54 protein-coding genes and 3 pseudogenes (2 of these 57 cut by a window edge) are annotated in these 57671 nt (G+C 47.8%); 44 read left to right on the forward strand and 13 right to left on the reverse strand.

The features are described 5' to 3' along the window. The 3 genes from I2G42_RS03460 to I2G42_RS03470 form a co-directional block, all read left to right on the forward strand. Positions 1–189, forward strand: the 3' end of a protein-coding gene (locus tag I2G42_RS03460; protein WP_195530747.1) for an ABC transporter substrate-binding protein. The gene continues 1662 nt to the left of window position 1, outside the view; the window shows 189 of its 1851 coding nt (coding positions 1663–1851); its start codon lies off the left edge, out of view; it ends in the stop codon at positions 187–189. 5 nt (positions 190–194) lie between these two features. Beyond that, positions 195–3143: a hybrid sensor histidine kinase/response regulator gene (locus I2G42_RS03465; RefSeq protein ID WP_118600577.1), complete on the forward strand. Its 2949-nt coding sequence runs from the start codon at positions 195–197 to the stop codon at positions 3141–3143. Between the two features lie 217 nt (positions 3144–3360). Next, entirely contained in the window at positions 3361–3621 is a 261-nt protein-coding gene (locus I2G42_RS03470) for a sensor histidine kinase (RefSeq protein WP_173829168.1), read from the forward strand. On the opposite strand, the gene I2G42_RS03475 is transcribed toward I2G42_RS03470, so the two are convergent. Further along, on the reverse strand, positions 3610–4131 hold the full coding sequence (locus I2G42_RS03475) for a hypothetical protein (protein ID WP_227093618.1): 522 nt from the start codon (positions 4129–4131) through the stop codon (positions 3610–3612). The two genes, I2G42_RS03470 and I2G42_RS03475, sit on opposite strands and share 12 nt — an antisense overlap. A 267-nt stretch (positions 4132–4398) precedes the next feature. Here I2G42_RS03475 and I2G42_RS03480 point away from each other — a divergent pair, with 267 nt between their 5' ends. From I2G42_RS03480 to I2G42_RS03510, 7 genes and pseudogenes are all read left to right on the forward strand, one after another. Continuing rightward, the gene (locus I2G42_RS03480) at positions 4399–4998 is read left to right on the forward strand and encodes a YczE/YyaS/YitT family protein (RefSeq protein WP_055219524.1); all 600 of its coding nucleotides are present in this window, start codon (positions 4399–4401) and stop codon (positions 4996–4998) included. A gap of 33 nt (positions 4999–5031) precedes the next feature. Next, positions 5032–5148 (forward strand): annotated as a pseudogene (locus tag I2G42_RS03485) (transposase); the annotation flags it as partial. Positions 5149–5451: 303 nt separating this feature from the next. Next, positions 5452–6179 (forward strand): annotated as a pseudogene (gene rhuM, locus I2G42_RS03490) (RhuM family protein); the annotation flags it as partial. A 26-nt stretch (positions 6180–6205) separates the two neighbouring features. Beyond that, complete coding sequence (locus I2G42_RS03495) at positions 6206–6490, forward strand: hypothetical protein (protein WP_055219522.1); 285 nt, start codon at positions 6206–6208, stop codon at positions 6488–6490. Next, the gene (locus I2G42_RS03500) at positions 6472–6828 is read left to right on the forward strand and encodes a response regulator (protein WP_173830327.1); all 357 of its coding nucleotides are present in this window, start codon (positions 6472–6474) and stop codon (positions 6826–6828) included. Before I2G42_RS03495 ends, I2G42_RS03500 begins: the two co-directional genes overlap by 19 nt. A gap of 27 nt (positions 6829–6855) precedes the next feature. Beyond that, entirely contained in the window at positions 6856–7701 is an 846-nt protein-coding gene (locus I2G42_RS03505; protein WP_022461471.1) for a LicD family protein, read from the forward strand. Between the two features lie 31 nt (positions 7702–7732). Beyond that, positions 7733–8908, forward strand: coding sequence for a glycosyltransferase (locus I2G42_RS03510; protein ID WP_117814473.1), 1176 nt, complete (start codon positions 7733–7735; stop codon positions 8906–8908). 63 nt (positions 8909–8971) lie between these two features. Here the strand turns inward: I2G42_RS03510 and I2G42_RS03515 are convergent, their stop codons facing one another. Together I2G42_RS03515 and I2G42_RS16325 are read right to left on the reverse strand one after the other, a co-directional pair. Then, entirely contained in the window at positions 8972–9649 is a 678-nt protein-coding gene (locus tag I2G42_RS03515; RefSeq protein WP_022461469.1) for a GGDEF domain-containing protein, read from the reverse strand. Between the two features lie 35 nt (positions 9650–9684). Then, a complete protein-coding gene (locus I2G42_RS16325) occupies positions 9685–10422 on the reverse strand; it encodes a transposase (RefSeq protein ID WP_243277131.1) in 738 nt (245 codons plus the stop codon). 197 nt (positions 10423–10619) lie between these two features. Here I2G42_RS16325 and I2G42_RS16640 point away from each other — a divergent pair, with 197 nt between their 5' ends. The 6 genes from I2G42_RS16640 (at position 10620) to I2G42_RS03545 (ending at position 13810) form a co-directional block, all read left to right on the forward strand. Continuing rightward, a complete protein-coding gene (locus I2G42_RS16640; RefSeq protein WP_330611272.1) occupies positions 10620–11516 on the forward strand; it encodes a DUF4118 domain-containing protein in 897 nt (298 codons plus the stop codon). Beyond that, positions 11464–11697: a sensor histidine kinase gene (locus I2G42_RS03525; RefSeq protein ID WP_238033353.1), complete on the forward strand. Its 234-nt coding sequence runs from the start codon at positions 11464–11466 to the stop codon at positions 11695–11697. Before I2G42_RS16640 ends, I2G42_RS03525 begins: the two co-directional genes overlap by 53 nt. After that, on the forward strand, positions 11690–12391 hold the full coding sequence (locus I2G42_RS03530; protein WP_022461465.1) for a response regulator: 702 nt from the start codon (positions 11690–11692) through the stop codon (positions 12389–12391). Before I2G42_RS03525 ends, I2G42_RS03530 begins: the two co-directional genes overlap by 8 nt. A gap of 82 nt (positions 12392–12473) precedes the next feature. Continuing rightward, positions 12474–13250, forward strand: coding sequence for a GTP pyrophosphokinase (locus I2G42_RS03535; protein WP_022461464.1), 777 nt, complete (start codon positions 12474–12476; stop codon positions 13248–13250). 86 nt (positions 13251–13336) lie between these two features. After that, positions 13337–13552, forward strand: a complete 216-nt coding sequence (locus I2G42_RS03540) for a metal-sensing transcriptional repressor (RefSeq protein ID WP_242998571.1) — start codon at positions 13337–13339, stop codon at positions 13550–13552. 15 nt (positions 13553–13567) lie between these two features. Beyond that, positions 13568–13810 (forward strand): hypothetical protein, encoded by a 243-nt coding sequence (locus tag I2G42_RS03545; RefSeq protein WP_117814475.1) that lies wholly within the window; start codon positions 13568–13570, stop codon positions 13808–13810. 128 nt (positions 13811–13938) lie between these two features. Here the strand turns inward: I2G42_RS03545 and I2G42_RS03550 are convergent, their stop codons facing one another. Then, entirely contained in the window at positions 13939–14889 is a 951-nt protein-coding gene (locus I2G42_RS03550; RefSeq protein ID WP_117814476.1) for a tRNA dihydrouridine synthase, read from the reverse strand. 397 nt (positions 14890–15286) lie between these two features. Between I2G42_RS03550 and I2G42_RS03555 the strand changes: the two genes are divergently transcribed. After that, positions 15287–15466, forward strand: coding sequence for a hypothetical protein (locus I2G42_RS03555; protein WP_055219510.1), 180 nt, complete (start codon positions 15287–15289; stop codon positions 15464–15466). Between the two features lie 60 nt (positions 15467–15526). Here I2G42_RS03555 and bsh read toward each other — a convergent pair whose 3' ends face one another. The 4 genes from bsh to I2G42_RS03570 all read right to left on the reverse strand — a co-directional run bounded on the left by bsh (position 15527) and on the right by I2G42_RS03570 (position 20769). Continuing rightward, positions 15527–16501, reverse strand: coding sequence for a choloylglycine hydrolase (gene bsh, locus I2G42_RS03560; RefSeq protein ID WP_055219508.1), 975 nt, complete (start codon positions 16499–16501; stop codon positions 15527–15529). A gap of 295 nt (positions 16502–16796) precedes the next feature. Beyond that, positions 16797–18185 (reverse strand): bifunctional diguanylate cyclase/phosphodiesterase, encoded by a 1389-nt coding sequence (locus I2G42_RS03565; RefSeq protein WP_330415319.1) that lies wholly within the window; start codon positions 18183–18185, stop codon positions 16797–16799. Next, positions 18077–18868 (reverse strand): type 2 periplasmic-binding domain-containing protein, encoded by a 792-nt coding sequence (locus I2G42_RS16335; protein WP_242856420.1) that lies wholly within the window; start codon positions 18866–18868, stop codon positions 18077–18079. The genes I2G42_RS03565 and I2G42_RS16335 overlap by 109 nt, the downstream gene beginning before the upstream one ends. Positions 18869–19233: 365 nt before the next feature. After that, positions 19234–20769, reverse strand: a complete 1536-nt coding sequence (locus tag I2G42_RS03570) for an aminotransferase class I/II-fold pyridoxal phosphate-dependent enzyme (RefSeq protein ID WP_117814477.1) — start codon at positions 20767–20769, stop codon at positions 19234–19236. Positions 20770–21080: 311 nt separating this feature from the next. Between I2G42_RS03570 and I2G42_RS03575 the strand changes: the two genes are divergently transcribed. Further along, positions 21081–22403 (forward strand): APC family permease, encoded by a 1323-nt coding sequence (locus I2G42_RS03575; RefSeq protein ID WP_195530749.1) that lies wholly within the window; start codon positions 21081–21083, stop codon positions 22401–22403. 22 nt (positions 22404–22425) lie between these two features. Continuing rightward, positions 22426–23805 carry an MATE family efflux transporter gene (locus I2G42_RS03580; RefSeq protein ID WP_118741673.1) on the forward strand — a complete coding sequence of 460 codons (1380 nt, stop codon included), beginning with the start codon at positions 22426–22428 and terminating at the stop codon, positions 23803–23805. A 77-nt stretch (positions 23806–23882) separates the two neighbouring features. Here I2G42_RS03580 and I2G42_RS03585 read toward each other — a convergent pair whose 3' ends face one another. After that, positions 23883–24287, reverse strand: coding sequence for an ACT domain-containing protein (locus tag I2G42_RS03585; protein ID WP_022461391.1), 405 nt, complete (start codon positions 24285–24287; stop codon positions 23883–23885). 322 nt (positions 24288–24609) lie between these two features. Here I2G42_RS03585 and I2G42_RS03590 point away from each other — a divergent pair, with 322 nt between their 5' ends. The 3 genes from I2G42_RS03590 (at position 24610) to glgD (ending at position 29870) form a co-directional block, all read left to right on the forward strand. Beyond that, positions 24610–27225, forward strand: a complete 2616-nt coding sequence (locus tag I2G42_RS03590; protein ID WP_195530750.1) for a glycoside hydrolase family 3 protein — start codon at positions 24610–24612, stop codon at positions 27223–27225. 300 nt (positions 27226–27525) lie between these two features. Further along, entirely contained in the window at positions 27526–28734 is a 1209-nt protein-coding gene (locus tag I2G42_RS03595) for a glucose-1-phosphate adenylyltransferase (protein WP_195530751.1), read from the forward strand. After that, positions 28728–29870 carry a glucose-1-phosphate adenylyltransferase subunit GlgD gene (gene glgD, locus I2G42_RS03600; RefSeq protein WP_055219498.1) on the forward strand — a complete coding sequence of 381 codons (1143 nt, stop codon included), beginning with the start codon at positions 28728–28730 and terminating at the stop codon, positions 29868–29870. Before I2G42_RS03595 ends, glgD begins: the two co-directional genes overlap by 7 nt. A gap of 221 nt (positions 29871–30091) precedes the next feature. Here glgD and I2G42_RS03605 read toward each other — a convergent pair whose 3' ends face one another. Together I2G42_RS03605 and I2G42_RS03610 are read right to left on the reverse strand one after the other, a co-directional pair. Further along, the gene (locus tag I2G42_RS03605) at positions 30092–31855 is read right to left on the reverse strand and encodes a Na/Pi cotransporter family protein (RefSeq protein ID WP_195530752.1); all 1764 of its coding nucleotides are present in this window, start codon (positions 31853–31855) and stop codon (positions 30092–30094) included. A 283-nt stretch (positions 31856–32138) separates the two neighbouring features. After that, a complete protein-coding gene (locus I2G42_RS03610) occupies positions 32139–32567 on the reverse strand; it encodes a hypothetical protein (RefSeq protein ID WP_055265297.1) in 429 nt (142 codons plus the stop codon). 180 nt (positions 32568–32747) lie between these two features. Between I2G42_RS03610 and I2G42_RS03615 the strand changes: the two genes are divergently transcribed. From I2G42_RS03615 to I2G42_RS03665, 11 genes and pseudogenes are all read left to right on the forward strand, one after another. Beyond that, the gene (locus tag I2G42_RS03615; RefSeq protein WP_173829802.1) at positions 32748–34181 is read left to right on the forward strand and encodes a glycoside hydrolase family 32 protein; all 1434 of its coding nucleotides are present in this window, start codon (positions 32748–32750) and stop codon (positions 34179–34181) included. A gap of 4 nt (positions 34182–34185) precedes the next feature. Further along, positions 34186–35604: a GH32 C-terminal domain-containing protein gene (locus I2G42_RS03620; protein WP_173829803.1), complete on the forward strand. Its 1419-nt coding sequence runs from the start codon at positions 34186–34188 to the stop codon at positions 35602–35604. Positions 35605–35794: 190 nt separating this feature from the next. Then, positions 35795–36670 carry a methionyl aminopeptidase gene (locus I2G42_RS03625; RefSeq protein ID WP_022461385.1) on the forward strand — a complete coding sequence of 292 codons (876 nt, stop codon included), beginning with the start codon at positions 35795–35797 and terminating at the stop codon, positions 36668–36670. A gap of 88 nt (positions 36671–36758) precedes the next feature. Then, the gene (locus I2G42_RS03630) at positions 36759–37667 is read left to right on the forward strand and encodes a radical SAM protein (RefSeq protein WP_243277133.1); all 909 of its coding nucleotides are present in this window, start codon (positions 36759–36761) and stop codon (positions 37665–37667) included. Between the two features lie 136 nt (positions 37668–37803). Next, on the forward strand, positions 37804–39006 hold the full coding sequence (locus I2G42_RS03635; protein WP_195530753.1) for a class I SAM-dependent rRNA methyltransferase: 1203 nt from the start codon (positions 37804–37806) through the stop codon (positions 39004–39006). Positions 39007–39121: 115 nt separating this feature from the next. Continuing rightward, positions 39122–39298: a DUF6472 family protein gene (locus I2G42_RS03640; protein ID WP_226906373.1), complete on the forward strand. Its 177-nt coding sequence runs from the start codon at positions 39122–39124 to the stop codon at positions 39296–39298. Between the two features lie 74 nt (positions 39299–39372). Beyond that, positions 39373–39894, forward strand: coding sequence for a nitroreductase family protein (locus tag I2G42_RS03645; protein ID WP_022461381.1), 522 nt, complete (start codon positions 39373–39375; stop codon positions 39892–39894). A gap of 135 nt (positions 39895–40029) precedes the next feature. Next, on the forward strand, positions 40030–40701 hold the full coding sequence (locus I2G42_RS03650; protein WP_195530754.1) for a response regulator transcription factor: 672 nt from the start codon (positions 40030–40032) through the stop codon (positions 40699–40701). A 24-nt stretch (positions 40702–40725) separates the two neighbouring features. Continuing rightward, positions 40726–41745 (forward strand): sensor histidine kinase, encoded by a 1020-nt coding sequence (locus I2G42_RS03655; protein ID WP_022461379.1) that lies wholly within the window; start codon positions 40726–40728, stop codon positions 41743–41745. Positions 41746–41891: 146 nt separating this feature from the next. Next, positions 41892–42658, forward strand: a pseudogene (locus tag I2G42_RS03660) (ABC transporter ATP-binding protein). After that, a complete protein-coding gene (locus tag I2G42_RS03665; RefSeq protein ID WP_055265301.1) occupies positions 42651–44651 on the forward strand; it encodes an ABC transporter permease in 2001 nt (666 codons plus the stop codon). Before I2G42_RS03660 ends, I2G42_RS03665 begins: the two are co-directional and overlap by 8 nt. 118 nt (positions 44652–44769) lie before the next feature. Here the strand turns inward: I2G42_RS03665 and I2G42_RS16645 are convergent, their stop codons facing one another. After that, the gene (locus I2G42_RS16645) at positions 44770–45309 is read right to left on the reverse strand and encodes an FKBP-type peptidyl-prolyl cis-trans isomerase (RefSeq protein ID WP_055265303.1); all 540 of its coding nucleotides are present in this window, start codon (positions 45307–45309) and stop codon (positions 44770–44772) included. Between the two features lie 403 nt (positions 45310–45712). Here I2G42_RS16645 and I2G42_RS03675 point away from each other — a divergent pair, with 403 nt between their 5' ends. The 10 genes from I2G42_RS03675 to I2G42_RS03720 all read left to right on the forward strand — a co-directional run bounded on the left by I2G42_RS03675 (position 45713) and on the right by I2G42_RS03720 (position 55291). After that, positions 45713–47185: a VWA-like domain-containing protein gene (locus I2G42_RS03675; protein WP_243277135.1), complete on the forward strand. Its 1473-nt coding sequence runs from the start codon at positions 45713–45715 to the stop codon at positions 47183–47185. Between the two features lie 87 nt (positions 47186–47272). Continuing rightward, entirely contained in the window at positions 47273–48712 is a 1440-nt protein-coding gene (locus I2G42_RS03680; RefSeq protein WP_195530755.1) for an ATP-binding protein, read from the forward strand. A gap of 29 nt (positions 48713–48741) precedes the next feature. Beyond that, complete coding sequence (gene truA, locus I2G42_RS03685; RefSeq protein WP_022461373.1) at positions 48742–49479, forward strand: tRNA pseudouridine(38-40) synthase TruA; 738 nt, start codon at positions 48742–48744, stop codon at positions 49477–49479. A 105-nt stretch (positions 49480–49584) separates the two neighbouring features. After that, complete coding sequence (rsxC, locus tag I2G42_RS03690; RefSeq protein WP_022461372.1) at positions 49585–50913, forward strand: electron transport complex subunit RsxC; 1329 nt, start codon at positions 49585–49587, stop codon at positions 50911–50913. 13 nt (positions 50914–50926) lie between these two features. Beyond that, positions 50927–51883, forward strand: a complete 957-nt coding sequence (locus I2G42_RS03695; protein WP_022461371.1) for an RnfABCDGE type electron transport complex subunit D — start codon at positions 50927–50929, stop codon at positions 51881–51883. Beyond that, positions 51880–52518: an FMN-binding protein gene (locus I2G42_RS03700; protein ID WP_022461370.1), complete on the forward strand. Its 639-nt coding sequence runs from the start codon at positions 51880–51882 to the stop codon at positions 52516–52518. The genes I2G42_RS03695 and I2G42_RS03700 overlap by 4 nt, the downstream gene beginning before the upstream one ends. Continuing rightward, positions 52515–53219 (forward strand): electron transport complex subunit RsxE, encoded by a 705-nt coding sequence (gene rsxE / locus I2G42_RS03705; protein WP_022461369.1) that lies wholly within the window; start codon positions 52515–52517, stop codon positions 53217–53219. The genes I2G42_RS03700 and rsxE overlap by 4 nt, the downstream gene beginning before the upstream one ends. After that, on the forward strand, positions 53216–53791 hold the full coding sequence (gene rsxA, locus I2G42_RS03710; protein WP_022461368.1) for an electron transport complex subunit RsxA: 576 nt from the start codon (positions 53216–53218) through the stop codon (positions 53789–53791). Before rsxE ends, rsxA begins: the two co-directional genes overlap by 4 nt. A 13-nt stretch (positions 53792–53804) precedes the next feature. Next, positions 53805–54599, forward strand: a complete 795-nt coding sequence (locus tag I2G42_RS03715) for an RnfABCDGE type electron transport complex subunit B (protein WP_022461367.1) — start codon at positions 53805–53807, stop codon at positions 54597–54599. Positions 54600–54790: 191 nt separating this feature from the next. After that, entirely contained in the window at positions 54791–55291 is a 501-nt protein-coding gene (locus I2G42_RS03720) for a heme-degrading domain-containing protein (protein WP_022461366.1), read from the forward strand. A gap of 113 nt (positions 55292–55404) precedes the next feature. Here the strand turns inward: I2G42_RS03720 and I2G42_RS03725 are convergent, their stop codons facing one another. Next, entirely contained in the window at positions 55405–56295 is an 891-nt protein-coding gene (locus I2G42_RS03725; protein WP_055219470.1) for an RluA family pseudouridine synthase, read from the reverse strand. Positions 56296–56552: 257 nt separating this feature from the next. Here I2G42_RS03725 and ftsH point away from each other — a divergent pair, with 257 nt between their 5' ends. Beyond that, on the forward strand, positions 56553–57671 hold the 5' portion of the coding sequence (gene ftsH / locus I2G42_RS03730; RefSeq protein WP_022461128.1) for an ATP-dependent zinc metalloprotease FtsH. It continues 741 nt past the right edge of the window; the window shows 1119 of its 1860 coding nt (coding positions 1–1119); the start codon lies at positions 56553–56555; its stop codon lies beyond the right edge, outside the window.

Consider the following 57671-nt stretch of genomic DNA (forward strand, 5'->3'; position numbering starts at 1 on the left):
GCAGTTCGGGATGAGGATACTTTCACGGTGACCTGTCTTGCCACACCGCAGCATATGGAAACTTATCCTGTAGATGAAAATATGATATTTGATGGAGGAGCTACATCTGTGAAAGATACCTGGACAGCATATGTTTCAGGTGGTAATGCCGTTCTTGCAGAACCTGAAGATTACATAACCCTGAGGTGAGAAAAATGGATGTTAAGAATTATAATAGAAATAGAAAGAAACCTGTCAGGAAAAAAGGATTAAGAATAGTTGCTTTTCTTCTTCTCTTTATAGGAGTTGTTCTGGCTGTTTTCCGATATTATAAGTTTATGTCGAAATCTATTTACGAGGAAAGTGTTTCTCATCTGACGGAAGTTCTTCATCAGTCTGATCAGATGCTGAGAGAACTGACAAATAAGAACCTGACTTACCTCCATATTTGGGGCGAGAATCTGCAGAATATTTCCGGTGAAGACGAGATCCGTGATTATATAAAGAAAGCGCAGGAAGATGCAGGCTTTTTGGAATTCTTTTTTCTATCATCTGACGGTGACTACAAGATGGCGACAGGTGAAACCGGGTATCTTGGATTACAGGAAAATATTGAAGAGGATATCCGGCAGGGAAATGATGTGATAGCGAATGCAGCAGTTCCCGGAAAATCCCAGCTGCTTGTTTTTGCCACACCTAAGGCGCATGGAATTTATCAGGGATTTGAATATGATGCGATTGCCATTGCTTATGAAAATTCTGATATCGTAGATGTACTGGATATTTCTGCTTTTGATGGAAATGCCCAGAGTTTTATTATTCATCCGGATGGTCGTGTTGTGATTGATCATTCTTCCGAGTTATGGGGGAACGTGTATAATTTCTTCGGTTTTCTGAGTAGGTATTCTGATATGTCTGAAAAAGAGATCAATGTCCTTTTGGAGAAGTTTAAAGCGGGACGTACTGATGCGATGTTGCTGAATCTGGATGGAAGAAATTATTATCTGGTCTATGAAAAATCGGATATTCAGGACTGGATGTTTCTGGGACTTGTCCAGGCTGATATTGTCAATGCCAGTATGAACAATCTGCAGTTTACCACGATGCTTCTTGTTGGAGCTGTTGTACTTTGCATTGCTGCCTTTTTTATCAGTCTTATTATCCAGAAAAACAGGAAAAATCTCAGAAGAAAGGATGTGGAGATCCGGTACCGTGATGAGCTGTTTCAAAAGCTTTCCATGAATGTGGATGACGTTTTCCTGATGCTGGATGCCCAAACATATCAGACGGATTACGTCAGCCCTAATGCGGAAAAACTGCTGGGTATTACAGTAGAACAGATTCGCAAGGATATTCGTGTTTTAAGAAAACTGCACCCTGCAGATTCTGAAGACTCGCAGAAGAATCATCTGAAAGAAATTCCGGTTCATGAACAGCAGGAGTGGGATTGTGAATTTATACATCGGAAGACAGGGGAAAGGCGCTGGTTTCATAATATTGCAATGGGAAGTGAGGTAAACGGGGAAAAGAAATATATTCTGGTTATGTCAGACCGTACCTCTGACCGGAAAATGAACCAGGCTCTTTCTGAGGCAGTCCATGCGGCAGAGACTGCAAATAGGGCGAAGAGTATTTTTCTTTCCAATATGTCTCATGATATCCGGACACCAATGAATGCGATTATTGGATTTACAACATTGGCTGCAAGTAATATTGATGACAAAAAAAGGGTTCAGGATTATCTGGGCAAAATTCTTTCTTCCAGTAAGCATCTGCTTTCACTGATCAATGATATATTGGATATGAGCCGGATTGAGAGCGGAAAGATCCATCTGGAAGAAACAGAAGTCTGTCTGTCGGATGTGCTTCATGATCTGAAGACGATCATCAGTGGACAGATTCATGCGAAGCAGCTGGAGCTTTATATGGATGCCATGGATGTTACGAATGAGGATGTCTATTGTGACAAACTGCGGCTGAACCAGATACTGCTGAATCTTTTGTCAAATGCGGTTAAGTTTACTCCGGCAGGCGGAACCGTTTCTGTCCGTCTCAGACAGTACCCGGGAAAAGTAAAAGGCAGCGAACTGTATGAATTTCGGGTAAAGGATAACGGAATTGGAATGAGTCAGGAATTTGTACAGAAGATCTTTTCTCCTTTTGAGCGGGAGCGGACTTCTACAGTCAGCAGGACTCAGGGTACGGGACTTGGAATGGCCATTACCAAGAACATCGTGGATATGATGGGCGGTACTATTGAGGTTCAGACAGAGCAGGACAAAGGCACCGAGTTTATAGTCCGTCTGCCATTTCGGACTCAGCCTGAGCATCATCGCATAGAGAAGATTTCGGAACTAGAGGGTCTTAAGGCATTGGTTGTAGACGATGACTTTAACACCTGTGACAGTGTAACAAAGATGCTTGTAAAGGTTGGAATGCGTTCGGAATGGACAGTCTCGGGTAAAGAGGCTGTTCTCCGTGCACGACAGTCAATGGAGCTGGGGGATGCATTTCATGCTTATATCATTGATTGGCGTCTGCCGGATATGAATGGAATTGAAGTTACACGTCAGATCCGCAGTCTTGATGACAATACGCCGATCATTATTCTGACGGCATACGACTGGTCAGATATCGAAACAGAAGCCAGAACTGCAGGAGTGACTGCATTCTGCGCGAAACCTCTGTTTATGTCAGATATCAGAGAGACTCTGATGGCTGCCATCGGTCAGAAACAGGCCCAGGCAGAGGATAAGATTCTTCCGGCAGCAGATTTAGATTTCAGAGGCAGGCGTATACTTCTTGTGGAAGATAATGAACTGAACAGTGAAATTGCAGTGGAAATTCTGAAAGAATATGGATTCCTGGTTGATACAGCAGAAAATGGAGCAGAGGCAGTGGAGAAAATTAAAAATTCAATACCAGGGGATTATGATCTGGTACTGATGGATGTGCAGATGCCTGTAATGAATGGATATGAGGCTACCAAGCAGATCCGTGCGCTTACTGATCCGGCACTGTCGGGAATTACCATTCTTGCCATGACTGCTAATGCTTTTGATGAGGACAGAAAGAAAGTTCTGGAATGCGGTATGGATGGATTCTTATCCAAGCCAATAATTATTGAAGAATTGATCGATACGTTACAAAAGAATCTGGATTAGGTGCCTGGAACATCATAAAACCCACAAGGTAGAAGAGGGAAATGGAAATCAGGCAATCAGGAGCCTTCCAGGTGCATGGAAAAATTTTTACTGTAAAAAAAGGGATGAGTCTGGAAATGTAATCCATGTTTTATGTACGGTCCGTAGTATCAGCGATTCCAAGAGACGTGAAGAGGATCTTAACTTTGCTGCGGAAGCAGCAAAGCGGGAAGCCGAAATGAAAACAAGGTTTCTGACAACGATGAGTCATGATATCCGTACACCACTGAATGGTATTATCGGTATGGTAAATATGGGAAATCAGTACGCAGATGATCCACAGATGCAGCAGAAGATCAGAGAAAAGGTAATGGAATCCCTGAAATATCTGGTGTCTCTGGTAAATGATGTGCTGGGTATGAATAAACTACAGAGCGGAGATTTGAAGGATTCTGTCGAATATTATGGACAATGCCATAAAATTCAGTCAGGCGGGTAGTGTGCTCATGGTCGGGGTTAAGGAAGAGTTTCTGCCTTTAACTGTCACAAGATCAAAGTTTTTATGTGTCACGGATAATTCGGCAGCCAATTCGCTGACAATGTCGATTTTAGAAATTGCCTTGTTATACAGCACAAAAGCATAATTCAAAACAATGCCGTTACAGGAAAGCATAACCGAAACTGCCTGATGCCCATAGTCCTGTTTGCCTTTCAAATGAGATTGATGAAAATACGCATCTTCAATCGGATGCAGAGCCCGTGACGAAGGCTTTGTCTTTGCAGCTATCATATCGTCAACAATACAGAAAACAGGTTTTCCGGTGAGGGCTGCTTCTGAATAAATAATCTCAATGACAGGCCGTTTTAATGTATCTGAAAGCAACGATTCATCCCACTTTCCAGAGTTGAGGAAATGGGCAATTGTAGTTCTATGGCAGGAACTGTTTTTGGCAAAATCCGTGGTTTTTCCATGGTATCCAGAAAGAAAGATGATAATCAGGATACTCATAAGATGATTGATCATTCGATTAGAATACGATTTGCATAAATCTAATTTTTTAAACTGGTTGTATATGAATGCTGAATGATGTATAGTATTTGCAGGAGACACCTTCTTTCGTGAATGCTGTAAATGTTGGTTTGGTCACTTTCATTATACAACACAATCGAATTCAAGGTGTCTTTCTTTTATGCAAAATCACGAACTTGCTCATTTATAGTATAAAAATAAAATGCGTAGTAAGAATTCAAATAAAAATAAAAGGAGGCTATAACAATGAGTAAAACAGAATGGACGAAAAAAATAATAATCATTGTGATTGGTTCGATCATAGCAGCATATGGCATTACCCTTGCATTGTATGCGGGATTTGGAGGGGCAACCCTTGCTGTTTTGTGGCAGGGGATTTCAAGGACATTTCATATAAGTATAGGCATGGCATCTCTGATTGTAGCCATAATTATGATTGTGTTCTCATTTTTCTATGACAGATCACAGATACATATTGGTACGATTATTTATCAGCTTGTGTATAGCCTCTGTGTTGATTTGTTTGCAAATGCACATGTGTACAGTACGCATTTGTGGGTGAATGCACTGATTATGTTGCTGGGAGTCATGCTTTTTGCAGTCGGAACAGGAGTTTATGCGGCAGCTTCACTGGGACGTGGTTCTTACGAGGCATTAACCTTTTCTCTTGCGGAAAAGAACGGCTGGCAGGTAAAAACAGTGCGGATGATACTGGATATTGTTATGGTACTTACCGGAGTTTTGCTGGGGGGAAAGTTTGGCATATGTACAATCGTAACGATCATTATCTCAGGACCGGTTATTCAGTTTACAGCATCAAAAACTAAAAAGCTATTAAAAAAATAAAGATGTGGATTTGGTGAAAATCGTCACCGGCGGGAGTATCCAGAAGCAGTCCGACGCCTGATCTATACGACCAACACCATCGAAGGATTTAACCGCCAGCTCAGAAAAGTCACAAAATCAAAAACTGTATTTCCATCGGATGACAGCCTGCTTGACATGCCTGGAAATTGCATTATAATACAAACAAGGACAGAGTCCCCAAAACGGGCTCCGTCCTCGATAACTAATGACATATCTTATATCAGTTTTTTCTGCTTACATAAAACTTGAAACCGTCTCAATTACCGCTCTGTAGATTACAGCACAATTAAAAACTTTGTTTTCAATGTTACTAAGGATATCCGCATGACAGACATACCTACATGGAAACAGAAATTAGAACAGCAGTATATCAATCTTGCATTTGACCCTGCTGTAGCATTGAGTGATTTATCGAAGAAGGAGGCCTCCTATTTGAAAAAGAAAAAAGATGAAGTAACTATCCGTTCCAGTGCAGCAGAATACCTGACCTATGTTGCCTCTGTTGGTGGTCAGCAGGATAGTATTGAGATGCGCTATGAGGAGGAGAATATATGGCTGACACAGAGGATGATGAGCACATTGTATGACGTTGGTTTGCCAACGATAAATGAACATAGCAATATAATCTTCAAATGATTATTGCGGTTGGATTCAAGGTTAATAATGAGCGAGCAGTACAGTTTCGCAAGTGGGCCAATGGCATCGTAAAGGACTACGCCATCAAAGGTTGAGTCATGGATGATGAACGCCTGAAAAATGGTGGCTCTGTGCTCACAGTAGAATATTTCGACCATTTGCTTGAGCAGATTCGAGAAATCCGTCTCTCAGAGCGTAGATTTTATCAGAAGATAACAGATATCTATGCTACAGCTCTTGATTATGACCGAACAGCGAAAACAACAAAGCAATTTTTTGCAAAAGTGCAGAACAAGATGCACTATGCAGTTCACGGACATACAGCAGCGGAGTTGATTTACGAGCGAGCCGATGCAGATAAGCCACACATGGGATTAACTACATGGGCTGCAGCTCCGGAGGGCAAGACTGTAAAAAGTGATGTCAGCATTGCGAAGAATTATCTAACAGATAAGGAAATGTGTTCATTGGAGCGTATTGTATCTGCTTATTTGGATTTGGCAATGGAACGCTGCAGACATCAACCCTGACGGGTGCAAAGATCAAAGAAATGGCAAAAGAAGGCTGTGATCTCAATGGAAACGGATATCCTTATCCATATGTGCTTCTGACCAAAGATGGAACCGATCTGGAGGACGAAAAAGAGTACACCGTTGTGATCTGTGGTTTCTTAAAAGGAATGGAAGACGAGCTGAATCAGCAGGATACCGGAATCGTCGGTCTTGATGCAGCAAAAGAATATCTGAAGAACGTAAAAGAAGTTTCATCCGGTACGCCGGATGACAGTCTGGTCAAAGAACAGAAAAAAAGACCATTATGTGTACGGATGTTGTGATCGAAGAAAATACGTATTACATGGTTTTAAAGAAGCTGGACGGATACGACTGGTCGATGCTGATGCTGGTGCCGACATCGGATCATTATGCGCAGATGTGCCTGCGGGTAGCGGATAATGGAATCGGTATGAGCAAAGAATTCCGGAACAGCAGCCACCCGCTGGCAAAGAAAATCCCGATTCTTGCGATGACAGCCAACGCATTTTCAGAAGATGTGCAGAATGCCTTCAATGCGTGCATGAACGCACACATAGTAAAACCGGTGGATATGAAGGTACTGATAAAAACAGTGCGGAATCTTCAGACGGGCGCCGGAGCGGCAGGAACTTTAAATTGAAAAAATCCGGCAGAGTGTTTATAATGGATGGGAAAAACAAAACAGAAAGGCAATGCCGTTATGCGTAAAATTACAGAATTAAAAGAAAAACAGGAGATTGCGCTTGGAATATTACTGTATCTGGATGAAGTCTGCCGGAAACATCACCTGATCTATTTTGCAGCAGATGGAACACTGCTCGGGCTGATCCGGCATCAGGGGTTCATTCCGTGGGATGATGATGTGGATGTCTGGATGCCGAGAGCGGATTATGAAAAACTGGAACAGATTGTAAACAGCGAAACGGATACACCGTACCGCGTCATGAATTTTCATAATACAAAGGGTTTCACACTGGCATACGGAAAGCTGGTACACACCGGAACGAGTCTTGTGGAGCACGTGGCAGGAGCTGTGGATACCGGTCTTTTCGTCGACATTTTCCCGTTTGACGGACTGCCGGAAAAAGATACACCGGAGTACGACCGTCACTGGAAAAAGCTGCTGTTTCTGGAAAGCCAGCGGATGAATGCATTCCGCACCTACCGCCAGACCTTAAAAGGAAACAAAGGAAGCTTCGCAAAATGGTGCAAATGGGCGATCCGGAAATGCTATGGAAAAGAGCGGATTCTGCGCGAGATGGAAAAAGAGTGCAGAAAGTACCGCGCGGAGGACTCAAAGTGGGTGGCCTGCCAGTGCGGCGGTTACCGCAAGTCGGACGCGATTCCCAAAACAGCGATCGAAGAGATCGTGCGCCTTCCGTTTGAAGGCCATCTGATCAATGCCCCGGCGGGATACGAGACGTATCTTCACACCCTGTACGGCGATTACCATCAGCTTCCGCCGGAGGATCAGCGTCATCCTGCGCATGTGGGAGATGCCTACTGGCGTTAGAACAGAGAAAAAAGCAGATGAGAGGTAAGCAATGAGTAAAATACTGGTGCTGGGACGTACCATGGACATGGGCGGAACGGAAGTGGCCATGGCAGCGCTGCTGCAGAAACTGGTGGAGAAGAAAGAAGATGTAACGCTTCTTCTGGTCGAAAAAAGAGGCGTTCTGCTGGAGCGGATTCCGAAGGAAGTGGAAGTGCGCCAGATGATCTGGGACAAAAAGCCGCATCCGGCTTTGGAACGGATTGTGGGAAAACGGGAGACACCGGCAGAACGGTCTTTCTATGCCAGAGGAATGGGCGTATTTCTGATGCGCGTCGTGTATGGAAAGAAACGGTATGGAAAACTGTATGAACGGATTCTGGAGTGTGTGGAGCCGGAAACAAAACAATACGATCTTGTTTTCGACTTTTTCGGATTCGGTGCGTTCACAACCGCATTCGGAGCCAGAAAGACGAATGCGCGGAAAAAAGCGGTCTGGTTCCACGGAGAAAATCTCTGGTGGCTGTTCCGGACCAGGGACTTTATTCCGGAGTATGATAAAATTTACTGCGTTTCCGAGCCTGTCCGGAAACAGGTCATTGCCCGTTTTCCGGAACTCGCAGACCGGACAGAGGTTCTGCTGAATTTCATTGACATCAAACAGGTGCAGAGACGGAGTGAGGAGCCGCTTAGCGATCCGCAGTACACAGGAGAGCTGAAATTTCTGACGGTGGGAAGAGCTTCGGAAGAAAAAGGATATGATATTGCGGTGCAGATCACGGCGGAGCTGAAAAAACGGGGACTTTGCTTCAAATGGTTCATCATCGGTGATGGAAGAGATCTGAACAAGCTGCGGACCATGGCAAAGGAATATCAGGTGGAGCAGGAAATTATTTTTCTCGGAATGCGCGAAAATCCTGCGCCGTACGTAAAATCCTGCGACCTGTATCTCCAGCCGTCCCGTCACGAAGGCTATCCGATTACGATTGTAGAGGCGAGAAGCCTGCAGAAGGTCATCATCGCTTCCGATATTCCGTCCATGCGCGAGCAGATCCGTGATGGGGAAAACGGATATCTCTGTCCGCTGGATGTGATGCAGTTTGCCGATAAAATCCAGAAAGTGCTGGCAGATCAGGAAGGACGCGATGCGGTCAGAAAGAAGCTGCGGGAGGAACCCATTGATTTTTCAGCGGGATATGCGCAGATAGAAGCGTTTGCAAAAAAATAAAAGAGAAACAGCGAGAAAAAACGCCAGAACCGGCGATAAGATATTTCCGGTTCCGGCGTTTCTTTAGTCCTGGCGTCCCTGCTTGCTCTGCTGCTTGTTTTCATACATATATTTATCTGCTTTGTCAAACAGCGTGCGGAGCGTACATTCGTTGTAATCGGTGGAAAGTGCCAAGCGGTGGGAATAGCTGATGCGGAACTGGGTTCCGTAGCCGTTGAACTGTTCGACTTCGTTCTGAAGCTCTGTGAGGATTTCTGTGATGCTTTCGCGGGTTGCATCATAGATGACCGCCATAAATTCATCGCCGCCGTATCTTCCTACGAAATGCTTCGCGGGAATCGAGTTTCGCAGCAGCCGGGCAAAGTTCAGAATCAGCTGGTCGCCGATGGAGTGGCCGAGGCTGTCGTTGACGCGTTTCAGGTTGTTCATGTCAAAGACGATACAGGCAGTAGGAGTTTTGATGAATTCCACATTGTGGAACAGCTCTTCGCACTTGCTCTTGTTCGGCAGTCCCGTGTGAAGGTCGATGTAGGCTTTCTGTTCCAGCTGGCGGTTGGCATTGGAAACTTTGACTGCGGCAACCGTTTCATCTGCCATCTGGAAATACGTCTCGCTCATGTCTACCAGATCCGCCGTTCCGTTTTCTCCGGATCTGACCTTCTGAATTTCATTTTTCAGTTTATCCCAGTAGGCAATCTGGACATCCAGTTTTTTCTGATAATCTTTGTCGGAAAGAGTCACGAGATCGTAGTGGCCGTCCTCGTATTTCAGTCCGCTTAAGATATCGTCCAGGTAAGGTCTATCTCAAATCCGGAAAGATCCCAGACTTCAATACTCTTTTTTCCCTTCCTGAAGCTCCTTTTTCTCCCCTCGTTCCGCTGAAACATGCTTTCCGCATCCTGAAACAGAAGCCTTCTTTCATCTTTCAGACGGATTACCGTTTCTAAACCGCATTCCTTCAAAGTATTGATAAACGGGGCATTCAGGTACAGTGCATCCGCCATAATCACATCTGCGAAATGACCATGCCTTTTCTTTAAATGCCGGATGAGCCTTTTCGCTCCTGTCAGTTCCCCTTCATCTTTTTCTGAACCATCTCTGGGTTTCAGCATTTCCTGCCCAAAGATCACATGCGGCGATTTTCCTACCACACTTCGATGAAAGTATTCTGTCTTCCTCGTCCCGTTCTTCCGGCTCAGGCAGTCTGGACAGGACTTTTTTGTACTGCTGAATAATTCCACCCCATCAATACCTGCCGCAACATATCCGCCTATGGTTCCTTCCCGAAATACGCGGTTGCGTTTCAGAACATCAATCGTCTGCGCGTGAATTTCCTCGATTTCTTTTGGATCAATCCGGGAAAGAAGATCCCTGACTGCATCAACTTTTGGGATTTTTCCACGGATACAGTTTTTCGGTCGTTTCTCCATGCTTTCCGGCGCTGAAAAAATGGTGTGAAAACTTTCATACTGAAGCATCAGGAAAATCAGCACTGGCATAACGATATTAAACAACGGGATGGGTTTTCTTTTTCTTTCATCGGATAAACCCTTGATTTTTTGTGGAATTTTGTATACACTTTTCATATAAGTTAGCAGTTTCTTCAATGCTAATTTTTCATTAAGGACACCTTCTTTCGTATGTTTGTGGGGTAACATAATTATACAATAAAAGGTGTCCTTTTTGATTGTTTATCCGGACTGCGGCACAGATGGCCCGGGCATTTGGTGATAATTTTACAGCACTGTATGTGCAGACCGCGGAACCGGCAGAGAAAACGCCGGAGGATCAGGCAAGGCTGCAGAAGCATATCCGCCTGGCAGAACAGAGCGGGGCGGAGATTGTAACGACGCACAGCGAGGACATTGCCCTGCAGATTGCAGAATATGCGAGAATTTCCGAAGTAACGCGGATTGTCATTGGAAAAAGCATGATGGATCAGGGATTTTTTCGAAAGAGAAGGGGATGGACCGAACGGCTGACCGATCTGGTGCCGGATTTGGAAATCCATATCATTCCGGATTCCAATATCATTACCATATATCTGGTCGGCGTTATGATGACGTCCATTCTGACCAGCGGTTATACCTGCAGCGTAATCAGTTCTGTGATCAGTGTAGTGCTGTTTAACTACTTCCTGACAGAACCGCGTCTGACACTGTACGCGTACGGTTCCGGTTATCCGGTGACCTTTGCCATCATGCTGGGCATTTCCATTCTGACAGGTACGCTTGCATCAAAATTAAAAGAGAATGCAAAGCTGTCTGCGCGGGATGCGTTCCGGACGAAAATTCTTTTCAATACCAGCCAGCTTCTGCAGAAGGCAGAGGATGCGTCGGAGATTTTTGATATTACAGCGACAAAGCTTGTAAAACTGCTGGGAAGGGATCTGACGGCCGCACCGGCAGGGGCACAGGAGAGCAGAATTGTCCGCGGAACACTTTACAGCGCGCAGACAGGAGGAAAGACGGAAAAAATCTTTGACCCAAGGGAACAGGAAATCATTCAGTGGGTTCTCGACAGCCGGAAAAGAGGAGAAAAATGTCTGGATCGCGGTGGAGGACAACGGCCCCGGGATTCCAAAAGAGTCCAGAGAGCATGTGTTTGAGATGTTCTATTCCGGGAAAAATAAAGTAAGCGACAGCCGCAGAAGCCTTGGCCTTGGACTGGCACTCTGCCGTTCGATTGTAAATGCGCACGGCGGGGAGATAGCACTTTATGACTGCGATCCACAGGGCTGCTGCTTTTGGTTTAACCTGCCGTTCAGTGAGGTGAATTTGAATGAATAAGACATTAATTCTGGTTGTGGAAGATGATACGCCGGTTCACAACCTGATTACTACGACGTTAAAAACACACGATTATAAGTATATTTCTGCAAAGAACGGTGCGGGTGCCATTATGGAGGCCTCCACACATAATCCCGACATTGTTCTGCTCGACCTTGGCCTGCCGGATATTGATGGCGTAGAGGTGATTGAAAAGATTCGAAGCTGGTCGAATATGCCGATTATCGTAATCAGTGCAAGAAGTGAGGACAGCGATAAAATCGAGGCATTGGACGCAGGAGCGGATGATTATCTGACGAAACCGTTTTCTGTGGAGGAACTGCTGGCCCGCCTTCGAGTCACACAGCGCCGTCTGTCCCAGATGCAGGCAGAAAATGGAGTCCAGTCGGCTGTCTTTGAAAACGGCGCACTGCGGATCGAGTACGCAGCGGGGTGCGCATATCTTGACGGAGAGGAACTTCATCTGACACCAATCGAATACAAGCTGCTCTGCCTGCTGTCGCAGAATGCAGGGAAGGTGCTGACGCATACGTTTATCACACAGAAAATCTGGGGAAGCAGCTGGGAGAACGATATCGCTTCCCTCCGTGTTTTCATGGCGACGCTTCGGAAAAAGCTGGAAAAGAACGGAGAGCAGACGCAGTATATCCAGACGCATATCGGGGTTGGCTACCGGATGCTGAAGGTAGAGTAAAAGAAGAAAGAATTTGACTTTACAGGCCTAAAATGATAGCATAAAGGACAGAGAACGCAGTTTTGGGAGGACGAAAAAACGGATGATGAAAAACCTCGAAGTACTGGAGGAAATTAGAAAACAGGGAAAAAATCTGATCGAGACAAAACGGGATGAGTTTGTAAAGCAGAATCTTTTATCGGACGAGTTTATTCAGATGATGCAGAAGAACAAAAAGCCGTTCGAGCTTCTGATGTCGTATTATCAGTGCGCCATTATGGAAATCGAGACAAAGTTCCGGGTGCTGAATCAGGAATACTCGCTTTCCTATGACCAGAACCCGATCGAAGGAATCAAAACAAGGGTCAAATCGTATGAGAGCATTATGCGGAAAATCCGCGTGAAAGACATCCCGGTCACACTGGAGTCTATCGAGGAAAATATCCGCGATATCGCCGGTGTGCGTGTGATCTGTTCTTTTCCAAGCGATATTTATAAGCTGGCAGACAGTTTTCTGAAACAGGATGACATTACGCTGATTGAGCGGAAGGACTATATTCAGCATCCGAAGGAGAGCGGCTACCGCAGTCTTCATCTGATCGTTCAGGTGCCGATCTTTTTACAGGATACAAAGAAACTGGTCTACGTGGAAGTACAGTTCCGTACGATCGCGATGGATTTCTGGGCGAGTCTGGAGCATAAGATGCGCTACAAGAAAAATATTCCCGAAAATCATGTCAAATATCTGCAGGATGAACTCTACGACTGCGCAAGACAGAGCGCGGAGCTGGACAACCGTATGCAGAATATCCGGAATCTGATTGCAGAGGAAGCAGAAGAGGAAGACCACTGCACCTTTGTAACGCTGCCGATGCGATGACGGATTTGAAACAAGGAGGATGCAAAATGAAACAGTGTATGGATGCAGATAATCTTCACCGTCACCTGAAAAAGATCATCGGTTAGGTGCAGGCGATCGAACGTATGGTGGATGAGGACGTGCCGTGCGAGGATATACTGGCGCAGATCAATGCGGTAAAATCGGCACTTCATAAAGTAGGACAAGTTGTCCTCGAGGGCCATATCCAGCACTGCGTGCGCGACGGCATCGAGCACGGAGATGCGGATCAGACGATTGTACAGTTTACGAAGGCTGTGGAACGGTTTGCAAATATGAAATAAAAATAAGAAGATAAGATGAAAAGAGAACTTCCGGCAGGAGCAGAAAAAAGATGCTTCGTCAGAAGTTCTTTTTGTTTTTCTGATTTTGAAAAACTCCTCTTGACAACCAATACCCCTATAGGTATACAAGGAGGAAATAGTGTGAAAAAGTTAGAGGAGTTTCTCGAGTTGGGGAGGAACGAAGAAGGACATCACGCTGGCATGCGCCGACAAGAGCAAAAAGCTTTTCGTCTTCCTTGTGTAAATCGATTATGGTAAAAATCCTCCCAAAAACAAAATAGAAATAAGTCGTTGTATCCTGTTTCTATCGTACCGGATTTTGCAGAAAAGACAAGTGCGTACCTGAAAGTGACATGGTTTCCAAAAGATACTAATGGACTTCGAAATTAAAGAATCAGCTCCTGTTCCCGGAACAGTGCGTCGACCGCCTCTTCATACTCGGCAAGCCGGTTCGCCTTTTTGATCTTTTTCAGATATTTCTGCGGATTGGTAAACGACATTCCAAGATAAATCCAAAGTGCTTTTAATTTGAACAGCACATTTTTATCCCCGGAAATCACACACGCATAACCGGCGCAGAGATCCTCACAGAACGCGTGCAGCAGCTCTTTATCGGGAGCAGAGGCTTCGCCGCCTGCCGGATCTGCACTGCGCAGCATCCCAATCAGCCACGGATTCTGCAGTACCCCGCGTCCGAGCATCACTTTCTCCGTGTCCGGAAACTCACGGCAGAGATTCTGAAAATCATCGGGTGAGAAAATGTCACCGTTGTAGCAGAGCGAGCAGCGGCTCGTCTCATACGCTGTCCGGTAGCACTCCATGCGCGGCGTAAATTTATAGAAATCTTTCTGAATCCGCGGATGAATGATCAGTTCCTCGAGCGGATATTTGTCGTAAACCGTAAGCAGATCCTCCCACTCGTCGGTATCCGTTGTGCCAAGCCGCGTTTTGATCGAGATGCGGCAGTCGCACGACGAAAAAATCTCATCGAGAAACGCGTCGAGCGTATTCGGCCACGCGAGCAGCCCGGAGCCGCGCCGCTTGGCGACAACCGTGCCGGACGGGCATCCGAGGTTCAGATTGACGGTATCGTAACCGTACTCCCTCAGTTCCTTTGTCAGGGACAGAAAATCCTCCGCCTGATTAGTGAGAATCTGCGGAATCACCGTCATTCCTTCGTTGTGCTCCGGGAGAATATCGTTCCGTTCGCGGGAACTCATTTTTTTATTTGTAATAAACGGCGTGAAATAACGGTCCGCCGCCGGAAAATATTTGTGGTAAGCATTCCGGTACACATACCCGGTCAGCCCTTCCATCGGGGCGAGATAAAACTGCATGATGATAAAATCCTTTCGAAAAATAGTCAGGGAACTGCAGAAAATGACTGCATTTCCCAATATCCAAAAGTGTACCACAAAACCATGGAAAACGACAGAAAAAGTTCCTACAGAAAGTGCAGTCAGACACCGAGAAGCACGGAAAATACAAAATATACTAAAATAGTGGGAAAAATAAAGAAAAATGCAGAAAAGGTCTTGACTTTAAAGTGTACTTGAATGATACACTGATTCCAGAAGGAAACATAAGGGAGGAATTTCAAGATGGAAAAAGTAAAAAAAGTAACCCTTTCCGGCATGCTCTTTGCGATCGGCCTGATCCTGCCGTTCTTCATCGGCCAGATCCCGGCAGTTGGAAAAATGCTCCTGCCATGAACGGCTGGAAGCATACTACGATATGAAGGTCTTCCTCACGATCGATCCGATCGAGCAGATCCAGAGAATTGAAAAGCGGAACGGGAGTGAAAAGGCGGTGGAATTTCAGAAGAAATGGATTCCGCTCGAGGAGCTGTATTTTGAAAAATGCCGCACCAGAAGCCGGTGCGACGTCTGTTTTACAATGTGTGATGAGATGTAGAAAAAATCCGATACAGAATCTTTTTTGAGGGGTCCTCAAAGATTTCTGTACCGGATTTTTCTAATTCTGCATATGAATCTGCTCGCCCGTCACCGGCGCAAAGCAGCGAAGCGTTTCGCCATCAAGATTCTCGCGGTGCATATCAACCGCAGAAATCTGATGATTGTCATACGTCGTATAATAGTAAATTCCCTGCGTCGCATTGCAGCAGGAAGTATAGAGCGTGATCTCATACTTTCCGTCCGCCACCTCGCAGCATCCTCTCTGCTGGTCAACAGAATTTAAAATATGGAAAAACTGGCTGACACTCTCCGTTTCGCTGTTTCCCGAGATCGAGTTCTGCTTTACAAACGCCACGCGTGCAAAGCGGGAAGCAGACGAGAGGTCGCCCGGCAGTCCAAGACCGCCCATGCCACGGCTGTACGTAGAAAGATCGAGCTGGTTGGAAAACGTGTTGGCCGGCTGTTTCGGTGACAGATGCAGGTAATTGTTCAGTGAGAACATCTGCATTGGAAACGGCGGATTGTTTGTCAGAACGCCGACCGGATTGTCGTAGACATGCAGACCGTCCGCCGTGGATTCCACGGTGATGGCACCCGATGCATCTGCGATGATCCAGTGAAGCTGTGCGAGCGGAAGATTCTTTTTAAAAGGTGTGCTGATGAGATTGATACGGGAGAGGGATTCTTTTGCTTCCGCAAGCGAAGCACATGTACCGAGAATCCACGGGATCAGCTCGAACTGCGCGATATTGTCTTTCTCCGGTTTCGGATCGAAATAAACGGCATTTCCTACAAAATTAAGGCCGGCGATACCAAGCCCCTTTTCATTGAACGCCTCATAATAGAGCGGGTAATCATCCATCACACACGCCATGCCGATCATTGCATAGTGATGGGAAAGGGACGGCATATGAAGAAAGGAAAACGGATAATTGCGAGGTGTAACGGTGATCTGGTCGCCATAGGAAAATTCATAATCGAGTGTGCGACCCATATAAAAGTCGCGTGTTTGATAGGTTGCTGCTGTACACATAGAAAAACTCCTTTCGATGGACGGGTTGTCATTGCTGTAAGGTATCATAGCACAGAAGCGGAGGAACGAACAGGAGAAAAATATGAAAAAAGTATAAAAAAGTATAAAAAAGGATCCTGTCAGGCAGGATCCTTCAGAGTGGAGACAAAACCCTGCTTTTGCAGGGTTTGCTATGGGTGTTTTTTGAGGGATGATTGCTCAGATACGCTCCGGGTCGCTGACCGGTATCTGTTTCGAAGCAGCAGATCAGACATAGATGCTGTGATTTGAAAGGACGCTGCAGGAAGAGGTGGAATTACGCAAGATGCTTCCGGAAGCGTTCTATGACAGCAACGGATTCTGCACTGACAGGTTTCGGAACAGCGGACGGTTTTGCAAGAAAATAGCCCTGCAGGAGATCAACATCCAGTTCCAGTACCTTCAAAAGTTCAGCTGGAGTTTCCAGACCCTCGGCAATGATTTTCATGCCTCTTTGATGTGCATAGGAAACAATATTTTCTACGATCTGCTGCTTGTCCGGATCGGAGTCGATATCGCGGATGATGGAAAGATCTAGCTTGATATACGCCGGTGCAAGCTCCAGAAGCGTTTTTTCATTGCTGTAGCCGCTGCCGTAGTCATCCAGGGCAAATACACCGGAAAATCCCGGCATCTCACGTTTTTTCAGCAGAGCTGTAAGATCCGGTGAATCCTCCTCTGTGATCTCAATGACAATCCGATCCTGAAGAAAGCTGTATTGTTCGACGTAAGCCACTGCCTCGTCGTGATTCATGTATTGGCTTGCAATCGAATTGACAAAGAGAAGCTCATCACCGCGTATCTGATGGGTGGAGAGGAATGTGGCATAGGATTTTGCAGAGAGAAACATAGTCAGACGTTCTATTTCATGCAGGCACTCTTCCTCGTGAGCCAGCTGCAGGATCTGATCCGGACGAGTAAGTGCCGGGAGATTTCCGCGCATCAGCGCCTCGTAGGCGTAGATACTGCCGTCCGTGGCGGAAACAATTGGCTGGAAGTAATACGTAAACAGCTCTTCATTCAACATTTTATGGAACAGGCGGCGCATCTCGGTTTCCTTTGCATTTTTTGTAAAAAGCTCCAGATCGAATTCGGTAATGTACCCTTTTTCTGCTTTCTTTACCTGGTACATTGCGAAATCCGCATATTTTTTCAGCGTAGACAGATCTGTACTGTTTTCCGGATACCAGGAAACTCCGCCGGAAAGGCGAAGGGGCAGTTTACGACCACTTGGCAGCTCCAGGGCTGTATTTGAAACCGCAAGGGAAAGATTCTGCAGAAGTGCTCGAATTTCTTCCTGCGATTGGTAGCCGTAGAACAGAAGATTAAATTCATCGCCGGAAATACGGGCACAGAGCGTTTTAGCCGGCACAGAGGAGATAAAACACTGTCCTGCCTGCCGGATATAGGCATCGCCCCAGTCGTGGCCGAAGGTGTCGTTGGTGCGTTTTAGATTGTCAAGGTCGATCATCAGAAGGGCAGCGTGACCGAGAACTTCCGAATGCTCAAAAAGAGCTTCACTTTCCCGCTGAAACGCGCGTCGATTGTAGAGACCGGTCAATGCATCGTAATCACGCTCGTGCTCCATGCGCTGCCGTTCCAGCATAACGGAGGTAAAATCTTCGACAAGTCCGATCTGCGCATAGCCCTCGCGGGAGGTCTCCATACGGATGTAGCGGATTGTTCCGTCAGAAAATGAAATTTCATACACCTTAGAATGTCCGACCCATACGGTATGAGAATGTGTCTGGTCAAATTCACGCAGCATCTGCTGGAAATACCGGGTGGAAAGCCCGGAGACATCTTCAGATGGAAGGTTGAGCATGGGAAAAAGTTCTTTGTGACATAGACCGTGTTGAGATCAAAACGCATCTCATAGCCACCCAGTTCAATACTTGCCATTTCCATGATACGCAGGAATTTTGTGGAGGTTGTCAGAATAATATGGATACTGCCGTCATCGGAAAAGTCACCTTCTTCCAGGTAATTGGGAAGATAGGCAGCCTTTTCTTTCTCTGTAAGATAAGGGGAAAGATCAACGACCTGTCCCATCTGCTCAAGCGTATAGGCGGTATCGGCGTAGGCGGAAAAAATATTTGGCATGGCAAGGGCACCAACCCTTCCTTTGGCGGCATCGAGAACATTTTTTTCCAGGTCATTGATGCTGCCCTGACTGGAGGCTTCGACCGTAATATGCTCTTTTTTTCCGATCGTTGTATTGAATTCCTCAACAAGACGTTCAAAGGAAGCTAACTGATCTCCGTTGTAATACGTCCATACGGTCAGCGTAACGGGTTTGTCGGAGGCGCGGCATCCGCCAAGAAGCGATACAGCGAGAACAGAACTCAAAAGAACGGTTGTGGCTTGATTTAAAAAAATTATAACATAAAGGAACAGGAGCCGCAATCGAAATTAAGCCGTGGAACAGAAAAGTTGTTACAGTTCACTGGTTCCCAGCGAACTGTAACATTCGCAGCCCTCATTTAAAGTTTTGCTTCGCAAAAGGAGGGCTGCTCACGCCTGAATCACTTTCTTACGCAGCGAAACAGCAAGTGTTTCACTGCTGAGTGAACTGTAACGAAAAGTTACCTGTTGTTTGCCGGGTACCGGTAAAGTGTAATGCAGCAGGAAAGAATCCGGTAAAGGAAAAAAGCTCCGCCGGAAAAAAAAGGTGGTATTTCCGGTGGAGCTCTGTGAAAAAAGTGATCAGAATTTTACTGATGATAATAAGAGAGGAAGTCGGTGAGCTTTCCAACCGCATCCTTTAAAACTTCAATTCGCGGCAGGTAAACAACGCGGAAGTGATCCGGCTGTCCCCAGTTGAAGCCGCCGCCGTGGACGATCAGAAGTTTTTTGTCGCGCAGCAGATCGAGAGCAAATTTTTCGTCGTTTGTGATATTGAACTTTTTCGTGTCAATTTTCGGGAACATGTAGAACGCAGCTTTTGGTTTGACTGCGGTGATACCCGGAATATCGCAGAATGCCTTGTAAACGTATTCGCGCTGCTCGTAAATCCGTCCGCCCGGAACGATGTAGTCGTTGACGCTCTGGTGGCCGCCAAGAGCGGTCTGGACAACGGACTGGGCCGGAACATTAGAGCAGAGACGCATGTTAGAAAGCATTTTGAGTCCTTCAATATAGTCCTTTGCGATAGCTTTATTTCCGCTTAAGATCATCCAGCCGATACGGAAGCCTGCGATCATGTGCGATTTGGAAAGACCACTGAAGGTGACACAGAACAGATCCGGTGCGAGGGATGCAATGGAAACATGCTCAAGACCGTCCATGACGAGCCGGTCATAAATTTCATCGGAAAAGATGATCAGCTGATGCTCTCTGGCGAGATCGACAATCTGCTGCAGTACCTCTTTCGGATAGAGTGCACCGGTCGGGTTATTCGGATTGATGATAACGATCGCTTTTGTGCGGTCGGTGATTTTTTTTCGCATATCATCGATGTCCGGATACCATTCGGACTGTTCATCGCAGATGTAGTGGACGGCTTTTCCACCGGCCAGCGTTGCGCAGGCGGTCCAGAGCGGGTAATCCGGGGATGGGATGAGGATTTCATCACCGTCATCCAGAAGAGCGGACATGCAGAGGTTGATCAGCTCACTGACGCCGTTTCCGGTGTAGATATCATCGATAGAAACATTTGGCAGTTTCTTTAACTGCGCATACTGCATGATCGCTTTTCGTGCAGAGAAGAGACCCTGGGAAGGAGAGTAACCCTCGCAGTCGGTAAGCTGATGGCTCATGTCGTAGATGACCTCATCAGGAGTACGGAAGCCAAATGGAGCCGGATTTCCAATGTTCAGTTTCAGAACCTGTGTGCCGCACGCTTCCATACGGTTTGCTTCTTCTACGACAGGTCCGCGGACATCATATAAGACATTGTCGAGTTTCGATGATTTTTTAAATTCTCGCATAGGGGAACCTCCTGTTTTTGTCTGGGAAAGGGAAGCGGCAGATGGATCAGAAAAGGATTCTGCCGGATCGGAAACCGTATCTGCCGTATAGTTTACTGTGGAATCTTTTGCAAGCAGCCAGTCGGGATCGACCTGGAGCACATCGGCCAGAAAGTGAAGAATGTCGGAGCGCGGAACCGTTTTTCCGCTGACATACTGGCTGACATGGCTTTTTCCAAGCTTCACACCGCGCCGCTGGGCCGCTCGGATCAAATCGACCTGCTTGAACTGTTTCGCCTGCATGGCCAGTTTCAGACGGTCGGAAAAGGTTTCATTTGTCATAGAAAATCTCCTTAAAATAGAATGCAAAATAAAGAAAGTTCAAAACTGTGCTTATTGTAGCATGAGTGGGAAGAGAGTTCAATAGAAAAGCTGAAATTTGTAAAAAATATTGAAAAGTTCAAAATAGAAGAAAAATAAGTTCAATTATAATATTTGTCTATTCTGTACAGGTAAAGCGTTAAACCTTGCGCATTTTGCAAATTGACAAACGATGAGATTTCGGTAGAATAAAAAAATAGGATGTTATGCATTTCTGTTGGAATCCGCCAACAGAAACGAGAGTACATTGGGAGAAAAAGGGAGGAAAATGTATGGGGGAAGGTCATAAAAAACTGAATTTTTCCGACTGTATGGGACTTGCGATCGGACAGATCATCGGTTCGGGCATCATGGTACTGACGGGAATCGTCATCGGTCTGACAGGACACGGCATTGCCGCAGCGTTTATTTTAGGCGCCGTGCTTGCCATTATCACCTGTGTACCGTTTATTATCCTGACGTCCGCAATCCCGTCATCAGGCGCCGGATTTACCTATATCCGACGTTTGCTGGGCGAAAAAGCCGGATTTATGTACATTGCGATGTTTGTCTTAAGCCAGGTTCTGATCGCAACGTACGCGAAAGGCTTTGCAAGCTATTTCTGCTCGATTTTTCCGCTGTTTGGCGAGTCGGCTGTCGCAATGGCAGCACTTGTTATCTGCACCGCCATCAATCTTGTCGGACTGAAATCGAGCGCACTGGTGCAAAAGGGCATGGTTGTGCTGCTGCTTTTGAGCCTGTTCTTATTTATTGTATTCGGTCTGCCCAAGGTGAGCTGGGATGCCCTGACACCGACGGTATCCAACCTGATGCCGAACGGTCCGAAGAACTTTTTCACAGGCGTAGCGCTTTTAAGCTTTGCGTGCGGAGGCGCAAAATTCGTTGCGGAGAACGGTGATGATATCGTGGAGCCGTCCCGCACGATTCCAAAGGTTATCGTACTTTCCACGAGTATCGTTGCTGTATTCTACGTGCTGATCGGTATCGTGGCAGGCGGCGTGCTTCCGGTCGAAACGGTCGCATTTCAGAACCTGACGCTTGTCGCGCAGGAGATTTTTCCAACCTGGCTGTACCTGTTCTTCGTGTTCGGCGGTGCCGTATTTGCACTGCTCACCACCCTGAATGGAACCTTGAGCTGGGTGACGCGAGGACTGCAGGCGGCCGCAAAACAGGGCTGGCTGCCGGAAAAAACTGCGGAGGAGAATAAAAATGGTGTTCCGGTGATCCTTCTGATGGTCTTTTTCCTGATGGGCGCTATTCCGATCCTTACGGGAATGGATCTGACATTGATTTCAAACATGGGTGTCGGAACCGATATGGTGACGGAGTTTATGGTACTCCTGGCCTGCTGGCGTCTGCCTGATATCTTCCCGGAAGAGTATCAGAAATCTGCGTTTTGTATGAAAAAGCGGACACTTCACATTCTGCTGTTTTTTATCGGCATTCTGATGATCGGAACCTCGTATGTCAATCTGTCGGATCTTACTGTTCCAGCGGCGATTGCATGCGGCATCTATATTCTGGTGATGTTTGTTTACACGCAGGTCCGATATCCGTATGTGAAGGCAAAACAGGAAAAGAAAGAAAACAAATAAAGAAGAGAAATGGAGAAGAAACATGAGGGCAACAACAAAAGAGCAGGGTTTTTACAGCCAGATTTTTAAGCTGGTTCTGCCGATTGTGATTCAGAATCTTTTAAGCGCGGCAGTCAACTCTGCCGATGTCGTGATGCTGAACTACGTGGGACAGTCCGCTATTTCCGCGGTATCCCTGGCATCCAACTATGCAAATGTATTATTTATGGTTTATTACGGACTGGGAACAGGAGCAACACTTCTGTGTGCCCAGTACTTTGGAAAGGGCAATATGCGCGCAATTCAGACTGTTGAGGGAATCGCACTTCGATTCTCCGTCATCATCTCCGTTGTTGTGGCAGGAATTGCTTTTACCATGCCACAGATGATGATGCGTCTGTTTACAGATAATGCGGAACTGATCCGGATCGGTGCTTCGTATCTGCGCGTCATGGGTGTGACCTACCTGTGTTGGGGCATCACGGAGATCTATCTTGCGGTACTTCGAAGCCTCGGCCGTGTGACGATCAGCATGGCGATGAATATGATGGCATTCGCACTGAACGTATTTTTCAACGCATGCTTCATTTTTGGCCTCTTCGGATTTCCGAAGCTTGGAGCAACCGGTGTTGCAATCGCAACGGCGATGTCGCGTGTCATTGAATTGATCGGCTGTGTGATTGTGTCGATCATGAGTAAGGATATTAAGCTCGATCTGCGGTACATGTTCATCCGCAACAAGCTGTTGTTTTCCGATTTTGTGAAGCTGTCACTTCCGGCGCTTGGAAATGATCTTTCCTGGGGCGTTGCATTTTCGATGTATTCTGTGATCCTGGGCCATCTGGGAAGCGATGCGGTAGCGGCAAACTCGCTCGTTGTCGTTGTAAGAAATATCGGAACTGTGCTGTGCTTTGGTGTGGCAAGTGCGGGCGGTATTCTGCTTGGAAATGTTATGGGAGAAGGAAATCTGGGAAAGGCGAAGGAATATGCATCGAAACTGCTGAAGCTGACGGTTGTTACCGGAGCTGTGGGCGGACTGGTTGTACTGGGTATCACGCCGTTTGTACTGAAGTTTGCTTCTTTAAATGAGACCGCGATGCATTATCTGAAATATATGCTGCTGATTAACACCTATTATATTATGGGGACTGCCGTCAATACAACGCTGATTGCCGGAGTATTCCGTGCCGGAGGTGACACAAAGTTCGGACTGGTCTGCGATACGATTGATATGTGGTGCTACGCGGTGCCGCTTGGATTTATTGCAGCGTTTGTCTTCAAGCTTCCTGTCCTTGTGGTTTATTTCCTGCTGTGTACAGATGAGTTTGTAAAATGGCCGTGGGTTCTGAAACGGTATAAGAGCGGACTGTGGGCAAAGAACATTACGCGGGATCATCTGTTTGAGGATGAAGAAAAAGAATAGATGATATAGAAAAAGACATCTGCAGAGGTGAAAAATCACTTCGCCAGATGTCTTTTTTCGTGTTTTTCAAACATGCTCTAGAGAACGGTATATCCCTTGCTCTTTAAGCTTGCTTCTGTCTCGTATACATCCGGTACATGAAACACCATGATCGGGCAGCCGGACTCGCGGTTGAAAGAGAGATAGATATAGTCGATGTCGATATTTGTCTCAAGCAGTGTTTTCAGAAGGGAATTTAAGTTACCCGGCTGATCAACTACCTCGACACCGAGTACATCCGTCTGGCGTGTCATGTAACCGGCAGCCTGAAGCGCCTGCTCTGCTTTATCCGGATCGGAAACGACCATGCGGACAATGCCGTACTCTGCGCTGTCATTGTTGACGGAACCTAAAATGTTGACGTCATTTTCAAACAGAATCTGTGTGATCTGCTGCATCGTGCCTTTTTTATTTTCTGCGAAAATAGAAAGTTGTTTTAACATAATTGGGGCCTCCTAAAATTGATCTCTGATTCCATTATACTGCCAAAATCAAACGCGTCAACGAATTTTGTGAAAGAAGACGAAAAAAGGTGGAAAAAGCGTATCGTTTACAGAAAAATCAATAGAATAAAAGCATCAATATAAAAAATAAAAAAAGAAATCAATGAGCGAAAAAAAGACAGAAAAGTCGGATAATAAGAGAAAATGCACAAAATACAAATAAAATATGAGAAAACGGGTGAAAAAACTTTTGCATAATGACGAAAAATGCGTTACAATAAAAGCGCTATATGTGAATTTATTATTGGGAGGTATTAGAATTATGGCAACATTTTATGCATCAAAAACAGGAGAAGTATCTGCTAGAGAAAAAGAACATTCCGCGCTGGTACGTGAACTGGCCGGTGAGTGCATGACACTTCTTGAAAACGACGGAACCTTGCCGCTTGCCGGTGCAGGAAAAGTCGCAGTTTATGGTAACGGCGTCCGCCACACGGTAAAAGGGGGTACCGGTTCCGGAGACGTTAACACAAGAACGGTTGTTACGATTGAACAGGGCTTAAAAGAGGCCGGCTTTGAAATTCTGACCGGTAAATGGCTTGACGAATATGACAAAGTGCTTGCAGATGCGCAGGCTGCATATCAGGCAGAGCTGGCAAAAAAAGCAGAGGAGCTTCACATTCCGATTTTTGCTGTCATGTTCTCGGAAGCATTTGTGCAGCCTGACGTACCTGCGATTACCGAAAAAGAGGACACCGATACCGCTATCTACGTTCTGTCAAGAAACTCCGGTGAAGGTGCAGACCGCTATAACAGAGCATGCGATTATCTGCTCGGCGAAAACGAGCTCGCTGACATTGCCTATCTGGCAGAGCATTATGAGAAAACAGTTTTAATTTTGAATATTGCGAACCTTGTAGACACCACAGAGTTAAAGAAAATCAAAGGACTGAATGCAATTCTTCTTGCAGGACAGGCCGGAAATGCAACCGGAAACATCGTTGCAGACGTTGTTCTCGGAAAGAGCATCCCATCAGGAAAGCTGACCGATACATGGGCTGCTTCCTATGAAGACTATCCGTCCTCAAAAAATTTCAGCCACAACAACGGTGACACCAACGATGAGTATTACAGCGACGGCATTTATGTCGGCTACCGTTATTTTGATACCTTCAACGTAACCCCGAACTACTGCTTCGGCTATGGCAAAGGCTATACTGATTTTGAGACGGAAGTAAGGGACGTGGAGGCAGATGATAAGAACGTTACCGTTACCGCATCCGTAAAGAATATTGGTGATACATTCGCCGGAAAAGAAGTCGTACAGGTTTACTATTCCGCACCGGATGGAACGATTGAGAAACCGTATCAGGAGCTTGGCGGCTTCGGAAAATCCGATCTGCTCTCGCCGGGTGAGTCCCAGACGATTACCATTTCCTTCCCGACGAGATCTATGGCTTCCTACGATGAGAAAAAAGCAGCATGGGTACTCGAAGCAGGAACGTATTACATCCGTGTCGGTAACAGCTCCAGAACAACGAAAGTGGCAGCAGCCCTGAATCTCAAAGAGACCGTTGTTACGGTTCAGGGAAAGAATCTCTTCCCGGCAGATGACGCTCCGCAGGAACTCTCCAAAGCAGGCGTAACACCGTACAGCTATGAAGGTGAGGCAGAAGAAAAAGCAGCTGCAAAACAGATTGAGATTTGCAGTAAATGCATCAAGACAGAGACCGTTATCTACAGTGGAACACCGGAAGCATTCCCAGTTTATGAGGGAGAGAAGCTGACTGCGGCAGATGTAAAGAGCGGAAAAGCAACATTAAAAGATCTCGTATCGCAGCTGACCGTAGAGGAGATGGCTACCGTTTGCAATGGTACGGCAGACGGCCTCGGACAGGAAGGCTTTATCGGATCTTCTTCCGATATGGCGCCTGGAGCAGCGGGAGATACAACTTCCATTCTTCTTGCGGACAGAGGTATTTACAATACGATTCTTGCAGACGGTCCGGCCGGTCTTCGTCTGATTCCGCACTTTGTCGTTGATGCAGACGGAAAGATGGTATCCTCCGGAAATCCTCTGGAAGATGCGTTTAACAAAAATGAAATCGAAGTTCCGGAAGGCGGCACGGAGTATTTCCAGTACTGCACCGCAATCCCGGTAGCAGCACTCCTTGCACAATCGTGGAACATGGATCTGATCCAGAAATGCGGTGATATCGTCGGAAAAGAGATGGAAGAATTCCACATTTCCGTATGGCTGGCACCTGGCATGAACATTCACAGAAATCCGCTGTGCGGAAGAAACTTCGAGTACTATTCAGAGGATCCGCTTGTGGCAGGTCTGTGTGCAGCAGCCGATACCAGAGGAATCCAGTCCCATGCCGGAATCGGAACCAGTATCAAGCACTTTGCAGCCAACAACCAGGAAGACAACCGTATGTACGTCAATGAGCATATCAGCGAGCGTGCAATGCGTGAAATCTATCTGAAGGGCTTTGAAATCGCAGTCAAGACAGCACAGCCGATGACAATCATGTCCTCGTATAACCTGGTAAACGGTGTACATACTGCCAACAGCCACGACCTTCTGACAGCAGCAGCAAGAGATGAGTGGGGCTTCGCAGGCTATGTCATGACCGACTGGGGAACCTCAGAGGACATGAGCGGATTGTTCGCTTACAAATATAACCTGAAATACGGACATTCCACTTCAAGAGAATGTGTTCTTGCAGGAAACGATCTGCAGATGCCTGGCCAGAAAGGAAACCGCCAGGAAATTGTAGCATCTGTCGCAGACGGAACCCTGCCGCTTGGACAGCTTCAGACCTGTGCGTACCGTATTCTGAATGTTGTTCTGCAGTCCCTCGCCTATGATGACTGTAAACCGTACGGTGACCAGTTCGATCTCGAAGAGGCAGTTACCGTTACAAAAGCATAAAAAATCAAAAAAACATAGAAGCAGCCCCGCAGACCTTTACCATAAGGCTTTGCGGGGCTGCTTTTTGTACGGTCAAAGGAGCAAGGCTGTGACTGCAAGAGATAAGCGATTTCCGCAATCTGCAAGCCCGGCTTGGTGGCACAAAATGTAAAAAGCTCACGAAAGAACTGTAAAACTGGAGAAAAATACAGAATAAAATCGGTAAAAAAATAAAAAATAGTGAAAAATGCACAAAAAGATTGTCCATAGAGAAAATAGTGTGTTATAATGAATGCATCTATTAAAACAGGGGGATAGATTATGGCAAAAGAAATGATAGCAATGCTTCTTGCCGGAGGTCAGGGATCTCGCCTTTATGCGCTGACCGAGAAGCTTGCAAAACCGGCAGTTCCATTTGGTGGAAAATATAGAATCATCGATTTCCCACTTTCTAACTGCGTAAATTCCGGAATTGATACCGTAGGTATTCTGACACAGTATCAGCCAATGGTGTTAAATGAGTACATAGGAAACGGCCAGCCGTGGGATCTGGACCGCCTCCATGGAGGTGTTCACGTGCTGCCTCCTTATCAGAAAGCCTCAGGTTCTGACTGGTATAAAGGAACTGCGAATGCCATCTACCAGAACATTCCATTCATCGAGAGCTACGATCCGGAGTACGTCATCATCCTTTCCGGAGACCAGATCTGCAAACAGGACTACAGTGATTTCCTACGCTTCCATAAGGAAAAGGGCGCAGAATTCAGCGTTGCGGTTATGGAAGTGTCATGGGAGGAGGCATCCCGTTTCGGACTTATGGTGGCAGATGAAAATGACAAAATCACCGAGTTCCAGGAAAAACCAAAACAGCCGAAATCCAATCTGGCATCCATGGGTATCTACATTTTCAACTGGGATATCCTGAAAAAATATCTGATTGAGGACGAGGCAGACCCGAATTCTTCGAACGATTTCGGAAACAACATCATCCCGAATCTTTTAAAAGACGGACGCAATATGTACGCTTATCACTTCAGCGGATACTGGAAAGATGTAGGAACCATCTCCTCCTTGTGGGAGGCAAATATGGAAATCCTCGATCCGGAACACAGCGGAATCAACCTGTTTGACAATGACTGGAAGATTTACAGCCGAAACAGCGGAAAAACAGGCCATAAGATCACCGAAACCGCTGTTGTGGAAAACTGTATGATCACCGATGGCTGCCGTATTGCAGGTCATGTCAAACGTTCGATTCTGTTCTCCGGTGTAAAGGTTGCAGAGGGCGCAGAAGTAGAAGATGCCGTTATCATGGGAGGAACCGTGATCGAATCCGGAGCAGTCGTGAAACACTGTATCGTTGCGGAAAACGTTGTGATTGGCCAGAATGCCGTGGTAGGAGAAATGCCGCATGACGGTGAAAAAGGTGTTGCCACCATCGGATCCGGAATCCATATCGGTGAGCGTGCCAAAGTAGGACCAAATGCAATGGTAAATGCAAATGTAAAGGATGGTGAAGAAGAATGGTAAACGCAAATGCAGATGCACTGGGCATCATTTTCCCAAACAGCTATGATGATCAGGTACCGGATCTGGTAAACGAGCGTCTGATGGCCTCCATTCCTTTTGCCAGCCGTTACCGCATGGTGGACTTTATTTTATCCAGCATGGTAAACTGCGGAATCGGAAATGTATCCATTATCGTCCGCAAAAATTACCATTCGCTGATGGATCATCTCGGCTCCGGACGTGAGTGGGATCTTGCCAGAAAAAAAGGCGGCTTAAACATTGTTCCGCCTTATTCCGAGAAGAAAATTCAGGTGTATTCCGGAAGAGTGGAAGCGCTGGCAAATGTTCTCGATTTTCTGAAATGGCAGAAAGAAAAATACGTTGTTATGGCGGACACCAACATTGCCTGCAATTTTGATTTCAAAGAGATGCTGAATCAGCATATCGAAAGCGGCGCAGATGTTACTGCTGCTTATACCAAACAGCCGATTCCGGAAGGCGTCAGAAGCTCTTACGAGAAAACCAATTATCTGCACTACACTTTCTCCATGGCAGGACAGAAGATCAGCAAGATCTTTGTAAACTCGGAGGAAAACGGAGTACAGAATGTATCGATGAATATCTACGTGATGGAGCGTCAGCTTCTGATCGACGAAATCAAAAAAGGCTTTGTCCTTGGAAATAAATTCTTTGAGCGTGATGTCCTGGCACCCCAAACTGAGAAGCTGAACATTCAGGGATATGAGTTTACCGGCTATCAGGCAAGAATTGATGATATGAAGAGCTATTTCGATGAGAACATGAAGCTTTTAAAAGATGAAAATCTGGATAGCCTCTTCTTGGGAAACCCGATCTATACTAAAGTCCGCGATGACAATCCGACCCGTTATATCAACGGATCAAAAGCGAAAAACGTGATGGTAGCAGACGGCTGTGTGATCGAAGGCGAAATCGAAAACAGCATTTTGTTCCGTGGTGTCAAGGTAGCCAAGGGAGCAAAAGTAAAGAACTGCATCCTGATGCAGGATACCGTGATTGAAGCAGGCGCTGAGATTGAGTACGTTGTTTCTGATAAATACGTTACGGTATCTGAGGGAAAACAGCTCAAAGGAACCGATTCCTTCCCGGTATTTATTGCGAAGGATCAGGTGGTATAAAGAAAAGAATAGAATGAAATAGAAATACCGACTGCCAATGTAGAATATATCAATATTGATGGGCAGTCGGTATTTTTTGGAAAAATTCAGAGAAAAATAGTAGATTGAGTAATGCATCTGTGATATGGTAATAAAACAAAACAGTGACAGCCTAAGGAAGGGAAGATTCTTACCATAAAAATTCCCGGTTGTACAGCTTATGGTTACAGTACAGTCTGTTTTTAGGCTTTCAGCGTTGGCAGCTGATACTGTTTTTTAAGTTCTTTGTACTCTGACTCAAACTCTTCTTCTTTCTTCAGCGCATGCAGATATTCGTGTGTATCAAACGATCCGCTGTGGATCTGGCTGACGCAGACGGCAATGTTGGAGCAGTGGTCGGAAATCCGTTCGAAGTCGGTCATCACATCGGAAAGGATAAAACCAAGCTCGATCGTGCATTTTCCACTCTGGAGCCGTTCGATGTGGTGATTCTTCAGTCTGGAATTCAGGCTGTCAATCACCTGCTCGAGCGGTTCCACTTCATTTGCTTTTTTCACATCTTCATTATTGAAAACGGAGAAGGTCAGGCTGATAATATCTTTGACTGCTTTTCCATAAACAGCAAGCTCTGCGGCTCCGTCAGCGGAGAACTGCAGGTTCTTGTCATGCATTTCTCTTGCAGCTTTCATGATGTTGACGGTGTGATCGGAAATTCGTTCGAAATCGCCGATGCAGTGCAGGATCATGGAAAGTGTCTGGCTGTCCTTCGGGGAAAGCTTTTCACTGGAAAGCTTCACCAGATATGTGCCGAGGGCATCTTCAAAATGATCCACCTTTTTCTCAAGAATATCTACATTTTCCGCATCCGCCTCGTTGTAGGAGGCCATCAGGTCAACAGAAGTAACAAGACCGGTTTCGGTCAGTTCTGCCATTTTTGCGGCTGCAACTTTACACTGCTGCAGAGCAAAAGCCGGGCTGTCGAGGAAACGGGTATCGAGCATCTGAACAGCTTCGTCTGCTTTTTCTTCCGGTCCGTCCGGAATGGTCAGTTTCGCAAGTTTGACCAGTCCGTCTGCAAACGGGAACAGGATCAGTGTTGCGAAAATATTGAAGCCGGAGTGAACGATTGCGATGCCGGCTGCATTTGCCGAGGTTTCCAGGAATGGAAAATGTACAAAGGCATTGATTCCATAGAAGAGAACCAGGAAAAGAACAGTACCGATGATATTAAAATAAAGGTGAACCATTGCGGTACGGCGTGCATTGCGGCTTGTACCGATGGAGGAGAGCAATGCGGTGATACATGTACCGATATTCTGTCCCATGATGATCGGGATCGCTACGGCGTAGCTGACGGAACCGGTTGCGCAGAGTGCCTGAAGAATACCGACAGAAGCAGAGGAACTCTGGATCACGGCGGTCAGAATGGTTCCGGCAAGAACACCGAGCACCGGAATTGAGAATTTTACGAGAAGTCCCGTGAATTCCGGTACATCTGCGAGCGGTGATACAGCGCTGCTCATGGTGTGCATACCAAACATCAGAATGGAAAAACCGGTTAACAGAGTACCGACATTTTTCTTTTTATCGCTCTTTGCCAGCATCAGCATAAAAACGCCGATGATTGCAAGAATGGGGGAAAAGGACGACGGGTTCAGCATTTTAATGAATACATTGTCGCCCTGAATGCCGGTAAGACTTAAGATCCAGGAAGTGATGGTGGTACCGATATTGGCACCCATAATGATGCCGACTGCCTGGTTCAGCTTCATGATGCCGGAGTTTACGAATCCGACAACCATAACAGTAGTTGCAGAAGAGGACTGGATAACTGCGGTAACACCGGCACCTAAAAGAACTGCCATAATCCGCTTTGAGGTCAGCTTTTCCAGCAGGTATTCCAGTTTACCGCCGGAAAGTTTGGTCAGGCCATCGCCCATGGCACTCATGCCGTATAAGAACATGGCAAGGCCACCGACAAAGGATAACACTCCAAAAATGTCCATAATTTCTCCCTTTACGTAATTTTCTTTTTCTTTTCGTGGTTTTAACAATAGATACACGTTTTGCAGGTCTTACTCGAGAAAAAACCTACATTTAGAAGATAACACATCTAAAAACAGTTTTGTGTTAAATGTATGTAAAGTTTGTAAAACGGTCAAAACAACTCAAAATCCGGTGCGGCACTGTTTTGTGCCGGTACCGGATCGTTTCTCGATTCCTTTGCATCCGAAAGAAGCTGCCACTCGCAGGATCTGCAGATGCGGGTAGTTTGGCTGAATATGATTTTCATAAGAAATCTTTTAATTTTTCCATGTTGTGTTCTTCAAATTTTCGCAGCTTATCCATCAGATCCCGGATTTTGGGATCCGCGTCCTCATACTGGCGGTACTTCTGGATTGCCTCGACGATGCCCATGCTGCTTCCGGTAATCAGCATGCTGGCAATGTGTGAGGCGGACGGATCCGTCATAGTCTGCAGGTTTATCATAAAATACGTGCGTGCTTTTTCCACTATACCAAGGCCTTTTTCATCGTAGCCGTGCTCATTCAGCAGCTCCTTTGCCGCCTGATGAAATTCTTCATAGCCCTGAAACTGGGTTTTCAGATGTTCTTTTAAGTCTTTGTCCTCAACGACTCCAATGAGCTGCCGGATCGTGTCGACACCCATCTGGGAGTTCTGGTAAATAAAGTTTAAAAGCTCTGCATCTCCACTCATCGTGCATCTTCCTTTCTTGCTTTCTTTGGTGGTTTCATGAAAAAGTATTGCCGGAAATCGGGGCAAATATACCTGATTTTAATTGTAATTTTACAGGGAAAAAAGTATAATAAAAGCATCGGAAAAAGAGTACGAAAAAGCGGGAAAAACCGCAGAAAAACAGAAAGGAGAAGAAAAAATATGCAGTTATTTTATACCCCGCAGCATGCTCGTGTCGGCGATGTGATTCCTTATTATGAAGATGGGAAATTCCACCTTTTTTATCTGAAAAACTGGAATCCATATTTCGGCAGCGACAGGAAAGACGGCTGGCATCTGCTAAACACAAAAGATATGGTGCATTACGGGCCGGAGACGGCGATTGGGATTCTGGGAGGAACGGGATCTGTCATCAAGGCAGATGGGATTTACCATTTATATTACTGCGTCTTTGAACAGAATCCGCAGCGGCAGTACGTCTGCCACGCGACGAGCCGTGATCTGGACAGTTGGACGAAACACGAAGAAGAAACATTCGGACCGGACGAAACGATCTATCTGCCGACCGACTGGCGCGATCCATACGTGTTCTGGAATGAGGAAGAAAACTGCTGGTGGATGCTGCTGTGCGCGCAGAGCCAGGGAAAAACAGGCCGCCGCGGCTGTGTAGGCTTATGTAAATCTGCCGATCTTCACCACTGGGAGTGCTGTGAGCCGCTGTATGCACCGCATGCGAGCATGGCTGCGTACGAGTGCCCGGACATGTTTTACGAAAACGGCTGGTGGTATCTGATCTTTTCACAGTTCACAGACCGTTTCCAGACCATTTACCGCATGAGCCGTTCCTGCCATGGACCGTGGAAACGCCCGAAAACAGATTCCTTTGACGGTCGTGCGTTCTACGCGGCAAAAAGCTGCGGGGATGGAAACCACCGGTATCTGTTCGGCTGGAATCCGACAAGGACACAGAATACCTGGAATTTCGACCCGGATCCGAACCACGAGGGATACGATTACAAAACATATGACTGGGGCGGTACGCTGATTCCGCATGAAATTTATGCACGGGAGGACGGCACACTGGCGGTAAGACCAAATCCGGCGCTGAAAGAGGTTCTGAGCATTCAAAATGACGTAAAGTGGGCACCGATGAACGGCGCGTGGGAGATTGGTGAAACATCTGCCGTTGTTGATACGCCGTATGCTTATGCGTCTGCACTCAGTGAAAACGACGTTCCGCATCAGGGCTGTCTGGCACTTGATTTCACGTTTTCTGAAGGAACGGAGCGCTTTGCCGTGGCACTGCAGGTGGATGAGGAGTTTGCGAGAGGCTACTATTTCTACTTAGATCCGAAGCGGCAGCGTCTGGAGTACAAGAGCGCAATCCGTATGCATGAGCAGGGCGGATGGACGTTCCAGTACGATGTCGAGCTGGAGCGGCCGCTGGAACTGATTCCGGGGAAAACGTATTCCATGGAAATTTATATCGATGAGTCTGTGATGGAAGTCTATGTGGGCGGAACAACGGCTCTCAGTGTGCGCGCGTATGACTTGCACGACCGGAAGTTTGGTCTTGCTGTATCTGACGGAAAGGTGCGCTTTGAAAATATTCAATTGATAACGATGGGAGGGTGAGCGGATGAGTCTTTATTTTCGACCGGAAAAGGCAGTGCTGGGTGATGTGATCCCCTATTACGACAATGGTGTTTTTAAACCGTTTTATCTTCGCAATTACCGTGCGAACCGGGATGAACAGCATCAGGACAGCTGGGTGATGCTGAGCACAACGGATCATATTCATTATACGGAGCATGATACAAAAATTGTGGGCGGCACGGGTTCTGTGATCAAAGTGGATGGCCTGTATCACATGTTTTACTGTACCTTTCAGAAGTTGCCAGAGAAGAACTACATGAATCACGCCGTCAGCACCGATCTGGATGTGTGGACGGAAATCCCGGAGGACCGCTTCGCATCGGATGATGTGATCTATGAGCCGATCCACTGGAGGGATCCGTTTGTTTTCTGGAGTGAGGAGGAAAACTGCTGGTGGATGATTTTTGCGGCGCAGAAAAAAGGAAAAACGACGAGGAGAGGCTGTGTGGGTCTGTGCAAATCGAAGGATCTGCATCACTGGGACTATTGCGAGCCGTTCTATGCTCCGATGAATGCACAGTGTGCGTTTGAGTGCCCTGACTTTTTCCGGATGGGAGACTGGTATTATCTCGTCTTTTCTTCGTATGCGGACCGCTATCAGACGATGTACCGGAAGAGCAGAAGTCCGTATGGACCGTGGCAGACGCCGGAAATTGATACGTTCGACACGCGTGCTTTTTATGCGGCAAAGACGGGAAGTGATGGCGTTCATCGATACGTTTACGGCTGGAATCCGACAAGAGAAGTCAACGAGCACAATTTTGATCCGCCGGGATATCCCGGAAAAGACTGCAATACATGGGACTGGGGCGGCAGTCTGGTGGTGCATGAGCTGTGGCAGGATGAGAATGGCGACCTTTTTGTGAAGCCGATTCCGCAGGTGCTGGAAGCCGTGGGACGGGAAGAACCGCTTCAGATGCAGGCGCTGACAGGAGAGTGGAAGCTGGAAAAGGATCAGGCAAAGGTTGATACACCGTACGATTTTAGTGCGCTGCTGCTGAATCCGGTGGGTGAAACGAGCCGCCTTTCCTTTGACGTCGAGGTAGCCGGGGATAACCCGAGCATTGGAATTGCGGTACATGTCGGGGAAACATTTACAGTCGGTTATTATCTTCTGATTGATTTTGGACGCCGCCGGATCGAGTTTAAATCCGGAGTCCGCATGACAGAACGGGGCGGACAGATGTTCCCATATGAGGTGGAACTGGAACGGCCGCTGCCGATGTCGACAGGAAAAAGTTTTCATGTCGATGTGATTGCAGACGGTACGATTCTGGAAGCTTATGTGGATGGCAAAATTGCGCTTGGAACACGGATGTATGATCAGACGGGCGGATGCTTCGGGCTGTATGCATCGGATGGGAAAGCGGTATTTCGGGATATAAAAGTTTTTCACGCATGATAACCTTACTGCACACGCCGTCCGCATGCGGAATCCGGCGGAGGGTCTCTTTTGAGAGAGTTATTCATTTGGTAACTTTTGCTTGCAGTTTTGCCGGAGTGTGGTAAAGTAGTAGAGGAGTTATATGAATTTCAGCGGGGGACAGAAAATCGGATCTGTCGTTCCGCGTTCAGAAAGAGGATAGAACATTATGCTGAAAAAAATTGGAAGAAATGATCCCTGCTGGTGCGGCAGCGGGAAGAAGTACAAAGACTGCCATCTGGCGCTGGATGAGAAAATCAATTCTTATAAATTAAAGGGATGGAAAATTCCGCCGAAGAAAATTATCAAAAGACCTGATCAGATCGATGGAATTCGTGAAAGCGGTCTTGTCAATATTGCAGTTCTGGATTATGTGGCCGAAAACATTCATGCAGGCATGAGTACGGAAGACATCGACCGTCTGGTCGCAGAAAAGACAAAAGAACTCGGCGGAATTGCAGCACCGCTGAATTATGAAGGATTTCCGAAGAGCGTGTGTACCTCCATCAACGATGCGGTATGCCATGGAATTCCGAATGAGGAGGAAATTCTGCAGGACGGAGACATCATCAACGTCGATGTTTCTACTATTTATAAGGGATATTTTTCCGACTCTTCCCGTATGTTCTGCATCGGTGAGGTAGACGATGTTTCAAAGAAGCTGGTGGAAGATACGTTAAAAGCCGTACAGCTTGGACTCTCAGAAGTACGTCCGTTTAACCGGCTTGGCAATGTCGGCGCGGTGATCAATGAATTTGCCCAGAGCCAGGGCTATAAAGTTGTCCGTGACATCGGCGGTCATGGCGTCGGTCTGGAGTTCCACGAGGATCCGTTCGTCAGCTATGTCACAAGACGAGATACCGGAATGCTGCTCGTACCGGGCATGGTATTCACCATTGAGCCTATGATCAATCTCGGAACCGATGAAATCTTCATCGACTCCGACAACGACTGGACCGTCTACACCGAAGACGGCGCACCGTCAGCCCAGTGGGAGGTTACGGTTGCGGTAACAGAAGATGGATATGAAATTCTGGCATATTAATTGACGCATAGAAATACGAAAGCTGTGTCTGTGGAAGAACTATTTTCCGGAGACACAGCTTTTTCTAAAGAGAAAAGGGAGAAACACGATGCTGGATTTGGAACAGGAGATGAGCCGGTGCCGGGTCTGTCCGCGGAAGTGCGGAGCGGACCGGGAGCATGGAAAGACGGGATATTGTAAGGCACCCTCCGGGGTTACGGCGGCGCGGGCGGCGCTGCATTTCTGGGAAGAGCCGTGTATATCCGGGACGACGGGGTCAGGGACGGTTTTCTTTTCCGGGTGCAATCTGCGGTGTGTCTACTGTCAGAACCATCATATTGCGGAGATGGAGAGCGGAAAAGTGATTTCGATCGGGCAGCTTTCGGATATTTTTCTGGAGCTGCAGGCGCAGAATGCGAATAACATCAATCTCGTGACGCCGAGCCACTACGTGCTGCAGATCCGGGAAGCACTTCTTCTGGAGAAAGAGAAGGGACTTACCGTACCGATTGTCTATAACTGCGGTGGGTATGAGAGCGTGGAAGCCCTGCAGGCTCTGGATGGGCTGATCGATATTTACCTGACGGATTTTAAATATATGGTTCCCTCTCTTGCAAAAGCGTACTCGCGGGCAGAAGATTACCCGGAAACAGCAAAACGGGCGCTGGCGGAAATGGTGCGTCAGACGGGCAGGGCTGTATTCGATGAGAATGGTCTGATGAAAAAAGGTGTGATTGTGCGCCATTTATTGCTGCCCGGTGCTGTAAAAAATGCAAAAGCTGTGGTAAAATACGTCTATGAGACGTACGGCGATACCGTCTGGCTGAGCCTCATGAGCCAGTACACGCCGCTTCCGCAGGTGGAAAACATAAGTCCGCTGAACCGGAAAACGACAAAGCGGGAGTATGAGCGTCTGCTGGACTATACGTTTTCCCTCGGCGTCACCAACGCCTTTTTACAGGAAGGTCCGGTGGCCGAGGAGAGCTTCATTCCGGAGTTTGACGGAAGAGGAATCTGACGTTATAGTTCACTCGTGCAAAAAGGAGCTGCGCAGCAGCAAAAAGCGCTGGAAGCGCGGTTTTGAGAATGCAAGCAAAACACATTTGTCTATGATTAGATATGGCTAACTATATTGTTTTAAGGAGGAAAAACTTTTGAGTAACGCAGTTGTAACACTGAAAAAAGGAGAGGGCCGCGCCCTAAAGCAGGGCGGAGCCTGGATTTTTGATAATGAGATCGCTTCGATTTTAGGAGCATATGAAAACGGAGACATCGTGCTGGTGCGCGACTTCGACGGATACCCGATGGGACGAGGTTTCATCAACGAGCATTCCAAAATCCGCATCCGTATGATGACAAGAAATATCGACCAGGAAATCGATGAAGCATTTTTGAGAAAAAGAGTGCAGGATGCCTGGGAATACCGCAAAAAAGTGACAGACACATCAAGCTGCCGCCTGATCTTTGGCGAGGCAGACTTCCTGCCGGGACTCGTAGTGGATAAATTCTCCGATGTGCTGGTCGTTCAGTCACTGGCACTCGGTATCGACAAAATGAAAATGACGATCATCCGCCTGTTGGAGGAGGTTCTGGCAGCTGACGGGGTTAAGATCCGCGGCGTGTTTGAGCGAAGTGATGCAAAAGTGCGTGAGCAGGAGGGCATGGAGCGTGTGAAAGGATTTCTCTCCGAGCCGTTTGACACCAGCGTTGAAATTATCGAGAATGGTGTCCACTATCTCGTCGATGTCAAGGACGGCCAGAAAACAGGATTTTTCCTCGACCAGAAGTACAACAGACTGGCTGTGCAGAAGCTCTGCAAAGACGCGAGAGTGCTCGACTGCTTTACCCATACCGGGTCGTTTGCACTGAATGCGGCATATGCAGGAGCAAAGGAAGTTATCGGCGTTGATGCATCAGAGCTCGGCGTAGAGCAGGCACGGAAAAACGCATCCTTAAATGGTCTGGAAAACGTAGCATCTTTCGTGTGCGAGGATGTCTTTGAACTGTTGCCGCGTCTTGAAAAAGAGGGAGAAAAATTCGACGTCGTTATCCTTGACCCGCCGGCCTTCACAAAATCAAGAAACTCCATCAAAAACGCAATCAAGGGATATCGTGAAATCAATCTGCGCGGCATGAAACTGGTCAAAGACGGCGGCTATCTGTGCACCTGTTCGTGTTCCCACTTTATGGACTACGAACTCTTCACGAAAACCATCAACCAGGCGGCTCACAACGTCCACAAACGTCTCCGTCAGGTAGAATACCGCACCCAGGCTCCGGATCACCCAATTCTGTGGGCGGCGGATGAGTCCTATTACCTGAAATTCTACATTTTCCAGGTTGTGGATGAAAAATAGAAATTCTTCCTCTGCCGGAAGCGCCGAAACGGAAAAGCGAAGTGTAAGAAATGGGAGGAATTGCCATATGATAGAACCAACACCCCATGCACAAAAGAAAAAGCACTCCCGCCAGATGGCCACAAGCTGTGAGTCGTGCGGCAATTTTGTGTATGATGAGGATTATGAGTGCTACACCTGCGAGGTGGATCTCGATGAGGATGAGATGGCACGTTTTCTGCAGGATAAATTTTACAACTGTCCGTACTACCAGCTCGGCGACGAGTATCGGATTGTGCGGAAACAGATGTAGGCAGGCAATGCGTCCGGTATACAAAGCTGCGGCGTTTGCGATAAAAACAAAAAAAGAACAGGAGGATTTTTACCATGAACAACGAAGTATTAAATGCAATCAAAACAAGAAGAAGCATCCGCAAATACAAAGCGGAGCAGATTACCGATGAGCAGCTCGATGCAATTCTGGAGGCCGGAACGTATGCGGCAACCGGCATGGGAAAACAGTCGCCGGTGATTGTTGTGGTACAGAAACCGGAGCTGATTGCAAAACTTTCGAAAATGAATGCGGCTGTTATGGGTACAACATCCGATCCGTTCTACGGCGCTCCAACCGTTCTGATCGTGCTTGCTGACCCGGAGCGCGGAACTTATGTGGAGGACGGCTCTCTTGTCATGGGAAATCTGATGCTGGCAGCACATGCCGTTGGTGTGGATTCCTGCTGGATCCATCGTGCAAAAGAAGAGTTCGCGAGCCCGGAGGGAAAAGCCCTCTTAAAAGAGTGGGGACTTTCCGAAAATTATGTTGGCATCGGACACTGCATCCTCGGCTATCGCGACTGTGAGTACCCGGAGGCAAAAGAAAGAAAAGCAGATTATATTGTAAGAGTATAATCATCTGCGAAAACGGCTCCGGGAGCGGCTGTGCGTTGAAAACACCCGCCCGGAGTCCATATTTTTAACCGAATCAAGCAAGTAGCGAAGCGGATTGCGAATATCCGCTTTGCTAGAGACAACAGAGGAACAGCCATGTATCGAATTATGATTGTAGAAGATGATGAAGTCATCGCCCGCGCCGTGCAGCAGAGCCTGGTTTCCTGGGGCATGGATGCGTTCTGCGTACAGGATTTTTCCGGCGTTCTCGCCGAATTTGCCGTGAAAAATTCGCAATTAGTGCTGATGGACATCCATCTTCCCTTTTTTAACGGATTTCACTGGTGCCAGGAGATTCGAAAAGTCTCTAAAGTGCCGGTAATTTTTCTTTCTTCTGCATCGGACAACATGAACATCATTATGGCCGTTAATATGGGCGGCGATGACTTTATCGCGAAGCCGTTTGATTTAAGTGTCCTGACCGCCAAAGTCCAGGCGATGCTCCGCCGCACCTACGAATTTGCCGGAGAAACGAATTTCCTCGAGCACCGCGGTGCCATGCTCGATACGGGAAGTGGTGTGCTGAATTACCGGGGAAAGCGGATTGAGCTGACAAAAAATGAGTGGCGCATTCTGCAGTCCCTTCTCGAAAATAAAGGAAAAGCCGTCAGCCGAGATATGCTGATGATGCATCTGTGGGAGTCGGACAGCTTTATAGATGACAACACGCTGACCGTCAACGTCACGCGCCTGCGGAAAAAACTGGAGGAGGCAGGACTTACAGACTTTATCCAGACGAAAAAGGGTGTCGGCTACCTGATCGCATGACGGAAGCAGAACAGGAGAAAAAGGATGGAACAACAGAAAGAGGGAATCCGGCAGGAGTTTATGCTTCTTAACTGGTATTTGAAAGAGCATCTTGCATCGGCCGTGCGGATTGCCGCTTTTATAGGAGTATTTTCACTCCTCTGTTTTCTGCGCAATGTGCCGCAGGATGTCACCGTTTATATGATCGTGCTGATGGCTGCTGTCGGAGCCGCAGGTTTTTGCTTTCATTATGGGAAGTACCGGAAACATCATCTGGTCTTAGCACTCCTTGCCGCCGAACCGCAGGGCAAAACAGAAGCGCTTCCGGAGGCGGACGGGCTTCTGGCGCGGGATTACCAGCAGATCATCGCATCCTACGAGCGGCAGTTTCAGGAAGAACAGATTAAGATGGAGCAGAAATACCGCGATATGATGGAGTATTACACGATGTGGACCCATCAGATCAAAACGCCGATTGCGGCGATGCGGCTGCTTCTGCAGGAGGAGGATACGCCGCTTTCGCGTGAAATGCAGAGCGAACTTTTCCAGACGGAGCAGTATGTGCAGATGGCGCTGCAGTACCTGCGCATGGAAAAAATGACATCGGATCTTGTCTTTGCAAGGTACGATTTGGATGCGTTGATCCGCCAGGCTGTGCGGAAATATGCCCCGCTTTTTATCCGCCGGAAGATTATCCTTTCCTACGAGCCGGTGCACTGCGAGGTGCTGACGGATGAAAAATGGCTCGTCTTTGTGCTGGAGCAGATTCTGTCAAATGCGCTGAAATACACGAAAAGTGGCAGCATTCACATCTATCTGTCACCGGATGCACCAAAAACGCTGGTGATTGAGGACACCGGCATCGGCATTGCGCCGGAGGATCTGCCGCGGATTTTCGAAAAAGGCTACACGGGCTGCAACGGCCGCGCAGACAAGCGGTCAACGGGCATCGGACTGTATCTGTGCCGCCAGATCATGGAGAAACTTTCGCATACCATCCGCATCGAGTCGGAGATGGGAGTGGGAACGAAGGTGTATCTTGGGCTGGATACCGTATCCCTGTAGTACATAGAGAGCTTCGCCGGGAATCTTACAGAAATGTAAGGTTGCCGGTCTTTTTGTAAGATGATCCTAAGGCAGAAGAGGGCGCGGACGGGTATAATAAGCCTTGTCAATTAAGAAAACAGTTCAGACAGAAAGGAAAATGTGACATGGCAATTCTGGAAGTAGAACATCTGAAAAAAACATATACCACGCGCCTTGGCAGCAACCGGGTGGAAGCGTTGAAAGACGTTAATTTTACAGTGGAACGGGGCGAATTTGTTGCAATCATGGGCGAATCGGGAAGCGGAAAAACGACGCTTCTGAACCTGCTCGCGGCACTCGACAAGCCAACCGGCGGACAGGTGCGGTTAAATGGAAAAATCTCGGCGAATTAAAAGAGAAGGAGATTGCCGGATTCCGCCGCGAAAACTTAGGTTTCGTGTTCCAGGACTTCAACCTGCTCGATACCTTTTCCCTGCGTGACAATATTTATCTGCCGCTCGTGCTGGAAGGAAAAAAATACGAGGAGATGAGTCTTCGGGCAGAGCCGATTGCGAAAAAACTCGGCATCACCCAGATCCTCAATAAATACCCATATGAGGTGTCCGGCGGACAGAAGCAGCGTGCAGCCGTTGCGCGTGCGCTGATTACCAATCCAGAGCTGGTTCTTGCGGATGAGCCTTCCGGCGCGCTCGATTCCCATGCAGCGGATGGCCTCATGAAACTGTTCGGGGAGATCAACGAGGAGGGCCAGACGATTGTTATGGTAACGCACAGTGTGAAGGCGGCCTGCTCGGCGAAGCGTGTGCTGTTCATCAAGGACGGCGAGGTCTTCCACCAGCTGTATCGCGGTTCTTTAGGGCGCGATGAGATGTATCAGAAGATCTCCGATACGCTGACAATTCTTGCGACGGGTGGTGAACGGGATGAATAATCTGCTGTATGCCAGACTGGCAAAAACAAATTTGAGCAAAAACCGTCAGAATATTCTTCCGTATCTGCTGTCATGCATCGGCACGGTGGTGATGTTTTTTATCATGGATACACTGGCGCAGGGAAGTGGCTTTGATTCCATGATCGGAAAAGATACGATCCTGACAGTGATGGGGATGGGAACCTATATCATTGGCCTGTTCGCGGTGATTTTTCTGATCTACAGCAACAGTTTTCTGGCAAAAAGAAGAAAAAAAGAGTTCGGTCTGTTCCAGATTCTCGGCATGGAGAAAAAGCATCTGGCGAAGATCCTCTTTTTTGAGAGTCTGTATCTGTGGGCGGCATCGCTTGGAATCGGTATTCTGCTCGGTGTGTTGCTGTACCGCCTGCTGTTTCTGGTGCTGATGAAGCTGACCGGACTGAACGGAACAATTGGTTTTGCGTTCAGTGCAAAAGCCGTGGGAAGTACGATGCTGCTGTTCGGCCTGACTTTTGTGATCAATTTTCTCTTAAGCCTTCGCCAGATCCACGTCTCACAGCCGGTCGAACTGCTGCACGGCGGCGCGCAGGGTGAGCGGGAACCGAAAACGAAGCTTTTGACGGCGGTTCTTGGATTCATGCTTCTTGGTGTTGGCTATTATCTGGCTCTGACCAGCCAATCCTCGATGGACGCACTTGATAAGTTTTTTAATGCAATCGCCTTGGTTATGGTGGGAACGTACTGCCTGTTTTCTGCTGGAAGTATTGCATTTTTGAAAATTCTGAAGAAAAACAAGAATTACTATTACCAGACACGCCATTTTACAAGCATTTCGGGCATGCTGTACCGCATGAAGCAAAATGCGGTCGGTCTTGCGAATATCTGTATTCTGTCAACGGGTGTGCTTCTGGTTATCTCCATCAGCACATGTTTGTGGACGGGGATTGAGGAGGTTACCTATACGCGGTTTCCACATCAGATTTCGATCGAAGCAAATACTGGCGTGAGCGGCATTATGAAGACGGTGGAGCCGGTCAGTCAGAAGATGATAGAGGAAGTGAAAACTGGGATTGATCAGCATCTGGAAGAAAAGCAGCTCAGAAAAAAGTATGAAAGTGATCAGAGATACTATGTGATGCTTGCTGATGTAGATAGAAACAAAGTAGAAAAAACACAGTCAGATGATGCTGCGGCGAGTACACTGATAAAGATTATGGAAGAGTCGGAGTACAATCAGGTAACCGGCGAACAGGTAGAGCTGGAACCAGGGCAGGCTCTGGTTTTTCAGGCAAAACAGAAAAATTATGGATATGACACGATTGAACTGGGAAATCAGACGTATGAAGTAAAAAAATGGAATACCGATAAGAAATCGTACATTCTGGATGAGAAGACGCAAGTGTATGAGACAATGACGGTGGTGACGCGGAACCATGAAGCAAAGGAAGCGTATGCAGCTGTGCAGGGAAAGGAGCCAGAAGGATACAGTTGGGAATATGCTCTGGATCTTATCGGGGATGCCGGCGAACAGATCACAGTTGGAGATGAGATTGAGACGATACTGACGGAGTCATCTTTTAACGGATGGGTGGAAGTGCGCGAAAAAGAGCGCAATACGGTTTACAGTCTGTATGGTTCACTTCTGTTTTTAGGTGTTTTCGTCGGTACGCTGTTTTTGATGGGTGCCGTTATGATTATCTATTACAAGCAGGTTTCAGAAGGCTTCGATGACCGAAAACGATTCCAGATTATGCAGAAGGTCGGCATGAGCCGCAAAGAAATCCGTCAGACGATTCAGTCACAGGTGGTAACGGTCTTTTTCCTGCCGCTCGCGGTGGCAGTGGTGCATACAATGGTAGCGTTTCCATTGACCAGGCGTATCATGGCAATGCTGAATTTCCCGGACAGCAATCTGTTCCTGGCTGCAACAGCGATTACGATTGCGGCGTTTGCCGTGGTTTACCTGATTGTCTATGTGCTGACGGCGCGGGCGTATTACAAAATTGTGGAATAAGAAGATGTACTTTTTTTAATACATCGAAGCGTCTTTGAAAAAAACTTAACAAAAAAATAATAAGAAAAAGACATCCGGCGCAGACGGAAAATCTGTGGAGGATGTCTTTTTTGTTGTTCTATTTATAAATGCCGTTGACGGTAACTTTGAAAAGAGCTTCCTTTCCGTTGAGTTCGTCTTTTCCATAGTCTTCCGGGAAAGTGACGGTTACATCTACGCTGTCGCCCGGGTGATGGCCGATGAGCTGTTCTTCAAAGTCATCGATGTAAGTGTGGGAGCCGATCACAAGATCAGCGCCGTTTCCTTTTGTGTTTCCACCTTCAAATTCCACGCCGTCAATGGAGCCGACATAGTCGATATTGACGGTATCACCGTCCTCAATGGTGAGGGAAGTGTCGGTCTGCAAAGAGGCAGAAGCCGAAGTGGAGGCTGATGAGGCGGATGCGGCCGATGAGGCTGTGGAGGTATCCTCCGAGGCACTTTTGACAGAGAGTCGTTTGGAATCGAGTACGCTGGCAATAATAAGGCCGACGATCACAACGATAATCAGAGCCGGTCCGGCCCAGCTCCAGATCTTTTTGTAATGCGCTACTTTCGCTTCGTGCTCCCGCTCTTTGGCACGCCGTTCCTTGGCAGCTTTTCTGTTTTCTTTGTTCATAAAAAGGATCTCCTTTGCACTTTTACGACTGCAATCGTATTTTATAATATCAAGTATATCATAAAAATATGGTAAAAGTGTGAAAAAAATAACACGATCCAACATTGTCAATGCTCAAAAATGACGATATAATGAGTGCAAGTGAGCCAACTGAAAATTTATTTTCAGTTGGCGAACGACGAATGTCGCTTACGCGATAGCGTAAGATTGAGTGCAAGTGAGTCAAACGAAAATTTATTTTCAGTTGGCGAACGACGAATGTCGCTTACGCGATAGCGTAAGATTGAGTGCAAGTGAGTCAAACGAAAATTTATTTTCAGTTGGCGAACGACGAATGTCGCTTACGCGGCAGCGTAAGATTGAGTGCAAGTGAGAAAACGCGGCGAGTAAGGGAGTGAATAAAATGGATGACTGGAGTAGTTTCAGAACGACGACATCCGAACAGCAGCGCCTCCGGGCTGCACTTTCCGGCTTTTGTGAATCGCAGGATCTTCCGGAAGAACAGCGAGCCGCATATACCGCATACCTGCGGAAACGCATCCGTTCCGCTGTCGAAATGCTGATTCGTGAGGATGATTTTTCAAAGCTGGAAAATATTCTGCAGACCGGATGGCTGTCCGATGCAGACCGAAAACGTTTTCTCAGCCTTGCCGCCGACCAGCAGAAATGGCAGGCCTTCCGCATTCTCCTGAACCGGAGCTCACAGGATCCGATGCAGGAGAATACGGAAAGCAGAAAAACAGAAGCTGCGTTTCAAAAAGAAAAGCCCACAAAAGAAAAAGAAGCGCTGGCGCTCCGGCTTTTCGAAGAAGCCCGCAAAAACCTCTGCTGGCTGTACCCGGAACTTGGTGAAGCGATTCTTTTCTTTCAGCATCAGCCATCCGGCAGGACAAAAGCCATCACATCCGACGGTCATACGATATATTTTAACTCCGATTTTGTACTCCGCATGTGTGCCGAAAATTCATCGTTCCTCAAGGAAGGCTATCAGCACCTGCTGCTGGAATGCATCCGCCGGTTTGGAAAAGAAACACCGGAGCCGGAAAAAGAAGAACAGTCCCCGGTTTCATGGCTGATGCCGGAAAAAGAAAAACAGTCTCCGGTTTCATGGCTGGTGCCGGGAAAAGGGACGGAACTTATCGAGTCTTTTCAACCAGTCTGGAAACGTGCTGCCCGCAAGTTGGCGGAAAACTACGGCACCGGCGGCCTGCGGCGAGGCCAGAACCGTGGTGGAAAAAAAGAAACCCTGTCCGAGATCGAAAAAAGAGCGTACAATTACCGCAGCTTTTTAAAACAATTCACCGTCACCCGTGAGGAGATGGAACTGGACCTCGACAGTTTTGACCCAGTCGCCTACCATTACGGCCTGGAGCACTACGGCAGTCTCCCTTTCATCGAGCCGCCGGAGACGCGAGAGGGAAACCGTCTCGAAGAGCTGGTTATCGCGATCGACACATCCGGTTCGTGCAAAAAAGAAATCGTAGCAAAATTTCTCGGTGAGACGCGCAGCATTCTTGAAGAAAAAGAAAACTTCTTTTCCCGATGGAACGTCTGCCTGATCCAGTGCGACAGCTTCGTACAGGATGTCACGATGATCCATTCACCGAAAGAATGGGAAGCTTACCGTGAAACAATTACCATCAAGGGCCGGGGCGGAACCGATTTCCGTCCTGTCTTTCAGAAAGTGGAAGAGTTGCGGAAACAGCATGTATTCCGAAACTTAAAAGCGTTGATCTATTTTACCGACGGAGACGGAATTTATCCCGAACAAAAGCCAGATTACGAGACGGCATTTGTCTTTGTCAGACAGACCGAAAAAATGAATCTTGTCCCAAAATGGGCAAAAAAACTGCTGACAGAAGAATGTACTCTTTGAACACAACTGACAAAAAAGCATCTCGCAAAATCAAACACAGAAAGATTTCGAGAGTACATAAAGAGTGCACAAGATAAGAGAGAACATATGAATATACAAGAAGCAAAAGAGACAATTGAAAAAGCCCTGCGCGCATACTTTGCAAGAGATGAAATTGGTTTTCCACTGGTTCCCCTCCGGCAGCAGCGTCCCATTCTCCTGATCGGCCCGCCGGGCATCGGAAAAACGGCAATTATGGAGCAGATCGCAGAAGAGTGCGGTGTGGGGCTTGTCGCCTACACGATGACACACCATACGCGTCAGAGTGCCATGGGCCTTCCGGAGATCTGCACACGTGGAATCGAAGGGAAAATGGTACATACAACGGAATACACGATGAGCGAGATCATCGCCTCGATCTATGACTGCATGGAGCAGACCGGAAAGAAGCGGGGTATCCTCTTTCTCGATGAAATTAACTGCGTCTCCGAGACCCTCGCTCCGGTAATGCTGCAGCTTTTGCAGGACAAAAAATTCGGCAATCAGCACATCCCGGATGACTGGCTGATCGTGGCCGCCGGAAATCCGCCGGAATATAATAAATCTGTGCGGGAATTTGATGTGGCAACGCTTGACCGTGTGCGGAAGATCGAGGTGCTTCCCGAGCTTTCCGTCTGGCTCTCCTACGCAGAGAAAAATCAGATCCACAGCGCCGTGACAACGTACCTTATGGCACACAGTGACCATTTTTATTCTGTTTCGCAGGAAGCGGATGAGAAGCGTTTTGTAACGGCACGCGGCTGGGAGGATTTGTCGGCCGTGCTGAAAAGTTATGAAATCCTGCATTTTCCGGTCGACGAAGCACTGATCGGACAATATTTGCAGGAAGAAAAGACGGCGGAGGAATTCAGCTCGTACTACAGGATTTACGAAAAATATGGACAGGATTACGGCGTGGAGGAGATTCTGGCCGGTGCACTTTCCGGAAAAATCATGGCAGAAAAACAGAAGATGGCGGCAAATGGTTCCGCAGAAGAGCGATCTGTACTGCTGTCTCTGTTTCATGCGGCACTTCAGAAAGAGGCATCCGGCTGCCAGAAGCAGGAACACACGGCAAAGGAGCTCTCCGAGTGCTTTCGCCAGTTTACCGGGCTTTGCAGGCAGAAAAAAGATGAGACATACGCATCCTGGCTACAACAGAAAGAGCAGGGATTTGCAGTGTGCAAAAAGCAGGGACTGCTGAAAAAGGACGAGGAAGAAACGAATGCGCGGGTCTTGAAAAAGTTAAAAAAACTCGAGGAGACCGCTAAAAAATGTCGCAAAAACGATCCGGATCAGATGAAAGAGCTTTTTGAAACGGTATGTGAACTGGAACAGGAAAAAGCGGAGAAGAAAGTAAAAGATGTGAAGCTGCAGATCCGCCGTGCCGCTGAATTTTTACAGAACAGCTTTCCGGGCGGAGCAGAAGTGGTACTGTTTGAAGCAAATCTGGCACGAAGTCCTGCGCTGCGGGCTTTTTTGATTGAGAAAAGCATGGATGCCGAATGATAAGCGGCCACTTTGGAAAGGAGAAAAAGATGAATTATAAAATGATCCTGCAGTACGACGGCACGCGCTATAACGGCTGGCAGAAGCAGGGAAATACGGACAACACGATTCAGGGCAAGCTCGAAACGCTGTTGTCCAGGATCGCAGGAGAGCCGGTGGAGATTCACGGCGCGGGCAGAACCGATGCCGGCGTCCATGCGGCGGGACAGGTTGCAAATGCAAAGTTCCATACCGATCTATCCGATGAAGAACTTCTGCAGACAATCAATCATTATCTGCCGGAAGACATCGAAGTCACCAGCCTCGCGCGGATGCCGGAGCGCTTCCACAGCCGTCTGAATGCGGTGGACAAAACATACGAATACCGTATCGTGATCGATGGCAGAAAGCATGTTTTCGAGCGGAAATACGTGTATTTTCCGGAAGCACCGCTCGATGTGGAAAAAATGAAAGAAGCATCGAAAGCGTTTATCGGAACGTATGATTTCAGGAGCTTCTGTGCCAACAAACGTATGAAAAAATCGACGGTACGGACGATTACCGGAATTGATTTCTGCGAGAAAGACGGGATTCTTACCATTTCCTATACCGGAACCGGTTTTCTGTACCACATGGTGCGGATCCTGACCGGAACGCTTGTGGAGGCCGGGATGGGAAAACGGGATATCGTATCAATGACGGAGCTTCTCAAAGCAAAAAATCGCGAAAGTGCGGGTTTTCTTGCACCGGCATGCGGACTCCTGTTAAAAGAAGTCCGATATGAATAACCGAAATAATCAGGGCAATGCACCAGCCTTTTTGGTATAAAAACCGAAAAAAGGCTGTGAATTGATAAATGCAGCATAGAAAAGAGAAAGGATGAGGTGAAAAGCATGTTTCAGAAGAAAAGAAATACTTTTCATGGCGGCGTTCACCCGTACGAGGGAAAAGAGCTCTCCAAGGACAAACCGATTGTCAAAGCGCAGCCGGGCAACTTATTGTATTACGCAGTGTCGCAGCATATCGGAGCGCCTGCTGTGCCGATCGTACAAAAAGGCGACCATGTAAAAGCGGGACAGAAAATCGCAGAAGCGGGAGGATTTGTTTCGGCTCCTGTTTACGCATCGGTTTCCGGCACGGTAAAAGGAATTGAGAAAAAAGTTTCCGCAGCCGGTTCCCCGGTAGACTGTATCGTTGTGGAGAACGACGGGCTGTATGAAAAAGAAACATTTGAGGAGTGCCCGCACTGGGAAAAACTCGACGCAGATACGATCCGGAACAAGATCAAAGAGGCCGGAATCGTGGGAATGGGAGGTGCAGGCTTCCCGACACACGTCAAAGTATCCCCGAAAGATCCGTCAGCGATTGACTACATTCTCGTCAATGGAGCAGAGTGTGAGCCGTATCTGACAAGCGACTACCGCAGAATGCTCGAAGATCCGGAAAAGGTGATCGGAGGCTTAAAAATCATGCTGCATATGTTCCCGAAAGCAAAGGGAATCATCTGCATTGAGGACAACAAACCGGACTGTATCGCGAAATTTTGCGAGCTGGTGCTTCCGGGGGACAATATTGAGGTTCTGGAACTTAAAACGAAATACCCGCAGGGTGCCGAGCGTATGCTGATCTATGCAGCAACGGGGCGAAAGGTAAATTCTTCCATGCTGCCGGCGGACGCGGGCTGTATCGTGGATAACATTGATACCGTGACCGCTATTTACCAGGCAGTCCGCTTCGGCGAACCGCTGATGAGCCGTATCGTTACCGTGACGGGAGATGCCGTACAGAATCCATGCAACTTTGAAGTGCCGGTCGGCATGCTCTTGTCCGAACTTTTAGAGCAGGCAGGTGGTCTGAAAAACGAGGCATCCAAGATCATCTGCGGCGGTCCGATGATGGGAAAAGCCCTGTTTACAATGGAGGTTCCTGTTACCAAGACAACATCTGCACTGACCTGCCTTACGGAGGATGAAGTATCTGCGCTGGCACCATCTGCCTGCATCAACTGCGGACGCTGCGTTTCCGTCTGTCCGGGTCAGATTCTTCCGGCCCGCCTTTCCGTTTTTGCGGAGCACGGAGAGGAAGAGAAGTTCCTGAAATACGGCGGAATGGAGTGCTGTGAATGTGGCTGTTGTTCCTTTATCTGCCCGGCAAGACGTCCGCTGACGCAGGAAATCAGCTCGATGCGTAAAGTGCTTCTGGCAAAGAGAAAGAAGAAATAGGGGGATCTTACATATGAATGGATTATTACACGTATCATCTTCCCCACACGCGCGGTCCAAGGTGACGACAGACAAAATCATGTTTGCCGTCCTGCTTGCCCTTGCCCCGGCAGCCTGCGTGGGAGTCTGGAATTTCGGCCTTCGGGCACTGCTTTTGATTGCGATTTCGATGGCAGTCTGTCCCCTGACGGAATATCTGTATGAAAAAGGAATGAAGAAACCGGTGACGATTGCCGACGGCAGTGCACTGGTAACCGGCCTTCTGCTGGCCATGAACATGCCGGTGCAGGCGCCTCTTTGGATGCCGGTGATCGGCGGTGTGTTTGCAATTCTCGTCGTAAAACAGCTTTTCGGCGGTCTTGGCCAGAACATTATGAACCCGGCGCTTGCAGGAAGATGCTTCCTTTTGATTTCCTTCCCGGGTCATATGACCAACTTCGCTGCCCCGGCAGCCGCACACCTCGTGGATACCGTATCAGGTGCGACACCGCTCGCCGCAGCAAAAGCAGGAGAGCAGGTGAATCTGCTGTCCATGTTCCTTGGAAATACGGCCGGAACGATCGGTGAGACTTCCGCACTGGCCCTTCTGATTGGCGGCATTTTCCTTGTCTGCATTCATGTGATTGACCTCAATATTCCGCTCATCTACATCGGAACAGAGCTTTTGTTCGCCTTGCTTTTCGGCGGCCACGGTTTTGATATCAACTTCCTTGGCGCGCATCTTTTGGGCGGCGGTCTGATGCTCGGCGCATGGTTCATGGCAACCGATTACGTTACCCGCCCGATCACAAAGAAGGGACAGTATATCTATGCGGTCATTTTAGGTCTTCTGACCGGCGTATTCCGTATCTTTGGAAATTCGGCAGAGGGCGTTTCCTATGCCATCATCTTTACCAACCTTCTGGTTCCGCTCATTGAGCGTGTGACCGTGCCGGTTGGATTCGGAAGAGGAGGCAAGAAAAAAGCATGAACAAAATTATAAAAAACGCACTGATTCTTGCGGCGATCACGCTGATTGCCGGACTGCTTCTCGGGGCGGCACATCAGGTAACCTTAGAGCCGATCCAGAAACAGCAGGAAAAAGAAAAACAGGAATCCTGCCAGAACGTATTCCCTGAGGCAGCTTCCTTTGAAGAAGTAACGATGAGCGATGCAGAACAGGCAGAGCTTACGGCAGCACTGATCGGCCACGGTTTTGAAGCACAGACGATTGACGAACTGCTGCTTGCAAAAGACGCATCCGGCGCAACGATCGGCCTGGTTGAGATCATCTCCACAACCGAAGGCTATGGCGGCGGCATGCAGTTCTCGATGGGAATTGCATCGGACGGAACGACAAAAGGAATCTCTTTCCTGTCACTTTCCGAGACGGCCGGCCTTGGTATGCGTGCCGACACAGACGATTTCAAGAATCAGTTCAAGGATAAAAACGTAGAAGCATTCTCCTACACAAAATCCGGCGCATCCGCGGATGATGAAATCGATGCGCTGAGCGGAGCAACTCTGACAACGAACGCTGTAACAAACGGTGTCAATGCAGGAATCTGCTGTTTTAACTACTGCAACGAATCCGGTCTGCTTTCCGGAGAGGGAGGGAACTCATGAGAAAAGATACGCCGCTGGAACGGCTTTATAATGGTATCATAAAAGAAAACCCGACCTTCGTCATGATGCTGGGTATGTGTCCGACGCTTGCGGTTACCACTTCTGCAAAGAACGGTATCGGCATGGGCCTTGCGACGATGGTTATCCTGACCGCCTCCAACCTGATGATTTCCCTGCTTCGGAAAATCATCCCGGACGGCGTGCGTATGCCAGCATACATCGTTGTTGTGGCATCGTTTGTAACCATCGTGGAATTTTTGATGGAAGGTTTTATTCCGGCACTCTATTCCGCCCTTGGCATCTACATCCCGCTGATCGTTGTAAACTGTATCATCCTGGGACGCGCCGAGGCATATGCTGGAAAACATGGTCCGATCCCGTCTTTATTTGATGGTATCGGCATGGGCCTTGGATTTACCGTCGGCCTGACCCTGATCGGTATGTTCCGTGAGCTGATCGGAGCCGGAACCCTGTTCGGTATCCAGGTAATGCCGAGTGCTTACGAGCCGGTCAACATCTTCATCATGGCGCCGGGTGCATTCCTTGTGCTGGCAATGCTCGTTGCGGTGCAGAACCGCATCAAACGCCAGAAGTCAGAGAAAACCGGAAAACCGGCAGTCCCGGCAGAAGAGACCGGCTGTATGGCGTGCGCCAATAAGGCATACTGCCAGGCTGTGAAAGGAAAGGAGGAAGCGAAATGAAAGAACTGATTTTAATTGCGATCGGTGCGGCGCTGGTGAACAACGTTGTCTTAAGCCAGTTCCTCGGCATCTGTGCTTTCCTCGGTGTTTCCAAAAAGATGGATACGGCGGCCGGCATGGGCGGAGCGGTTATTTTTGTCCTCACGATTTCTTCATTTGTGACAAGTCTGATTTACAAATTTATCCTAGCACCGGCAGAACTTGATTATCTGAAAACGATCGTTTTTATTCTTGTCATCGCGGCGCTGGTACAGCTCGTTGAGATGTTCCTGAAAAAGACGATTCCATCTCTGTACCGAGCGCTCGGCGTTTACCTTCCGCTGATTACAACAAACTGCGCGGTACTCGGTGTGGCACTCATCAACGTACAGAAGGATTACACGATTCTGCAGGGTACGGTTTACGGTCTGGCAACCGCAATTGGCTTTACGATTGCCATGGTGCTGATGGCTGGCCTGCGGGAAAAGATGGAGTACAACGATATCCCGGAGTCATTCAAAGGAATGCCGATCGTTCTTCTTACGGCTATGCTGATGTCAATGGCATTTATGGGATTTTCCGGAATGATCTAGGAGGGATGAAGAGATGAATGGTATTTTAGCAGCCACCCTGATGGTGGGTGGAACCGGCCTTTTGATTGGTATTCTCCTTGGAATTGCCGGAAAGAAGTTTTATGTGGAAGTGGACGAGCGCGAGACGAAGGTCCGTGAAGCGCTGCCGGGCAACAACTGCGGCGGCTGCGGTTACCCGGGCTGTGACGGAGCGGCGGCTGCAGTGGTAAAGGGTGAAGCCCCGGTTTCTGTCTGTCCGGTCGGCGGAGCGCCGGTTGCAGCGGCCGTCGGAGCTATCATGGGACAAAAAGCCGATGTACAGGAGCGCAAAAAAGCAGTGGTACGGTGCGCCGGTACGTGTGACGTGGCAAAGAACAAGTATGAATACACGGGTGCAAGGGACTGCTCCTACGCCGGTTTTGTACCGGGCGGCGGTCCGAAGAGCTGCGGAAACGGATGTCTTGGTTTTGGAAACTGCGTGAAGGCATGTAAGTTTGATGCGATCCATATTGAAAACGGCATTGCCGTTGTGGACGGCGAAGCGTGCAAGGCATGCGGTGCCTGCGTGAAGGCCTGTCCGAGAAATCTGATCGACCTGATTCCGTATGAGCAGAAGATCACGGTGAAATGCCGCTCAACCGAGAAGGGCAAGGCGGTGATGGCAGCGTGTGAGATCGGCTGTATCGGATGTAAGAAGTGCGAGAAGAACTGCCCGTCGGATGCAATTCACGTTGTGGACCAGCGCGCGGAGATCGACCCGGCAAAATGTACAGGCTGCGGCCTCTGCGCGGAGAACTGCCCGCGGAAGTGTATTATGGTAGAAAAATAAAAATGAGAAATTCCATGCTGTGGGAGGGAACTTCTGCGGCGTGGAATTTTTGCTTTTCGGTGATATCGTGTTAGCCAATGCCGGGGGTGGCTGGCTTGACTTGAATTTGGGAAAATGATAAACTGAAAGTCAGAAAATGAGGGGCGAAAAGCTAAAAAAATATAAAATGGCAGAAAGGACGGGGCAAAAGTATGACAATGACAATGGATGAACTGATGAAAGTGCTCGATATGCAGGAGGATATTCTGCAGTTTACGCATTTTACAAATGCAGACGCATGGGAACTGGGAACGATGATCCTGATGGAGGCAAGACGGCGCGGAGCACAGGTTGGCATCATGATCCGCAGAAGCAACGGGGAAGTTGTATTCCAGTATTGCGATAACGGCATTACGCCGCACAATGTGGAGCTGATGAGACGGAAGAGCAATTCGGTGCTTCTGACGGAGCGGAGTTCGCTGCAGCTTTACATGGCAGCGACGAATGCGCCGGAGAGCGTAAAACAGATGGTACTGGACCCGAAGGAATACGCAATGCTGGGCGGAGGTTTTCCGATCTGCGTGGAAGAAGTCGGCGTTGTGGCAACCGTAGCAGTGTCCGGCATGGGACAGGTTTCGGATCATGATGTGATTGTGAAATGCATCAGCAAATATTTGCATATCGATGAAGTACCAAGAATCAGAACTGTATGAAAATGATGATTGAAACTAAATTTTGTGTATGATATAATGTCACCGGCAAAAAGACATGACAGTTCCATCAGGGACAACAAAACCCCCGTGAGCGGCAACTCACGGGGGTTGGTTTATGTCAGCAGGTTTTGCATATCTTCCGGCAGTGGTGCGTGGAAGTTTAAGGGTTCTCCGGTGATCGGATGGACGAAGGAGAGCGATGCAGAGTGAAGTGCCTGGCGGGGGAAAGTGCCGGGAGTTTTGTTATAGAGGGTATCGCCGAGCAGCGGATGGCCGATGTAAGCCATGTGGACGCGGATCTGGTGGGTGCGGCCGGTTTCGAGGTTGAGTTCGAGGTGGGAGAAAACGGAGCAGTGCGCGAGGGTGCGGTAATGGGTTACGGAGCGCTCGCCGGAGGCAAAGTCGACGGTGCGCTGGATGAGGGAGCCGTTGAGGCGGGCGATCGGGGCGTCGATGGTGCCGGATGCAGCGGTTTCGCCGAGGGCGAAGGCCTGATACGTGCGGTGGATTTCGCGGGAGCGCATGGCCTGGGAGAGAACGGCGGCGCTTAAGGCGTGCTTGGCGAGCACGATAAGGCCGGTGGTGTCGCGGTCGAGGCGGTTGATACAGCGGTAGACGAAGGGTTCACCTTTCTGTTCAAAATACCATGCAATGCCGTTTGCCAGCGTATTTTCATAATTTCCAATCGACGGATGAATCGGAGTATCAGCGGGTTTATCCACAACGAGGATGTCGTCATCCTCATACACAACCGAAAACGGAACCGGCCGCGGCAGAATTCCGTCGGAGGGTTCTGTTTCGACAAGGTGCGTTTCGATCACATCCCCGGCGTGCACGGCCTGGCTCGTCCAGGCGCGGACGCCGTTTCGGAAAATGCCGTCCTCTGTGCGTTTTAAGCCCGTAATAATATGGCGCGAATATCCATGCCGGCGGAGAAACCATTCCACAGTCAGATTTTCCCGTTCCTCCTCCGGCGAAACCACATATGTAAACCTGTGTCCCATACACAAAACCTCCGTTTCTATAGCTTTTTTATCGAATGAACCCCGTCATTTCGGGGCAAAATTTCAAAAAGAGACTTTCCCAGTCTTTCGCAAGTATAGCCGAAAACAGATGGAAAAGCAAGAAACTTACCTTTTTATAGCGAAAATATAAAAAAGTATAAAAGTTTCATGAAATGTCAGAATTTGATTGATTTTAGCGAAAGAAAAGTTTATGCTACTAAAAAAGAAAGAAAATCAAGAAACAGGAGGGGATACAGATGAAGCAGGTGCAGAAACCGAAAAAACCCATAATTTTTTATTATGTGGTTGCGCTGATCGTCATTCTGCTGTTAAATCTTCTGCTTTTCCCGAGACTTCTCGAGCCAAAGGTAACAGAAGTTGATTACGGAAAATTTTTGCAGATGGTAGATAACAACGAAATCAGCGAAGTCCAGATCCAGTCAAATGAGATTATTTTCAGCGACAAATCAAGCCCGGCGAATTATTATAAGACGGGTGTGATGAATGATTACAAGCTGGTAGACCGTTTATATGAGGCAGGTATTACCGAATTTGGAACGCCGATCATAGAGCAGATGTCGCCGCTCATGGAATTTCTTTTAACATGGGTAATACCGATCGTTGTGATGGTTGCGCTCGGACAGTGGCTGATGAAACGCATGACGAGTAAGATGATGGGCGGCATGGGAAATGCGATGAGCTTTGGAAAGAGCAACGCCAAGGTTTATGTACAGTCCGAAACCGGCATTAAATTTGCAGATGTTGCCGGAGAGGATGAGGCAAAAGAAATTTTACAGGAGATTGTTGATTTCCTGCATAATCCAAAAAAATATGAAGAAATTGGTGCAAAAATGCCGAAAGGAGCACTGCTTGTCGGCCCTCCAGGAACCGGTAAAACGCTGCTTGCAAAGGCAGTAGCCGGAGAGGCAAATGTTCCGTTCTTCTCCATTTCCGGCTCCGAGTTCGTCGAGATGTTCGTCGGCATGGGAGCTGCAAAGGTGCGTGACCTGTTCCAGCAGGCAAACGAGAAAGCACCGTGTATCGTCTTTATCGATGAGATCGATACCGTCGGCAAAAAACGTGACGGCGGCGGATTCTCCGGAAACGACGAGCGTGAGCAGACCCTGAACCAGCTGCTTGCCGAGATGGATGGATTCGATGGAAAGAAAGGCGTTGTCATTCTGGCAGCGACGAACCGTCCGGATTCCCTGGACCCGGCACTTCTTCGTCCGGGCCGTTTCGACCGCCGTGTGCCGGTTGAACTGCCTGACTTAAAAGGCCGTGAGGAAATCCTGAAAGTCCATGCGAAAAACATCCGCGTGGGCGACAATGTCGATTACAATGCGATCGCACGTATGGCATCCGGTGCTTCTGGT

Origin of the sequence: Fusicatenibacter saccharivorans (assembly GCF_015557635.1) — a bacterium.
In the GTDB taxonomy this organism is placed as follows: Bacteria; Bacillota; Clostridia; order Lachnospirales; family Lachnospiraceae; genus Fusicatenibacter; species Fusicatenibacter saccharivorans.

What these genes read in the sequence shown, in the direction of transcription:
- I2G42_RS03465 (WP_118600577.1), top strand. Translation starts at nt 195, where the DNA reads ATGGATGTTAAGAATTATAATAGAAATAGAAAGAAACCTGTCAGGAAA.
- I2G42_RS03470 (WP_173829168.1), top strand. Translation starts at nt 3,361, where the DNA reads ATGAAAACAAGGTTTCTGACAACGATGAGTCATGATATCCGTACACCA.
- I2G42_RS03475 (WP_227093618.1), bottom strand. Translation starts at nt 4,131, where the DNA reads ATGAGTATCCTGATTATCATCTTTCTTTCTGGATACCATGGAAAAACC.
- I2G42_RS03480 (WP_055219524.1), top strand. Translation starts at nt 4,399, where the DNA reads ATGAGTAAAACAGAATGGACGAAAAAAATAATAATCATTGTGATTGGT.
- I2G42_RS03495 (WP_055219522.1), top strand. Translation starts at nt 6,206, where the DNA reads ATGGCAAAAGAAGGCTGTGATCTCAATGGAAACGGATATCCTTATCCA.
- I2G42_RS03500 (WP_173830327.1), top strand. Translation starts at nt 6,472, where the DNA reads ATGTGTACGGATGTTGTGATCGAAGAAAATACGTATTACATGGTTTTA.
- I2G42_RS03505 (WP_022461471.1), top strand. Translation starts at nt 6,856, where the DNA reads ATGGGAAAAACAAAACAGAAAGGCAATGCCGTTATGCGTAAAATTACA.
- I2G42_RS03510 (WP_117814473.1), top strand. Translation starts at nt 7,733, where the DNA reads ATGAGTAAAATACTGGTGCTGGGACGTACCATGGACATGGGCGGAACG.
- I2G42_RS16640 (WP_330611272.1), top strand. Translation starts at nt 10,620, where the DNA reads ATGGCCCGGGCATTTGGTGATAATTTTACAGCACTGTATGTGCAGACC.
- I2G42_RS03530 (WP_022461465.1), top strand. Translation starts at nt 11,690, where the DNA reads ATGAATAAGACATTAATTCTGGTTGTGGAAGATGATACGCCGGTTCAC.
- I2G42_RS03535 (WP_022461464.1), top strand. Translation starts at nt 12,474, where the DNA reads ATGATGAAAAACCTCGAAGTACTGGAGGAAATTAGAAAACAGGGAAAA.
- I2G42_RS03545 (WP_117814475.1), top strand. Translation starts at nt 13,568, where the DNA reads ATGAAAAGAGAACTTCCGGCAGGAGCAGAAAAAAGATGCTTCGTCAGA.
- I2G42_RS03550 (WP_117814476.1), bottom strand. Translation starts at nt 14,889, where the DNA reads ATGCAGTTTTATCTCGCCCCGATGGAAGGGCTGACCGGGTATGTGTAC.
- I2G42_RS03555 (WP_055219510.1), top strand. Translation starts at nt 15,287, where the DNA reads ATGAAGGTCTTCCTCACGATCGATCCGATCGAGCAGATCCAGAGAATT.
- bsh (WP_055219508.1), bottom strand. Translation starts at nt 16,501, where the DNA reads ATGTGTACAGCAGCAACCTATCAAACACGCGACTTTTATATGGGTCGC.
- I2G42_RS03565 (WP_330415319.1), bottom strand. Translation starts at nt 18,185, where the DNA reads ATGGAGACCTCCCGCGAGGGCTATGCGCAGATCGGACTTGTCGAAGAT.
- I2G42_RS03570 (WP_117814477.1), bottom strand. Translation starts at nt 20,769, where the DNA reads ATGACAAATGAAACCTTTTCCGACCGTCTGAAACTGGCCATGCAGGCG.
- I2G42_RS03575 (WP_195530749.1), top strand. Translation starts at nt 21,081, where the DNA reads ATGGGGGAAGGTCATAAAAAACTGAATTTTTCCGACTGTATGGGACTT.
- I2G42_RS03580 (WP_118741673.1), top strand. Translation starts at nt 22,426, where the DNA reads ATGAGGGCAACAACAAAAGAGCAGGGTTTTTACAGCCAGATTTTTAAG.
- I2G42_RS03585 (WP_022461391.1), bottom strand. Translation starts at nt 24,287, where the DNA reads ATGTTAAAACAACTTTCTATTTTCGCAGAAAATAAAAAAGGCACGATG.
- I2G42_RS03590 (WP_195530750.1), top strand. Translation starts at nt 24,610, where the DNA reads ATGGCAACATTTTATGCATCAAAAACAGGAGAAGTATCTGCTAGAGAA.
- I2G42_RS03595 (WP_195530751.1), top strand. Translation starts at nt 27,526, where the DNA reads ATGGCAAAAGAAATGATAGCAATGCTTCTTGCCGGAGGTCAGGGATCT.
- glgD (WP_055219498.1), top strand. Translation starts at nt 28,728, where the DNA reads ATGGTAAACGCAAATGCAGATGCACTGGGCATCATTTTCCCAAACAGC.
- I2G42_RS03605 (WP_195530752.1), bottom strand. Translation starts at nt 31,855, where the DNA reads ATGGACATTTTTGGAGTGTTATCCTTTGTCGGTGGCCTTGCCATGTTC.
- I2G42_RS03610 (WP_055265297.1), bottom strand. Translation starts at nt 32,567, where the DNA reads ATGAGTGGAGATGCAGAGCTTTTAAACTTTATTTACCAGAACTCCCAG.
- I2G42_RS03615 (WP_173829802.1), top strand. Translation starts at nt 32,748, where the DNA reads ATGCAGTTATTTTATACCCCGCAGCATGCTCGTGTCGGCGATGTGATT.
- I2G42_RS03620 (WP_173829803.1), top strand. Translation starts at nt 34,186, where the DNA reads ATGAGTCTTTATTTTCGACCGGAAAAGGCAGTGCTGGGTGATGTGATC.
- I2G42_RS03625 (WP_022461385.1), top strand. Translation starts at nt 35,795, where the DNA reads ATGCTGAAAAAAATTGGAAGAAATGATCCCTGCTGGTGCGGCAGCGGG.
- I2G42_RS03630 (WP_243277133.1), top strand. Translation starts at nt 36,759, where the DNA reads ATGCTGGATTTGGAACAGGAGATGAGCCGGTGCCGGGTCTGTCCGCGG.
- I2G42_RS03640 (WP_226906373.1), top strand. Translation starts at nt 39,122, where the DNA reads ATGGCCACAAGCTGTGAGTCGTGCGGCAATTTTGTGTATGATGAGGAT.
- I2G42_RS03645 (WP_022461381.1), top strand. Translation starts at nt 39,373, where the DNA reads ATGAACAACGAAGTATTAAATGCAATCAAAACAAGAAGAAGCATCCGC.
- I2G42_RS03650 (WP_195530754.1), top strand. Translation starts at nt 40,030, where the DNA reads ATGTATCGAATTATGATTGTAGAAGATGATGAAGTCATCGCCCGCGCC.
- I2G42_RS03655 (WP_022461379.1), top strand. Translation starts at nt 40,726, where the DNA reads ATGGAACAACAGAAAGAGGGAATCCGGCAGGAGTTTATGCTTCTTAAC.
- I2G42_RS03665 (WP_055265301.1), top strand. Translation starts at nt 42,651, where the DNA reads ATGAATAATCTGCTGTATGCCAGACTGGCAAAAACAAATTTGAGCAAA.
- I2G42_RS16645 (WP_055265303.1), bottom strand. Translation starts at nt 45,309, where the DNA reads ATGAACAAAGAAAACAGAAAAGCTGCCAAGGAACGGCGTGCCAAAGAG.
- I2G42_RS03675 (WP_243277135.1), top strand. Translation starts at nt 45,713, where the DNA reads ATGGATGACTGGAGTAGTTTCAGAACGACGACATCCGAACAGCAGCGC.
- I2G42_RS03680 (WP_195530755.1), top strand. Translation starts at nt 47,273, where the DNA reads ATGAATATACAAGAAGCAAAAGAGACAATTGAAAAAGCCCTGCGCGCA.
- truA (WP_022461373.1), top strand. Translation starts at nt 48,742, where the DNA reads ATGAATTATAAAATGATCCTGCAGTACGACGGCACGCGCTATAACGGC.
- rsxC (WP_022461372.1), top strand. Translation starts at nt 49,585, where the DNA reads ATGTTTCAGAAGAAAAGAAATACTTTTCATGGCGGCGTTCACCCGTAC.
- I2G42_RS03695 (WP_022461371.1), top strand. Translation starts at nt 50,927, where the DNA reads ATGAATGGATTATTACACGTATCATCTTCCCCACACGCGCGGTCCAAG.
- I2G42_RS03700 (WP_022461370.1), top strand. Translation starts at nt 51,880, where the DNA reads ATGAACAAAATTATAAAAAACGCACTGATTCTTGCGGCGATCACGCTG.
- rsxE (WP_022461369.1), top strand. Translation starts at nt 52,515, where the DNA reads ATGAGAAAAGATACGCCGCTGGAACGGCTTTATAATGGTATCATAAAA.
- rsxA (WP_022461368.1), top strand. Translation starts at nt 53,216, where the DNA reads ATGAAAGAACTGATTTTAATTGCGATCGGTGCGGCGCTGGTGAACAAC.
- I2G42_RS03715 (WP_022461367.1), top strand. Translation starts at nt 53,805, where the DNA reads ATGAATGGTATTTTAGCAGCCACCCTGATGGTGGGTGGAACCGGCCTT.
- I2G42_RS03720 (WP_022461366.1), top strand. Translation starts at nt 54,791, where the DNA reads ATGACAATGACAATGGATGAACTGATGAAAGTGCTCGATATGCAGGAG.
- I2G42_RS03725 (WP_055219470.1), bottom strand. Translation starts at nt 56,295, where the DNA reads ATGGGACACAGGTTTACATATGTGGTTTCGCCGGAGGAGGAACGGGAA.